Annotated in this window: 47 protein-coding genes, 1 pseudogene and 1 other annotated feature (1 of these 49 running past the window's edge); of the genes and pseudogenes, 27 read left to right on the top strand and 21 right to left on the bottom strand. The window is 68.1% G+C overall.

Going from position 1 to position 57,671, the window contains the following annotated elements:
* The 5 genes from QRN67_RS29835 to QRN67_RS29815 form a co-directional block, all read left to right on the top strand.
* A protein-coding gene (locus QRN67_RS29835; protein ID WP_285414768.1) for an FUSC family protein crosses the window boundary here: on the top strand, window positions 1–1,529 show its 3' portion. 490 nt of this gene lie to the left of the window's left edge; only the last 1,529 of its 2,019 coding nucleotides appear in the window; the start codon falls outside the window, past its left edge; the stop codon is at window positions 1,527–1,529.
* The gene (locus QRN67_RS29830; protein ID WP_106937805.1) at window positions 1,526–1,738 is read left to right on the top strand and encodes a DUF1656 domain-containing protein; all 213 of its coding nucleotides are present in this window, start codon (window positions 1,526–1,528) and stop codon (window positions 1,736–1,738) included. The genes QRN67_RS29835 and QRN67_RS29830 overlap by 4 nt, the downstream gene beginning before the upstream one ends.
* Window positions 1,739–1,758: 20 nt before the next feature.
* Window positions 1,759–2,742, top strand: a complete 984-nt coding sequence (locus QRN67_RS29825) for an HlyD family secretion protein (RefSeq protein WP_285414767.1) — start codon at window positions 1,759–1,761, stop codon at window positions 2,740–2,742.
* Entirely contained in the window at window positions 2,739–4,196 is a 1,458-nt protein-coding gene (locus QRN67_RS29820) for an efflux transporter outer membrane subunit (RefSeq protein WP_285414766.1), read from the top strand. Before QRN67_RS29825 ends, QRN67_RS29820 begins: the two co-directional genes overlap by 4 nt.
* A 98-nt stretch (window positions 4,197–4,294) precedes the next feature.
* The gene (locus tag QRN67_RS29815) at window positions 4,295–5,170 is read left to right on the top strand and encodes a LysR family transcriptional regulator (RefSeq protein ID WP_350226969.1); all 876 of its coding nucleotides are present in this window, start codon (window positions 4,295–4,297) and stop codon (window positions 5,168–5,170) included.
* An 82-nt stretch (window positions 5,171–5,252) separates the two neighbouring features.
* Here the strand turns inward: QRN67_RS29815 and QRN67_RS29810 are convergent, their stop codons facing one another.
* From QRN67_RS29810 to QRN67_RS29800, 3 genes are read right to left on the bottom strand one after another with little or no spacing between them, the layout of a single operon-like run.
* The gene (locus QRN67_RS29810; RefSeq protein ID WP_285414764.1) at window positions 5,253–6,230 is read right to left on the bottom strand and encodes a Bug family tripartite tricarboxylate transporter substrate binding protein; all 978 of its coding nucleotides are present in this window, start codon (window positions 6,228–6,230) and stop codon (window positions 5,253–5,255) included.
* A 32-nt stretch (window positions 6,231–6,262) separates the two neighbouring features.
* Window positions 6,263–7,522 carry a DUF1254 domain-containing protein gene (locus tag QRN67_RS29805; RefSeq protein ID WP_285414763.1) on the bottom strand — a complete coding sequence of 420 codons (1,260 nt, stop codon included), beginning with the start codon at window positions 7,520–7,522 and terminating at the stop codon, window positions 6,263–6,265.
* Window positions 7,519–8,691: a CaiB/BaiF CoA transferase family protein gene (locus tag QRN67_RS29800; RefSeq protein ID WP_285414762.1), complete on the bottom strand. Its 1,173-nt coding sequence runs from the start codon at window positions 8,689–8,691 to the stop codon at window positions 7,519–7,521. Before QRN67_RS29800 ends, QRN67_RS29805 begins: the two co-directional genes overlap by 4 nt.
* A gap of 124 nt (window positions 8,692–8,815) precedes the next feature.
* Between QRN67_RS29800 and QRN67_RS29795 the strand changes: the two genes are divergently transcribed.
* Window positions 8,816–9,781: a LysR family transcriptional regulator gene (locus QRN67_RS29795; protein WP_106938486.1), complete on the top strand. Its 966-nt coding sequence runs from the start codon at window positions 8,816–8,818 to the stop codon at window positions 9,779–9,781.
* 21 nt (window positions 9,782–9,802) lie between these two features.
* On the opposite strand, the gene QRN67_RS29790 is transcribed toward QRN67_RS29795, so the two are convergent.
* A complete protein-coding gene (locus QRN67_RS29790; protein WP_285414761.1) occupies window positions 9,803–11,824 on the bottom strand; it encodes a helix-turn-helix domain-containing protein in 2,022 nt (673 codons plus the stop codon).
* Between the two features lie 201 nt (window positions 11,825–12,025).
* Here QRN67_RS29790 and QRN67_RS29785 point away from each other — a divergent pair, with 201 nt between their 5' ends.
* The 10 genes from QRN67_RS29785 to QRN67_RS29740 all read left to right on the top strand — a co-directional run bounded on the left by QRN67_RS29785 (window position 12,026) and on the right by QRN67_RS29740 (window position 23,741).
* On the top strand, window positions 12,026–12,817 hold the full coding sequence (locus tag QRN67_RS29785; RefSeq protein ID WP_081270320.1) for an SDR family oxidoreductase: 792 nt from the start codon (window positions 12,026–12,028) through the stop codon (window positions 12,815–12,817).
* 60 nt (window positions 12,818–12,877) lie between these two features.
* On the top strand, window positions 12,878–14,122 hold the full coding sequence (locus QRN67_RS29780) for a branched-chain amino acid ABC transporter substrate-binding protein (protein ID WP_106937813.1): 1,245 nt from the start codon (window positions 12,878–12,880) through the stop codon (window positions 14,120–14,122).
* Window positions 14,123–14,213: 91 nt separating this feature from the next.
* A complete protein-coding gene (locus QRN67_RS29775; RefSeq protein WP_081270322.1) occupies window positions 14,214–15,155 on the top strand; it encodes a branched-chain amino acid ABC transporter permease in 942 nt (313 codons plus the stop codon).
* 4 nt (window positions 15,156–15,159) lie between these two features.
* On the top strand, window positions 15,160–16,479 hold the full coding sequence (locus QRN67_RS29770) for a branched-chain amino acid ABC transporter permease (RefSeq protein WP_285414760.1): 1,320 nt from the start codon (window positions 15,160–15,162) through the stop codon (window positions 16,477–16,479).
* A complete protein-coding gene (locus tag QRN67_RS29765; protein ID WP_285414759.1) occupies window positions 16,476–17,231 on the top strand; it encodes an ABC transporter ATP-binding protein in 756 nt (251 codons plus the stop codon). Before QRN67_RS29770 ends, QRN67_RS29765 begins: the two co-directional genes overlap by 4 nt.
* Window positions 17,228–17,977, top strand: a complete 750-nt coding sequence (locus QRN67_RS29760) for an ABC transporter ATP-binding protein (protein ID WP_285414758.1) — start codon at window positions 17,228–17,230, stop codon at window positions 17,975–17,977. Before QRN67_RS29765 ends, QRN67_RS29760 begins: the two co-directional genes overlap by 4 nt.
* Before the next feature lie 57 nt (window positions 17,978–18,034).
* Complete coding sequence (gene kce, locus QRN67_RS29755; RefSeq protein ID WP_285414757.1) at window positions 18,035–18,976, top strand: 3,5-dioxohexanoate:acetyl-CoA acetone transferase; 942 nt, start codon at window positions 18,035–18,037, stop codon at window positions 18,974–18,976.
* 37 nt (window positions 18,977–19,013) lie between these two features.
* On the top strand, window positions 19,014–19,916 hold the full coding sequence (locus QRN67_RS29750; protein ID WP_106937817.1) for an SDR family NAD(P)-dependent oxidoreductase: 903 nt from the start codon (window positions 19,014–19,016) through the stop codon (window positions 19,914–19,916).
* Window positions 19,917–20,095: 179 nt separating this feature from the next.
* Window positions 20,096–21,877, top strand: a complete 1,782-nt coding sequence (locus QRN67_RS29745) for a tannase/feruloyl esterase family alpha/beta hydrolase (RefSeq protein ID WP_285414756.1) — start codon at window positions 20,096–20,098, stop codon at window positions 21,875–21,877.
* A gap of 70 nt (window positions 21,878–21,947) precedes the next feature.
* Window positions 21,948–23,741, top strand: a complete 1,794-nt coding sequence (locus QRN67_RS29740) for a carboxylesterase/lipase family protein (protein ID WP_285414755.1) — start codon at window positions 21,948–21,950, stop codon at window positions 23,739–23,741.
* Between the two features lie 129 nt (window positions 23,742–23,870).
* Here QRN67_RS29740 and QRN67_RS29735 read toward each other — a convergent pair whose 3' ends face one another.
* Window positions 23,871–26,117 (bottom strand): DUF6351 family protein, encoded by a 2,247-nt coding sequence (locus QRN67_RS29735; RefSeq protein WP_285414754.1) that lies wholly within the window; start codon window positions 26,115–26,117, stop codon window positions 23,871–23,873.
* Window positions 26,118–26,313: 196 nt separating this feature from the next.
* On the opposite strand from QRN67_RS29735, the gene QRN67_RS29730 reads away from it, so the two are divergent.
* Both QRN67_RS29730 and QRN67_RS29725 read left to right on the top strand, forming a co-directional pair.
* Window positions 26,314–26,943 carry a Crp/Fnr family transcriptional regulator gene (locus QRN67_RS29730; RefSeq protein ID WP_285414753.1) on the top strand — a complete coding sequence of 210 codons (630 nt, stop codon included), beginning with the start codon at window positions 26,314–26,316 and terminating at the stop codon, window positions 26,941–26,943.
* Between the two features lie 94 nt (window positions 26,944–27,037).
* Window positions 27,038–27,451, top strand: a complete 414-nt coding sequence (locus QRN67_RS29725; protein ID WP_285414752.1) for a BLUF domain-containing protein — start codon at window positions 27,038–27,040, stop codon at window positions 27,449–27,451.
* 9 nt (window positions 27,452–27,460) lie between these two features.
* On the opposite strand, the gene QRN67_RS29720 is transcribed toward QRN67_RS29725, so the two are convergent.
* The gene (locus tag QRN67_RS29720) at window positions 27,461–28,537 is read right to left on the bottom strand and encodes a LacI family DNA-binding transcriptional regulator (protein ID WP_285414751.1); all 1,077 of its coding nucleotides are present in this window, start codon (window positions 28,535–28,537) and stop codon (window positions 27,461–27,463) included.
* A gap of 134 nt (window positions 28,538–28,671) precedes the next feature.
* On the opposite strand from QRN67_RS29720, the gene QRN67_RS29715 reads away from it, so the two are divergent.
* The 5 genes from QRN67_RS29715 to QRN67_RS29695 are packed head-to-tail and all read left to right on the top strand — an operon-like array spanning window position 28,672 to window position 34,769.
* A complete protein-coding gene (locus tag QRN67_RS29715; RefSeq protein ID WP_285414750.1) occupies window positions 28,672–29,691 on the top strand; it encodes a TRAP transporter substrate-binding protein in 1,020 nt (339 codons plus the stop codon).
* Between the two features lie 6 nt (window positions 29,692–29,697).
* Window positions 29,698–31,587, top strand: coding sequence for a TRAP transporter large permease (locus QRN67_RS29710; RefSeq protein WP_285414749.1), 1,890 nt, complete (start codon window positions 29,698–29,700; stop codon window positions 31,585–31,587).
* Between the two features lie 43 nt (window positions 31,588–31,630).
* Entirely contained in the window at window positions 31,631–32,170 is a 540-nt protein-coding gene (locus QRN67_RS29705; RefSeq protein WP_285414748.1) for a VOC family protein, read from the top strand.
* A gap of 5 nt (window positions 32,171–32,175) precedes the next feature.
* A complete protein-coding gene (locus QRN67_RS29700; protein WP_285414787.1) occupies window positions 32,176–33,444 on the top strand; it encodes a ribulose-bisphosphate carboxylase large subunit family protein in 1,269 nt (422 codons plus the stop codon).
* Window positions 33,441–34,769 carry a four-carbon acid sugar kinase family protein gene (locus tag QRN67_RS29695; protein ID WP_285414747.1) on the top strand — a complete coding sequence of 443 codons (1,329 nt, stop codon included), beginning with the start codon at window positions 33,441–33,443 and terminating at the stop codon, window positions 34,767–34,769. Before QRN67_RS29700 ends, QRN67_RS29695 begins: the two co-directional genes overlap by 4 nt.
* Window positions 34,770–34,821: 52 nt before the next feature.
* Here the strand turns inward: QRN67_RS29695 and QRN67_RS29690 are convergent, their stop codons facing one another.
* The 3 genes from QRN67_RS29690 to QRN67_RS29680 form a co-directional block, all read right to left on the bottom strand.
* On the bottom strand, window positions 34,822–35,208 hold the full coding sequence (locus QRN67_RS29690; RefSeq protein ID WP_106937828.1) for a VOC family protein: 387 nt from the start codon (window positions 35,206–35,208) through the stop codon (window positions 34,822–34,824).
* A 61-nt stretch (window positions 35,209–35,269) separates the two neighbouring features.
* Window positions 35,270–36,250, bottom strand: coding sequence for a helix-turn-helix transcriptional regulator (locus QRN67_RS29685; RefSeq protein ID WP_285414746.1), 981 nt, complete (start codon window positions 36,248–36,250; stop codon window positions 35,270–35,272).
* Window positions 36,251–36,340: 90 nt separating this feature from the next.
* The gene (locus QRN67_RS29680) at window positions 36,341–37,060 is read right to left on the bottom strand and encodes a response regulator transcription factor (RefSeq protein WP_285414745.1); all 720 of its coding nucleotides are present in this window, start codon (window positions 37,058–37,060) and stop codon (window positions 36,341–36,343) included.
* A 127-nt stretch (window positions 37,061–37,187) separates the two neighbouring features.
* Between QRN67_RS29680 and QRN67_RS29675 the strand changes: the two genes are divergently transcribed.
* The gene (locus QRN67_RS29675; RefSeq protein ID WP_285414744.1) at window positions 37,188–39,245 is read left to right on the top strand and encodes a sensor histidine kinase; all 2,058 of its coding nucleotides are present in this window, start codon (window positions 37,188–37,190) and stop codon (window positions 39,243–39,245) included.
* Between the two features lie 96 nt (window positions 39,246–39,341).
* On the opposite strand, the gene QRN67_RS29670 is transcribed toward QRN67_RS29675, so the two are convergent.
* The 9 genes and pseudogenes from QRN67_RS29670 to QRN67_RS29630 form a co-directional block, all read right to left on the bottom strand.
* Window positions 39,342–39,557 (bottom strand): hypothetical protein, encoded by a 216-nt coding sequence (locus tag QRN67_RS29670; RefSeq protein WP_159053757.1) that lies wholly within the window; start codon window positions 39,555–39,557, stop codon window positions 39,342–39,344.
* 60 nt (window positions 39,558–39,617) lie between these two features.
* Window positions 39,618–45,311: an autotransporter outer membrane beta-barrel domain-containing protein gene (locus QRN67_RS29665; RefSeq protein WP_285414743.1), complete on the bottom strand. Its 5,694-nt coding sequence runs from the start codon at window positions 45,309–45,311 to the stop codon at window positions 39,618–39,620.
* Window positions 45,312–45,602: 291 nt separating this feature from the next.
* On the bottom strand, window positions 45,603–45,923 hold the full coding sequence (locus QRN67_RS29660; RefSeq protein WP_106937834.1) for a type II toxin-antitoxin system RelE/ParE family toxin: 321 nt from the start codon (window positions 45,921–45,923) through the stop codon (window positions 45,603–45,605).
* Complete coding sequence (locus QRN67_RS29655) at window positions 45,923–46,201, bottom strand: type II toxin-antitoxin system Phd/YefM family antitoxin (RefSeq protein ID WP_106937835.1); 279 nt, start codon at window positions 46,199–46,201, stop codon at window positions 45,923–45,925. The genes QRN67_RS29660 and QRN67_RS29655 overlap by 1 nt, the downstream gene beginning before the upstream one ends.
* 160 nt (window positions 46,202–46,361) lie before the next feature.
* Window positions 46,362–46,579: pseudogene (locus tag QRN67_RS29650) on the bottom strand (IS3 family transposase); the annotation flags it as partial.
* Window positions 46,580–46,700: 121 nt separating this feature from the next.
* A complete protein-coding gene (locus QRN67_RS29645; RefSeq protein ID WP_285414742.1) occupies window positions 46,701–48,110 on the bottom strand; it encodes an efflux transporter outer membrane subunit in 1,410 nt (469 codons plus the stop codon).
* A 4-nt stretch (window positions 48,111–48,114) separates the two neighbouring features.
* Window positions 48,115–51,258: a multidrug efflux RND transporter permease subunit gene (locus QRN67_RS29640; RefSeq protein ID WP_285414741.1), complete on the bottom strand. Its 3,144-nt coding sequence runs from the start codon at window positions 51,256–51,258 to the stop codon at window positions 48,115–48,117.
* A 10-nt stretch (window positions 51,259–51,268) separates the two neighbouring features.
* Window positions 51,269–52,444, bottom strand: coding sequence for an efflux RND transporter periplasmic adaptor subunit (locus QRN67_RS29635; protein ID WP_285414740.1), 1,176 nt, complete (start codon window positions 52,442–52,444; stop codon window positions 51,269–51,271).
* A gap of 362 nt (window positions 52,445–52,806) precedes the next feature.
* Window positions 52,807–53,364, bottom strand: coding sequence for a helix-turn-helix domain-containing protein (locus QRN67_RS29630; protein WP_285414739.1), 558 nt, complete (start codon window positions 53,362–53,364; stop codon window positions 52,807–52,809).
* Window positions 53,365–53,635: 271 nt separating this feature from the next.
* Here QRN67_RS29630 and QRN67_RS29625 point away from each other — a divergent pair, with 271 nt between their 5' ends.
* The gene (locus QRN67_RS29625) at window positions 53,636–53,908 is read left to right on the top strand and encodes a helix-turn-helix domain-containing protein (RefSeq protein WP_106937839.1); all 273 of its coding nucleotides are present in this window, start codon (window positions 53,636–53,638) and stop codon (window positions 53,906–53,908) included.
* Window positions 53,909–54,174: 266 nt separating this feature from the next.
* Here the strand turns inward: QRN67_RS29625 and QRN67_RS29620 are convergent, their stop codons facing one another.
* Window positions 54,175–54,369: a YqaE/Pmp3 family membrane protein gene (locus QRN67_RS29620; RefSeq protein ID WP_020723420.1), complete on the bottom strand. Its 195-nt coding sequence runs from the start codon at window positions 54,367–54,369 to the stop codon at window positions 54,175–54,177.
* A 192-nt stretch (window positions 54,370–54,561) separates the two neighbouring features.
* Window positions 54,562–55,134, bottom strand: coding sequence for a helix-turn-helix domain-containing protein (locus QRN67_RS29615; protein ID WP_285414786.1), 573 nt, complete (start codon window positions 55,132–55,134; stop codon window positions 54,562–54,564).
* Here QRN67_RS29615 and QRN67_RS33250 point away from each other — a divergent pair.
* Both QRN67_RS33250 and QRN67_RS29605 read left to right on the top strand, forming a co-directional pair.
* Complete coding sequence (locus QRN67_RS33250) at window positions 55,109–55,651, top strand: helix-turn-helix domain-containing protein (RefSeq protein WP_350226967.1); 543 nt, start codon at window positions 55,109–55,111, stop codon at window positions 55,649–55,651. The genes QRN67_RS29615 and QRN67_RS33250 overlap by 26 nt on opposite strands.
* Before the next feature lie 149 nt (window positions 55,652–55,800).
* Window positions 55,801–57,032 (top strand): IS3 family transposase gene (locus QRN67_RS29605; RefSeq protein WP_285414738.1). Its coding sequence is split into 2 segments (ribosomal slippage): window positions 55,801–56,089 and window positions 56,089–57,032, totalling 1,233 coding nucleotides; the frame shifts between segments, so codons are not numbered across the junction.
* Window positions 56,079–56,195, top strand: a sequence feature (AL1L pseudoknot). (Overlaps the previous gene by 117 nt.)
* Before the next feature lie 128 nt (window positions 57,033–57,160).
* On the opposite strand, the gene QRN67_RS29600 is transcribed toward QRN67_RS29605, so the two are convergent.
* Entirely contained in the window at window positions 57,161–57,610 is a 450-nt protein-coding gene (locus QRN67_RS29600; RefSeq protein WP_285414737.1) for a hypothetical protein, read from the bottom strand.
* Window positions 57,611–57,671: the final 61 nt, after the last annotated feature.

The following is a 57,671-nucleotide window of genomic DNA, read 5'->3' as shown; positions in this document are numbered from 1 at the left end:
TGGGTCCGTCCCTGCTTGGCGTGATGGATCGTGCACTCGGCGATGCGCGGCAATGGCTCACAAACCTGCTGCGCGAGACGCCCGCCAAAGGACTGGACCCTCGAATCCCGGCGGACCGCCAGCGGCTGGCACTGGACATCACGCAACTGCGCCTGCTCTCCACGCATGTGCCCTTCGACACCGGACTGCGCTGGAGCGGGGGCGCCATCGACGCGCTGCGATACCGTGTGACCGCCCTCACCCCGGTGCTGTCGGCGGTTGAAGATTGCCTGCAAGCGCTGTGCACCGCCACAGGTGGTGTGCCGGATGACATCGGCTCGACCTTCGCGCAGCATTCGGGCTGGCTGGACCCACGCGCGACGAGCGCGGGAGTGGACGACGCATGCGCCGCCTTTCGCGCCATTGCGGACGGTCCGGCCGCTTCGCCGTGGATCCTCGCGCTGCGGATCGATCTGGCAACCCGCTTGGAGGATCTGGTCGCGCACTGGGATGCCTGCACCACGCTGCGCAACGATATCGATGCCGGCATTGCCGGAAACCCGGTGCCCCTGCGGCGCACCCCGGCCCTGGCTCGCGGGGCGCTCCACCTGGACAGAGGGCTCGCGCTGCGCTCGGCGATCACTGCGGTGTCGGGCACCTGTCTATCGTGTGTCCTGTGGATCGCGACGGGCTGGCCTTCGGGATCCGCCATGGCGATGAGCGCCGCCGTCTTCTGCAGCTTCTTCGCCACCATGGACGATCCGGTGCCTGCGATGCACAAGTTCATCACGGCGCTGTTGTGGTCCTTGCCCGTGTCGGCCTTTTGTGTCCTGGCTGTCATGCCTTGGGCACATGACTTTGGCATGCTGGTCTTGTGCATCGCGCCTGTGTTTCTGGTGATCGGCTGCTACATGGCACGACCAGCCAGTTCCCTGTCGGCCCTTGGCATGTTCTTCGGTGTCGCCGGAACGCTCGCCCTTCAAGACACAGCCACCGCCGATTGGGTGAGCTTCATCAGTTCCAACCTGGCCCTGTTCGCGGGTGCGGTGATCGCGGCCCGCGTCACCGCTCTCATGCGCAGCGTGGGGCGTGACTGGACAGCCAGGCGCATACGCCGTGCGGCATGGCACGACCTCGCCGATCTGGCCGCCCATCCGCAGCACGCGTCCAACCGACACGCCTTTGGCTCACGCATGCTCGACAGGATTGCGCTGCTGGCGCCGCGCGTCGCTCCCGACGGTCCTGAAGAGGTCCAGGTCGCGGCACACCGCGCGCTGCGCGAACTGCGCATGGGGGCTGACATCACTGCACTGCAGCGGCATCGCGGGAGCCTTCCTGGAGAACCCCTCGCTCACCTCTTCGGGGAATTGGCCCGCATCTTCCGCGCCCATGTGGCGGGAGCACCGCCGCGTCATGCGCCGCTGCTGCCGCATGTCGATCGGCTGTTGCTAGGCGCGCTGACTGCAGATACCGAGCGGCCTGCCATTGCGGCACTCGTTGGCCTTCGACGCAACCTCTTTCCAACCGCTCCCCCCACGCTCCAACCATGATCGAAGTCAACATTTTTGGCGTGCAGTTGCCCTGGCTCTTGGTCGTCGCAGGCGGCGCGCTGCCGTGCTCCTGGGCAACGCGGCGCCTGCTGGCCCTCTTCGGTGCTTACCGATGGATCTGGCACCCGGCCCTGTTTGACCTCGCGCTGTACGTCCTGGTGCTGTGCGCCTTGGCTTCTCTCACTGGCGCAACCGCCACCTCGTCTTGAAATCCGGACCGCTTCAACCCATGAAATCTGACGCCCTTCCCTTGCCTGCCTGGACTTCGCGTCTTGCCCGTCCCGTCGTTCGTCTGTTGGTCACCGCGCTGATGGTGGCCGCAGCCGGCTGGGTGGGGTGGCGCTTATGGGACCACTATGAACTCGCCCCCTGGACACGCAACGGACGCGTGCGGGCCAATGTCGTGCAAGTCACGCCTGACGTGTCTGGCATCGTCACGAACGTGGCCGTGCACGACAACCAGTCCGTTGCCGCTGGCGCCTTGCTTTTCTCGGTGGACACGGCCCGCTTCGAGCTGGCGCGGGAACAAGCCCAGGCCGCCGTCGCGACGCAACGCGTCGCGATCGGCAACCAGCGCATCACACTCGCTCAGGCGCAGCGCGAGAGCCAGCGCAATTCCGGCCTGGGCGATTTGATCTCGCTGGAAGCTCGCGAGCAGTCGCGCCTGAAGGTGGACCAGGCCAAAAGCGCGCTTCAAGCGGCCGAAGCGGCATTGCGACAGGCGCAGGTCGCATTGAACACGGCGACGTTGAACCTGGAACGCACCCAGGTGCGTGCACCCACCGCCGGCCTGATCACCAACCTCGACCTGCGCCAGGGTGCCTACGCAAGCGCCGGACACCCCGTGATGGCGTTGGTCGACACGGGTTCCATCTATGTCGAAGGCTATTTCGAGGAAAACAAGTTGGCTCGGATCCATCGCGGCGACCGCGTGCGGGTCACGCCCATGGGCAACGCGGCGCTCGAGGGCACCGTCGAGAGCATCGCTGCCGGGATCGCCGACCGTGACCGCAGCACCAGCACCAACCTGCTTCCCAGCGTCAATCCCACATTCAATTGGGTGCGGCTTGCGCAGCGCGTGCCGGTGCGCGTGAAGCTCGATCAGATGCCTGCGAGCACCCGCTTGGTGGCAGGCCAGACGGTCACCGTTGAAATACTCGAGACTGTTCGGACCACGGATGCCAAGGCCCGGGCTTCAGAAAGCCGGGGATGAACGCCATGTCCCCACTCCTTGCCGCCGTCACGGCAGGCGCACTGCTCGCCGGTTGTGCCCTCCCGCCCGTGGGGCCGGACTACGTGTCCCCCGCCCCCCTGTCTTCGGCGCAATCCGCCTCCGCAGGCACCTTCGGATCTGCGAGCGGCGCTGCGGCGGATACGACGCTGCCGCCACGCTGGTGGAGGCTCTACGACGACCGGCAGTTGGACGCGTTGGTCACACAGGCGCTGGCACACAACACCGACCTGCGGCAGGCCGTGGCCACCCTGGAACGCTACCGGGCGCTGGAGGCCGAGGCGCGCGGAAATGAGAAGCCGATGGTCGCGGCCAGCGGGGGTCCCGGCTTCGGGCACGTATCGGGCTTGAGCCTCCTGCAGCGTGGCGGCGAACCGCCCAGCCGCGGCACCTACAGCGCCGGCATTTCCTTGTCGTATCAGTTGGACCTGTACGGCCAACTGCGTCGCGCCATCGAAGCGGCCGAAGCCGGCTCTGGCGCCGCCCAGGCGGCGTTGGACCTTGTACGTGTGAGCGTCGCCGGCGGCGTGGCACATGCCTATGCGCAAGCATGTTCAAGCGGCTATCGCTTGCGCGCCACGCAGGCGTCGGTTCATCTGCAGGAAGAGGCTCTGCGACTCTCCGATCGGCTCCAACAAGCGGGCAAGGTGGGGGAAATCGACATGGCACGTGCGCAAGGCCAATTGGAACAACTGCGTGCTGCACTGCCGCCGCTTCGGGCACAGCGCCAAGGCGCGTTGTACCGGCTGGCAACGCTGACCGGCGCGGCACCTCGCGACTTCCCTGCGGCGGTGGCCGCATGCGAGCAACCGCCGCGCGTGGCAGGACTGCTTCCGGTAGGAGATGGCGCTGCGCTGCTGCGCCGGAGGCCCGATGTGCGCCAAGCGGAGCGCAGCGTGGCCATTGCCACTGCCCAGATCGGCGTCGCAACAGCCGACCTCTACCCGAAAGTGTCGCTGGGTCTCTCGGCCAGCTCAGCAGGCTTCCTGGCAAGATTTGGAAACCGGGAAACGCTCAGCTACAGCCTGGGCCCGTTGATCAACTGGACGCTACCCAACGCCGGCGTTGCCCGCGCTCGCATCGCGCAGGCCCAGGCGGCCACCCGGGTTGCCGCTGCCCGCTTCGACGGGACTGTACTGACGGCACTGCGCGAGGTCGAAACGGCACTGGATGCCTACGCACGCGAGTTGGAACGTCATGACGCGCTTCTGGCTGCGCAAGAACAAAGTGCCATCGTCGCCCGGCAGGCCCGCACACTCTATGTGAACGGCAAGACGAGTCAGCTCGAATCATTGGATGCGGAGCGCACCCTGGCAGCCAGCGAAGCCGCTCTGGCAATGTCGGCAGCCCAGTTGGCAGAGGACCAGGTCGCCGTGTTCATGGCGCTGGGCGGCGGCTGGGAAACCGACGATGCCCCCGTGAGTGGCGTGCGCTAGCCACGCCTTGGCGTTGCTGAAGCGAAACATGAGGCAGACGGAAAATCCACTGCGTGCGTCCGAGCGGGACGGGTTGGTCAATGGACGGGCTTAATCTCTTGAAGACATTCCTGGAGGTCGCCAACGTCGGCAGCTTCTCGCGCGCAGCGGGCAAGCTCGGAATCTCCAAGGCCAGCGCGAGCAAGCATGTCGCGACGCTTGAGTCGCGCTTCAACGTGCGGCTCTTGAACCGCTCGACGCGCTCGGTGACATTGACCGATGCTGGCAGGCTGCTCCAGCTTCGCAGCGCGCCGCTGATGGAGATGGTCGAGTCGACGCAGAGCGAATTGCAGGCGCATGGTTCGCGCCCAAGCGGTCGTCTGCGCGTCGCGGGGCTTCATGGGCTCGTGCAAACCGACTTTCCGAGCCTGCTGAGCGAGTTCCTCACGCTCTATCCAGATGTCCATATCGACCTGCAGATCGGCAATCGTGTGGTCGATCTCGTGGAGGAAGGTGTCGACGTTGCCCTTCGATTCGGGCGCATTGGTGATGAGAACCTGATCGTGCGCCGCCTCCAACGCGTGGAACTCACGCTTTGCGCCACGCCTGGCTACTGGGCCAAGCGCGGCATTCCTCAGACGCCCGACGACATGCGATGGCACGACGTGCTCACCTACTCGCTATCGGCGGGCGCACCGCACATTCTCTTCGAAGTTGATGGCGAACCATACAACCTCCCGATCTACGGACGCATGGATGCCAACGACTCAAGCACGCTCATCGCCGCGGCGCTCGCCGGCATCGGCGCGGTGTGTGTGCCGGCATTGCTGGCTCAGCCGCACACAGAACGCGGCGGCCTGGTCCCAGTGCTCAAGGAATTCATGCCCCGTGACATCTGGCTGTACGCAGCGTATACGCAGCGCCGGCACAACAGCGCAGCCCTGCGAGCCCTGCTGAAGCTGCTTGAAACGCGCATGGGGGGGCAGCGCACATGACCATCCGACCTAGAAGCGGAGCGCCGAGACACATCCATTCACAGTTGCCCGCCACGTATCGCTGGATCTCGCGGAAGGTCGATCACTCCGCCGTGATATTGGCCGACTTGATGATCTGCGCCCACTTGCGCGTCTCGCTGGCGATGAACGCGCTGAACTCGGCGCTGGTGCTGCCGCGCAATTGCAGTCCCGCTGCCTCGGCCTTGCGGCGGACCTCCGGGTCGGCCACCGCGGCGTTGATCTCGGCATTGAGCCGCGCCACGATGGCAGCCGGCGTTCCGGCCGGCGCGAGCATGCCGTACCAGCCGTAGCCCACGACGGACGGCAGCCCCTGCTCGCGCAAGGTCGGCGCATCCGGGTAGAGCGGCGTGCGCTCTTCGTTGGCGACGCCCAGGACCCGCAGCTTCCCGGCCTGGATATGCGGCACGGCGGTCGAGATGGCTGTCAGCGTCGCGTCGAGCCGCCCGGCGAGCAGATCGGTGTAGGCGGGCGCATCGCCGCGGTACTGCACGACGACGCCTTTCGCCTCGGCGGCGCGCAGCAGCAGCTCGGCCGTCAGGTGCGGCGCCGAGCCGGCGCCGGGCGAGCCGAAGCTCACGCCCTTGGCATGCGCCTTCGCATACTTGATGAATTCCGCAAGCGTCTTGTACGGCGCATCGGCATTGACCACCAGGAACAGGGGTGCGATCGCCGTGCTGGCGATCGAAGCGAAGCTCTTGTGCACGTCGTACGGCAGGTCCTTGTAGAGCGCCTCCCCAATGGCGATCGGGGCGGCCGCGTGCAGCAGCGTGTAGCCGTCGGCCGGTGCCTTGGCCACGAAGTCGTTCGCGATGCGCGTGCCTGCGCCGGCCTTGTTGTCCACCACGATGGCCTGCCCCAGCCTGCGCCCGAGGAAGTCGCCGAGCACGCGCGTGAGGATGTCGTTCGAGCCGCCCGCGCCGTAGGGCGAGACCATGCGGATCGGCCTTGCCGGCCAGGCCTGCGCCTGGCTCGGCAGGCACCAGGGCATCGCCAGGCCCGCCGCGGCTGCGGTGAGAAGTTGTCTGCGGGTCGTTGTCATGTGTTCTTGTCTCCGTGGGTTTTCTTGGGATGTCAGACCGGCTCGATGGGCGGATAGTCGAACCGCAATTCCAGGTGGTCGGCATGCGGCTGGTAGAGCCGCAGCACGACGTAGAACGGCTCGCCCGCAGGAGCCGGAAGCCAGTTGGCGCCGGGTCCCGGGTCGTCGGCCTGCAGCCGGATGACCAGGCCGCCGTCGGGATCGTGCCTCAGGCCCGGGGTGCGGTCGCCGATCGAATACCGATCGATCGGATTCGCCACGAACAGGCAGTCGCTGCGACGGTACATCGTGAGCGACCAGAAGGCCCCCACCTTGAGCCCCTTGCCCGGTGCGAAGCGCAGCGCGTAGCGCCGCGATCCGTCCAGCGGCGCGCCGCGCGCGTCCACCTCGGCGGTGGGATACATCGCCTCCTCCACGCCCAGCGCGCCGATGAAGTTGCGGGCGATGCGCGCGCGCGTGAGGTGGTCGTCGCCCCAGTGCGTCTTCACCATCACCGGGATCGCCCAGCCGCCGCCCAGGTCGTGGGGCCGGTTGCCGGTGCGCAGCCGCTCGTACACGGCGGGCAGCGCGGTCGCGAGCTCGGCCTCCATGGGCGGCCATGCCAGGGTTTCTCCGGCCGGCACCGGATTGCGCCGCAGCGCAGCGCTCACGATGGCCAGGTACGGCGCTGCCGCTGGCGCACCGGTGTCGCGTGCGTCGAGCCATGTGTCCACGCGCATGGCGGCATCGCTGCCGTCCGGTCGCACGAGGCGCATCGCGCGTTGCGCGTCGCGCACGCGGGCGGCGTCCTCGCCGTCGTCCTCCACGAGGTGGCGCCCGATCAGCCACACGTCGTCGCCGGGGGCGGCCACGGTCTGCGTGATGCCGGACGGCACCGCGCCGCGCCAGCCGGGGCCATGCACCAGCGTGCGCTGGGGCCGGTTGCCGGTCGTGCGCCGCCCGACGTAGGCGAACGGGTTGGTCCACGCATCCAGCAGCCCCAGCGTCCAGTAGCGCTCGCCCATGTCCGGCGTCTCGATGACGACGGGTCCTTCACAGAGGTCCAGCCAGGCGTTGCTGTAGACCGTGTCGTTGTTCGGGCTGACGACCTCCCTGTCCTGCGGGCCGAGCCGGCGATGGGTGTGCGTGAACTGGTTGACCCAGCGCATGGCCGATGCGGGATCCGGCGCCGCGAAACCGAGGACCGGATGGCGTCGCGCGGTGGTCGCCGCGCGCATGCGCATCATCTCGAACAGCGGCAGCGTCTGTTTCACCACGTCTTCGCAGCCGCGGGGGATGGCGGCGTTCGTCATGCGACAGCTCCGGCGCGGCGAAGGCCCGCGATCTCGTCCGCCGAGAGGCCGAGCTCGGCCAGCAGCCGGTCGGTGTCGGCCCCGCACGCAGGCGCGGCCGGCGGATTGGCGCGCGGCGCATCGCCCAGCCGGTAGGGCAGCGCCAGCGAGGGATAGCGCCGGCCGTCGGCGCCTGGCGCATCGACCAGCAGTCCGCTCGCCTGCACGTCCGCGCTCTGCAGCACCTGCGCGTAGCTGCGAACGAAGCCGACGACGATCTGGTTGCGGCTCAGCAGCGCCACGCATTCCTCGCTGGTGTACGAAGACAGGCATTCGCGCAGCACCACGCGAAGCTCGCCGCGGTGCTGCACGCGCAGGGCGTTGGTGCAAAACCGCGGATCGCTCGCGAGCGACGCGCGCCCCACCACGCGGCAAAAGCGCGCCCAATGCTCGTCCGCGTAGGCCGACAGCACGATGTGCCCGTCGCGCGTGGGCACGACCTCCGCCGCCGGCGCGTTGTTGGGCTGGCCGTCGCCGATGCGCGTCGGCTCCGGGGCGCCGCCCAGGTAGTCGCACCAGGTGGTGGCCTGCAGATGGAGCGCCACCTCCAGCAGCGAGGTGCGCAGCGTCTCGCCCACGCCGGTCTGCGCGCGGCCATAGAGCGCGGCCAGCACCGCCTGCGCGCCCAGGTGCGCGGCGGCCGCGTCGATGATCGGCACGCCCACCTTCTGCGGCAGGCGGTCGGGTTCGCCCGTGACCGACATCAGCCCGCTCTCGGCCTGCGCCGCAATGTCGTAGCCGGGGCGCGCGCTCGACGGGCCCTGGTCGCCGAAGCCGGAGATCGACAGGTAGATGACCTTCGGAAACCGCGCGCGCACCTCGGCCGGGCCGAGGCCCAGGGCCTCCACGGCGCCGGGGCGCAGGTTCTGGATCACGATGTCGCAGCCGCCGATCAGGCGCCACGCGATGTCGCGCCCGGCCTCGCTCTTGAGGTCCAGCGCGATCGACTGCTTGCCGCGGCTGTACGCGCGGATCATCGACTCGCCGTAGCGGCCGATGTGCCGGGCCTGGTCGCCCGCCAGCGGTTCGATCTTGATCACCTGCGCGCCCAGCTCGGCCAGCACCATGGCCGCGCCGGGCCCGGCGATGTACTGCCCCATGTCGATGACGCGCACGTTCTTCAGGGGCACGGCGGGCCCGGATGTCTCTTGGGTCGTTGCATTCGTCGGAGGCAACGTTATCGCCTTCCCCGATTCTTGAAAATTCGATAATCGTGAGGGAGTGATCACGAACAGCTATGCCACCGGATGCGACATGGACACCAAGACCGACCGCCTGATCCGCACATTGCGCCTGCGCCACCTGGAGCTTCTCGCCGTGCTTTCCGAAGCCCGCACCATGCGCGGCGCGGCCACGCGGCTGCACCTGAGCCAGCCCGCGATCAGCAAGATGCTCGGCGAGATCGAAGGCTGCTTCGGCGCGCGGCTGTTCGAGCGCAGCCACCAGGGCATTCATGCGAATGCGCTGGGCGCGAGCGCGGCCTTCAGGGCGCGCGCGGTGCTCAACGAGCTGGCCCGCGCGACCGAGGACGTCGACGCGATGCAAAGCGGGATTACCGCGGTGCTGCGCGTGGGCGCACCCTCGGTGACCGCGGCCGTTCCGGCGGCCATCGTCGAGCTGCGGCGGCGCATGCCCGGCGCCGCCGTGCAGCTGCGCGAGGGCCGCGTGCATGAACTCATCCACCGCCTGCTCGACGGCGAGCTCGACTGCGTCTTCGGCGCCATCACGCCCGAGCTCGTCGCCAGCGACCTGATTCCGATGCTCGAGCCCGTGGTGCTGCTGGAAGACGAACTCTGCGTGCTCGCCTCCTGCGCGAACGAGGGCGTGGCCGGCCGCCGGCTGCGCTGGACCGACCTGCAGGCCGGCCCCTGGGTGCTGCCGCCGAAGGAAACCCTCGTGCGGCAGGCCTTCATGACCGCCTTTCTCAACAGCGGCGCGACGCCGCCCGTGCCCGTCATCGAGGCGCTCTCGTCGGTGACGATCGGCACCGTGCTTCGCAAGGACCCGTCGCTGCTGTGCGCGGTGCGCCTGGAGCACGCTGCGGACGAGGTCGCCCGCGGCGGCGTTCAACGGCTGAAGGTCCTGCCGAAGATGGTCCTGCCGTCATTCGGCCTGTTCTTCCGGCGCGACGGGATGGAGAGGCCGCCGGTCCTGGGGGCGTTCGCCGAGGCCATCCGGCGTGTCAGCGGTTCCCTGAAGAAAACGGGCGCGAGGCCGTAGCCCGCCACCGCGCTTGCGGCCTCAGCCGGGCTCGTCCTGCGGCCGTGGCTGCGCCATGCCCAGGCTCCACAGCCGCAGCGCCATGTGGATCTCCAGCGCCCGGCTGGCGCTGCCCCAGTGGCCCAGCAGCTCCTCGACGCTGGCCAGACGCTGGCGCACCGTGTTCACATGGATCCCCATGCGCACGGCCGTCGTCTTGGCGTTCTGGTTGCAGTCGAAGTAGGCCAGCAGCGTCGCCGTGAGCTCCGAGCCGCGCTTGCGGTCGTGGGACGTCAGCGCGCCGATGGTGGCGTCCAGGAAGGCATGGAGGCTGCCTTCGTCGTGCGTCTCGAACAGCACCGAGTACAGCGCCATCTCGTTCTGCCCGACGATGCACCCGCGCATGCCCAGGCGGCCCAGCACCGGCAGCGCGCGCCGCAGCGCCGCATACACGGCGGGCATCTCGGCCGCCGAGCGCACCGGCCGCGAGAGCACGCCGCGGTAGGCGTCGCCGAGCTCGCGGCGCGCGAAAGCAGAGAGCGCCTCCACAGCGTCCTGCGCCCTGGTGGCGGCGCATGCGATGACCAGCGCCCCGTCGATCTCGTCCGTCACGTGGTCCCAGGCGGGCGCGCCCGCGCGCAGGCGCCGCGACCAGAAGCCGGGCCGGGGCTGCGCCATTTCCACCACCGTCAGGGAGAGCGGTTGCGACAGGTCCAGGCCGAAGCGCTCCGCGCGGTCGCGCGTCAATGCGGGCTCGTCCTGGCGCGGCGAGACCAGCGTGCGCAGCAGTGCCGACACCTCGCGGCTCTTGCCCGCCTCCACGCGTTCCTGCGACAGCAGCACGATGCCGATGACGCTCGAGCTGCGCTCGAAGGTGCGCAGGCTCACATCGCGCAGCTCCTCGCGCCTGAACAGCAGCACGGCGCCCAGCACCTCGCTGCCGCCGAGCACCGCGATCACGCGGCACAGCTCGCCCTGCGTGGAATACGCCACGACGGAACGCCCCGCCTGCCGGCTCTCGCGCAGTGCCCGCGCCAGTGCCGCGCTGTGCGCGTCATGGGGCGCGTAGGCGTCGGCGGCGGTGCCCGCATAGCCGGGGGCGCGTCCACGGCCGATGACCTCGCACGCCTCGTCGAGCACCAGCACGCTGCCGTCGAGCAACTGCGCGACCGATTGGCACAGCGCGCCGAGCGAAGCGCCCTTGGCCAGCAGCGACGTGAGCTGCTCGTGCGCCTCGGCCGCGCCCTGCACGTCGCGCACGTGCCGCTCCAGTTCGCCGCGGGCCAGGTCGGCATGTTCGAGCGCCGCCGCGGCCTCCGCGAACGCCTTGGCGTTGTTGATGGCCACGGCCGCATGGGTGGCGAGCGTGCACAGGATCGACACATTGATGGCGGTGTGCGTGCGGTGGTAGCGGTCGGCCACGAACAGCAGCCCGATCACGTTGTCGTCGCACATCAGCGGCGCGCCGACGAGCGCAGCCACGCCTTCGGCGCGGAAGGTGTCGTCCAGCACCGGGTCGTGCGCGAAGCGGTTGTCGTGCAGGTAGTCGGGCGTGAAGAACGGCAGGCGGGTGGACATCACGATGCCCGCGACGCCCAGGTTGCGGGCCGCGGTCATCTTGCCCGTGCGCTCGGAGATGGCGCCATCGGCCACGACCACCTGGAACTCGCCGCTGGCGGCGTCGTAGATGGTCAGCCAGCACAGGTGCGAGCCCATGAGGTGGCGCGCGCGCCCGACGATCGCCTTGAGCAGCCCGTTCAGGTCGAGGCGGCTCGACAGGTCCTGCGCGGATTCGATCACGGCGAGCATGCCGCGCTCGCGCTGCTCGTGCACCTCGAGCCGGTTGCGCAGCGCCATGGCCATGCGCACCAGCTCGACCAGGCCCGGCTTGCGCTGCACCGCATCGGGCAGCGCCTCGACGCCGGCAAGCCGCGCCGCGAATTCCTCGGCCGGCGCGTTGCGGTGCAGCAGGCCCAGCAGCTCGGCGGCGATCTCGTCGGCATGGACGCTGGCATCGGCCGGCGACCCCGGCGCGCGGGCTCGTTCGGGAGACAGTAAGGACATAGGGCCGCGAAGGCTAGCAGAACGCTGCCGCCATGCCCATGGGTTGCAGCCCTGCCCCTGCGGGCTGTGAGGACGCGCGTTACCACGCGATCACATCGGCGCAGCCGCATCGATGTGCGCGGCGCACATAGTGCCGCGCAGCGCCGTTGCGGACACTGCGTGCAGCAAGCGGGAAGGCCGCGACACACACCACAGGAACACATGAGCATCATCGATTCACTGCGCCCGCCACCCGGCCTGCGCGTGCTGGTCAGCGCGGGGGCGGCGGGCATCGGCGCGGCGGTGGCCCTGGCATTCCGCGAGACGGGCGCGCGCGTGCATGTGTGCGACATCGACCGCTCCGCGCTCGAACGCCTCGCGCGCGAAGCGCCCGAACTCACCTACAGCACGGCCGACGCCTCGGTTCCCGAGGACGTGGAGCGCGTCTTCGACGACGTGCAGGGCGCGCTCGGCGGCCTCGACGTGCTGGTCAACAACGTGGGCATCGCCGGCCCCACCGGCGCGATCGAGGACCTGAAGCGCGCCGACTGGGAGCGCACCGTCTCGGTCAACCTGAACAGCCAGTTCTACTTCGCCCAGCGCGCGGTGCCGCTGCTCAGGCGCTCCACCATGGGCCCGAACCTCATCGCCATGAGCTCGGTCGCCGGCCGTCTCGGCTACGCCTACCGCACGCCCTACGCATCCACCAAGTGGGCCATCGTCGGGCTCATGAAGTCGCTGGCCATCGAGCTCGGCCCGCAGGGCGTGCGGGTCAACGCGATCCTTCCGGGCACCGTCGAGGGGGAGCGCATGAACGGCGTGATCGGTGCGCGCGCGGCCACCGCCGGCGTGTCGGTGGAGGCCATGCGCGCGGAGTACCTGCGCAAGATTTCGCTGCGCCGCATGGTCACCGTGGAGGACGTCGCCGCCATGGCGCTGTTCCTGAGCTCGCCCGCCGCGCGCAACCTGAGCGGCCAGGCCATCAGCGTCGACGGGAACATGGAATACCTCTGAGCCCCCTGCGCCGCACGCGCAACGGGCACCCTATTTTTTTCAAGAAGCATGGAGACATCAATGCACACACTCGCCACCTTTCCCTCCGCCCTGGCCTGCACGCTGGGCCTGCTGTGCTTCGGCGCGTCGGCCGCGCCCGTGAAGATCGGCGTGCTCGAGACGCTGTCGGGCCCGCAGGCCTCGTCGGGGCAGGCCTACCGCACGGCCGTGCGCTTCGCGGTGGACCAGATCAACGCGGCCGGCGGCTGGAACGGCGAGCCGGTGCAGCTGCTGGAGTACGACAACCAGGGCGGTCCCGCGGGCGCCGCCGACAAGCTCAAGGCGGCCGCGGCCGACGGCGTGCAGCTGATCGTGCAGGGCGCGTCCTCGGCCATCGGCGGGCAGATCACGGAGGACGTGCGCAAGCACAACCTGCGCAACCCCGGCAAGGAGATCATCTACATCAACGTGGGGGCCGAGGCGCTGGAACTCACGGGCGAGAAGTGCAACTTCCACCACTTCCGCTTCAGCGGCGACGCGCAGATCCGCACCAAGGCGCTGGTCAGCGCGATGAAGCAGGCCAACGCGCTGGGCACGCGGGTGTACGCGATCAACCAGAACTATTCGTGGGGCCAGGACATGGAGCGTGCCATCTCCGACAACGCCGCCGCCGGCGGCTACCAGGTGGTGGAGAAGACGCTGCACGACGTCAACAAGGTGCAGGATTTCGCGCCCTACGTGGCGAAGATCAGCGCATCGAAGGCCGACTCGGTGCTCACCGGCAACTGGTCCAACGACCTGCTGCTGCTGATGAAGGCGTCGAAGTCCGCCGGGCTGAAGGTGCGCTTCGGCACCGTGTTCCTCGACCAGCCCGGCAACCTCGCCAACGCGGGCGACCTGGCGGTGGGCCACTTCGTGGCGCACACCTTCAACGCGGAGGCCGGCGGCGCCGAGGGCGAGCGCTTCGTGAACGAGTACAAGGCCAAGACCGGGCACGCGCCGGCCTTCATCGAGCCGCAGACGGTGTTCGGCATGGCCATGGTGGCCGACGCGCTCAAGCGCACCAGGCCCGAGGGCGGCGTGCTGAACGTGAACGCGCTGGCCAGGGCCATCGAGACCGCGAAGATCAAAACGCCCATGGGCGAGATGAGCATGCGCGCGGCCGACCACCAGGTGCAGATGCCCATCGTGGTGTCGACGGTGGCCAAGGACGCGCGCTACAAGGCGGACGACACCGACATGGGCTTCAAGCCGGTCAAGCGCTTCTCGGCCGAGGAAGCCTCGACGCCGGCGCAGTCGAGCTGCGCGATGAAGCGCCCCGCCTGAGCACGGCCGTTCGCGCCAATTGCATCCACCACACCGGCGGGGCCATGACGCCCCCGCCGGCGCAGCCTCGGCTGCCACCAGGAGAAAACCCATGGACCAGCTCATCGTCTCGCTCATGAACGGCATCGTCTACGGACTGCTGCTGTTCATGGTGTCCGCCGGACTGACGCTCATCTTCGGCATGATGGGCGTGCTGAACTTCGCGCACGCCTCGTTCTACATGCTCGGGGCGTATTTCGCCTACTCGCTGCAGGGCGTCATCGGCTTCTGGCCCGCGGTGATCGCCTCGCCGCTGCTGGTCGGCGTGATCGGCGTGGTGGTCGAGCGCTTCTTCCTGCGCCGGGTGCACCACCACGGCCACGCCCATGAGCTGCTGCTGACCTTCGGGTTGTCCTTCATCATCGCGGAGTCGATCAAGCTGTTCTTCGGCAACTTCCCGGTCGACTACCGCATCCCGGCCGCGCTCGACGTGCCGGCCTTCTCCCTCGGCGGTGCGCAGTACCCGGCCTACCGGCTGGTGATGGGCGGCATCGCGATCGCCATGTTCGTCGCGATCTACCTGCTGCTCACGCGCACGCGGGTGGGCATCGTGGTGCGCTCGGCCATCTACAAGCCGCGCATGGCGGAGGCGCTCGGGCACAACGTGCCGCTGGTGTTCATGGGGGTGTTCGGTGTGGGCGCGGCGCTCGCGGGCCTGGCCGGTGCGGTGGCCGGCGCGTTCTACACCACCAACCCCAACATGGCGCTCGAGCTCGGGGTGATGGTGTTCGTGGTGGTCGTCGTCGGCGGGCTGGGCTCGCTCGGCGGGGCCATGCTGGCGTCGCTGCTGATCGGCGTCATCACCTCGCTGGCCGTGGGCATCGACCGCAGCCTGGCGGACCTGCTCGCGCTGTTCGGCGCCGGCGACTGGGCGCGCGGCGTGGGCGGGCTGCTGACGCTGAAGGTGTCGAGCCTGTCGGCCACCATCCCGTTCGCGCTGATGCTGCTGATCCTGCTGGTGCGCCCGGGCGGGCTCATGGGCGAGAAGGGCTGAGCCGATGAGACCCGCCATCGTCTCCCTGCGCGCACTCGCGCTCGCGGCCACCGGCGCCGCGCTGCTGGCCGCCCTGCCCTTCCTGCTGACGCAGGGTTTGCTCAATGCGGCGATCCAGATTCTCATCGCCGCGCTGTTCGCCAGCGCCTACAACCTGCTGTGCGGCCAGGCCGGCATGCTGTCGTTCGGCCACGCGGCCTACTTCGGCGTCGGCGCCTTCGGCACCGTGCACGCCATGAACGCCGTGGGCGGCGCGGGGCTGCTGCCCACGCCGCTGCTGCCGCTGGCCGGCGCGGCGTGCGGGCTGGTCTTCGGCGCCGTCGCGGGGTGGTTCGCCACGCAGCGCAGCGGCACCTACTTCGCGATGATCACGCTGGCCATCGCGGAACTGGTGCATTCGCTGGCGCCGCACCTCAAGGGCCTGTTCGGCGGCGAAGCGGGCGTGTCGACCATGCGCATGCCCGCATGGGGCCTGGACTTCGGCTCGACCCTGCAGGTGTACTACCTCACGCTGGCCTGGGTCCTGGTGTCGATGGGGCTGCTGTACCTGTACACGCGCACGCCGCTGGGCCGCCTCACCTTCGGGCTGCGCGAGAACAGCCACCGGCTGCGCTTCCTCGGCTACAACGTGCACGGCCTCGGCATGCTGGTGTTCGCGCTGTCGGCCATGTTCGCGGGCGTCGCCGGCAGCCTGCAGGTGGTGTCCAACGAATCCGCGAACTACGTCGTGTTCGACCCGGCCCTGTCGGCCGCCGTGGTGCTCAACACCTACATCGGGGGCGTCAAGGTGTTCCTCGGCCCCGCGCTGGGCGCGGCGCTGATGACCTTCTTCGGCTATGCGGTGTCCGATCTCACGCAGTCCTGGCTGCTGTACCAGGGCATCTTTTTCGTGCTGGTGATGATGTTCATGCCCTCGGGGCTCGCGGGGCTGGGGGGCACCACCGCGCGCCTGCGCCAGCGCTTCGGCCTCGCGCGGATCGTGCCGCTGGTGGCACTGTCGGTCGGCGCGGCGGTGCTGCTGAGCCTGGGCGGCACCTTCGCCATCGAGATGCTGCAGCGCGTGTTCTCGCAGGACTATCGCGCAATGGCCCGCCTGCAGCCCGCCGGCGCCTGGCCGCCGCTTCAGTTTCTGGGCCGCGCGTGGCTGCCCGCCGCGTTCGCGACCTGGGCTGTGCCGGCGGCGCTGCTGGCGTCGGGCGCGTGGCTGGCGCACCTCGCCCGGCAGCGGCTGCGCGCGCTGGCCGATGCTGAAAGCGCCTCGGCGGCAGGCGCGAACGCTCACCCCTCCACCCGCCTGGCCGCACACCCGGAGGGCACCGCATGAACGACGCGATCCTCAGCATCCGCGGTTTGCGCAAGTCCTTCGGCCCCACGGAAATCATGCGCGGCGTGGACTTGGAGCTGCGCGGCGCCGAACGGCACGCGCTGATCGGGCCCAACGGCGCGGGCAAGTCCACGCTCTTCCACCTGATCTCGGGCCACCTGGCGCCGTCGGCCGGGGAGATCCGCTTCGAGGGACAGCAGATCGCCGGGCGCACGCCGCAGGCCATCAACCGGCTCGGGCTGGCGCGCTCGTTCCAGATCACCAACATCTTCCCGAAGCTCACGGTGTTCGAGAACATCCGCCTGGCGGTGATGCGCCTGCACGGGCTGCAGTACAACTTCTGGACATTCATCGACCGCGACCGCGGCATCCGCGAGCAGACCGAGCGCCTGCTGGAGCTGGTGCGGCTGCAGTCGCGCGCCGCCACCGTCGCGGGCGAGATGGCGTACTCCGAGCAGCGCTCGCTCGAGATCGCGATGACGCTGGCCTCCGACCCGAAGGTGATCCTGCTGGACGAGCCGATGGCGGGCATGTCCACCGAGGAGACCCACTACACCGCGCAGCTGATCCGCGAGGTGACGCAGGGCCGCGCGCTGATGATCGTGGAGCACGACATGGACGTGGTGTTCTCGCTGAGCGACCGCATCAGCGTGCTGGTGTACGGCGAGGTGATCGCCACCGGCACGCCCGAGGAGATCCGTGGCAATGCGGCCGTCAAGGAAGCGTACCTCGGCGAGGAGGTGGCGCCATGACGACGGCAACGGCAACCACCCGCGCCACGCCACCCGGCGACGCGCTGCTGCAGGTCAGCGGGCTGCACGTGCACTACGGCAAGAGCCATGTGCTGCACGGCGTCGACCTGCGGGTGGCGCGCAACGAGGTGATCAGCCTGCTCGGGCGCAACGGCTCCGGCCGCTCCACCACCATGAAGGCCGTGATGGGGCTGGTGCCGCCCTCGGCGGGCCGCGTCGTGCTGGCGGGGCGCGAGCTGGCCGGCGCACGGCCGTACGCGGTGTGCCGCGCCGGCATCGGCTACGTACCCGAAGAACGCGAGGTGTTCGCCAACCTCACGGTCGACGAGAACCTGCGCATGGGCGAGCAGCGCGCGGCGCCCGGCGCGCACCGCTGGCGCATCGAGGACATGTTCGACTACTTTCCCCGGCTCAAGGAGCGGCGCAACACCAAGGCCGGCAGCATGTCGGGCGGCGAGCAGCAGATGCTCACGATGTGCCGCTCGCTGCTGGGCAACCCGCGCGTGATGCTCATCGACGAGCCCACCGAAGGGCTCGCGCCGAAGATCGTGGCGCAGGTGGGCGAATGCATCGTCGACATGCACCGCAAGGGCCTGTCGGTGGTGCTGGTGGAGCAGAAGCTCGCCATCGCGCTGAAGGTGTCGACGCGCGTGTGCGTGATGGGCCACGGCCGCATCGTGTTCGAGGGCACGCCGCAGGCACTGATGGCCGACCAGAAGCTCGTGTCCGAATGGCTGGCGGTCTGAAGCCGGCCGCCCTTTTTTCCCATCACCCACCTCTTCCATCCATCGACGGCATACGCCATGAAAAGCATTCCAGACAAGGTCATCATCTCCTGCGCGGTCACGGGCTCGGTGCACACACCGACGATGTCCGAGCACCTGGCGCTCACGCCCGCGCAGATCGCCGAGCAGTCGATCGAGGCCGCCGAGGCCGGCGCCGCCATCCTGCACCTGCACGCGCGCGACCCCGGGGACGGACGGCCGTCGGCCGACCCCGCGGTGTTCGACCAGTTCGTGCCGCGCATCAAGGCGGCCACCGACGCGGTGATCAACATCACCACCGGCGGCAGCACGCGCATGACGCTCGAGGAACGCCTGGCCTACCCGCTGCGCGCCAAGCCCGAGATGTGCTCGCTGAACATGGGCTCCATGAACTTCTCGATCCATCCGGCCGCGCGGCGCGTGGCCGAGTGGAAGCACGACTGGGAGAAGCCCTACGTCGAGGGCATGGAAGACCTGATCTTTCGCAACACCTTCCGCGACATCAAGCACATCCTGAACGTGCTGGGCGAGGGCTGCGGCACGCGCTTCGAGTTCGAGTGCTACGACGTGGGCCACCTCTACAACCTGGCGCACTTCGTCGACGAGGGCCTGGTGAAGGGGCCGCTGTTCATCCAGAGCATCTACGGCATCCTCGGCGGCCTGGGCCCCGACCCCGAGAACCTCGTGACCATGCGCACCACCGCCGACCGCCTGTTCGGCCGCGACGGCTACCGGTTCTCGATCCTGGGCGCGGGCCGCCACCAGATGCCGCTGCTGACCATGGGCGCGGTGATAGGCGGCAACGTGCGCGTGGGGCTGGAAGACAGCCTCTACCTGGCCAGGGGCCAGCTCGCGAAGTCGTGCGCCGAACAGGTGCGAAAGATCCGCCGCATCCTCGAGGAGCTGTCGCTGGAGATCGCCACGCCCGACGAGGCCCGCGCCATGCTCGGCCTCAAGGGCAAGGACGCCGTGGCGTTCTGACCAGAACCAGGTTCCCTTTTCTTTTCAAGGAGTCGCAATGCAGAAGTTGTTGGAAGGCCGCGTGGCCATCGTCACAGGGGCCGGCAGCGGCCTGGGCAGGGCCCATGCGCTGGAGCTCGCCCGGCACGGCGCGCGCGTGGTCGTCAACGATGTGGCGGGCAGCCACGCCGGCTCGCCGGGCGCCCTCGTGGCCGAGGAGATCGCGCGCGCCGGCGGCGTCGCGATGGCGGACGGCGGCGACGTCACCGACTTCCCTGCCATGGAAGCCATGGTGGCACGCGCGATCGGCGAGTGGGGCCGCGTCGACATCCTCGTGAACAACGCGGGCGTCCTGCGCGACCGGACGTTCGCGAAGATGTCGCTCGATGACTTCCGCCGCGTCATGGACGTGCACCTGATGGGCGCCGTGCACTGCGTGAAGGCCGTGTGGGCGCACATGCGCGCGCAGGGCTACGGCCGCATCGTGATGACCACGTCGTCGTCCGGCCTGTACGGCAACTTCGGCCAGGCCAACTACAGCGCCGCCAAGATGGCGCTGGTCGGGCTCATGCAGACGCTGGCACTGGAGGGCATGCGGCAGAACATCCGCGTGAACTGCCTGGCGCCGACCGCGGCGACGGCCATGACCGCGGACGTGCTGCCTCCCGAGGCGCTGGCCCGGCTGCAGCCGGCATACGTGAGCCCCGGGCTGGTCGCGCTGGTGGGCGAGGACGCGCCCACGCGCGCGATCCTGCTGGCCGGCGCGGGCAGCTTCGAGAGTGCGCACATCACCATGACGCAGGGCGTGTTCATCGATGGCTCGAGCGACACGGCCTCGCAGGTGTGCGCGCGCATGGAGGAGATCCGCGACCGGCACGCCGAACGCGTCCCGGCCACCGGCTTCGAGCAATACCAGCTGGAGCTGGCCAAGGCCGGCTTCGAGGTGCCCCTGCCCCACTGACCCTGGCAACCGAGGGTTTACGCGGCGTCCTGCCCGCACACAGGACGCGGCGCGGCAGTGTCAGGCCCGCACATTGGTTTCGGCGGCCCACGGCGAGAGACTTCGTCCGGCACCCGTGGAGGGGCTGGCGCGGCCCTCGCGACGGCGGCGCGCTTTCAAACGAACGACATCGGAGACCTATGACATCCAGCCATCGAGACATCGTCCTGGGCGCGGCGGCCTGCCTGGCCGCGAGCGCCATCCTGGCGGGCTGCGGCGGAGGCGGAGGGGGCGGCGGTTTCCCGCTGCTCGTTCCGCCCGCCGCAGGGCAACCCACTGCTCCGCCCGCACCGCCCGCCCCGCCCGCGGCCCCGCCGCCAGCCGCAGGACTCGCCTGCGAGCAGCTCCAGGGCCTGGCCATTCCCGCATCGGCCATCGGCCTGCCGTCCTCGGGTGCGACGGTGACCAGCGCCAAGACCGTGGCACCGGGCGGCACGGGCGCCGCCGCGCTGCCCGAATACTGCGAGGTCGCGGGCAAGATCGCACCGGTCGATCCGACCGCGCCCAACATCCAGTTCGCCGTTGCGCTGCCGACATCATGGAACCGGAAGGTCGTCATGCTCGGCGGCGGCGGCTTCAACGGCACCGTTCCCAACGTGAAGGGCAACGTGCCCAACGGGCCCGTCGACAAACTCACGCCGCTCGGGCGCGGCTACGCCACCTTCGCGAGCGACTCGGGTCACCAGGCCAACGCGCTCGGCTCGCAGGACGGCCTGTTCGGGCTCAGCGACGAGGCGGTGCGCAACTTCGGCGGCGACGCGCTCAAGAAGACGCACGACGCCGCGCTCGCGGTGATCAAGGCGCGGTTCGCCGCGGCACCGGTGAAGTCGTACTTCGCGGGCGGCTCCACCGGCGGACGCGAGGCGCTCACCGCCATCCAGCGCTGGCCCGCCGACTGGGACGGCGCCATCGCGTGGTACCCCGCGTGGAACGACGCGGCGGCGCTGCTGGGCGGCCACCGCATGAGCCGCGCGCTGGCGCAGCCCGGCGCATACCCCAACACCGCCAAGCGCGCGCTGCTGTACGACGCGGCCATGGAAGCGTGCGACGCCCTCGACGGCGCGAGCGACGGGCTCATCAGCAACCAGACGCTGTGCAACGCGCGCTTCGATCCGTCCACCGCCACGCTGCGCGGCGCGCCGGTGCGGTGCGCCGGTGGCGCCGACACCGGCGACACCTGCCTGTCGGACGCGCAGATCGCCGCGATGAAGACCATCAACACGCCGACGAACTTCCGCTTCGCGCTGGCCAGCGGCGAGACGCAGTACCCCGGCTACAACATCTGGGGCGCCGACCCCGGCATCGCCACGCGCACCTCGCCGCTGGAGCCGGTGGTGACCTTCCTGGCGTTCGGCACGTCGCAACCCGCGCGCCCCATGCCGGCGAGCGCGCCGTACGTGAGCGTGCTGACCGACCAGTGGATCAGGTATTCCGTGACGCGCGACGCCGGCTTCGACTCGCTCTCGCTCGACCCCGAAGACCCGGGCCCGTGGGCCAGCCGCATCAGCGCGCTGAGCACCCAGCTGGACGCGAGCACCGACATCTCGGCATTCAAGGCGCGCGGCGGCAAGCTGCTGCTGGCACATGGCCTGGCGGACGTGCTGGTGAGCACGCGCGCCACCGAGCAGTACTACCAGCGGCTGCAGTCGCGGATGGGTCCTTCGGAAGTGGACACCTTCGTGCGCTACTACGAAGTCGCCGGCCTCGGGCATGCGGTGAGCAGCACCTTCAACGCCGCCTGGGATTCGCTGAGCGCGCTGGAGGCATGGTCCGAAGCGGGGACGGCGCCGGCCGGCCAGGTGGTGACCGACACGGCCGGGGTGCCGGGGCGCACCCGGCCGCTGTGCGACTACCCGCGCTGGGCGCAATACCGCGGCAGCGGCAACGTGAACCTCGCGGCGTCCTTCCAGTGCGTGAACTGAGACGCGCCGAGGCCCGGATGCTGCCGCCGGTGCATGCACAACACAAGACAAGACAAACGGAGACTTCACCATGATCAGCCACCTGCGCGCCGGCATCGCCGGCGCCATCCTTGCCCTGCTGCAGCTGAGTGCCTGCGGCGGCGGTGGAAACCAAGGGCCGGTGTTCACGCCCGTCGCGGCACCCGCACCGAACTCCCCGGCTGCACCGCCCGCCAGCGGACCGCCCCCGGAGGCCCCCTCTGCCCTGCAGCGCGCCACGGTCTACGGCCAGGTGCTGGGCAGCGACGATTCCGCCAGCAACGGCACCTACAGCTGGAAGGGCGTGCCCTTCGCCAAGCCGCCGGTCGGCGCGCTGCGCTGGAAGGCACCGGTCGACCCCGAGCCCTGGACCGCCGTCAAGGCGACGCAGAAGCTGGGCAACGCCTGCGTCCAGACCGGCCGCCTCTACGGCCCGGGCCAGAACAACCAGTACGACGCGACCATCGGCACCTCGTACGGCAAGACCACGGGCGCCGAGGACTGCCTGTACCTCAACATCTGGGCGCCTTCGACGGCGGCCGCGACCGACAAGCTGCCCGTCATCGTCTTCGTCCACGGGGGCAGCAACATCACCGGCTACACCGGCGACCCGGTCTACGACGGCGCCGCGCTCGCGAAGGCCGCCCATGCGGTCGTCGTCACGGTGAACTACCGGCTGGGCATCATGGGCTTCCTGGCCTCGCCCCAGCTCAAGGCCGGCGTCGATGCGAACGACGATTCCGGCAACTACGCGATCCTGGACCTGATCAAGGCGATGCAGTTCGTCAACGCCAACATCGCAGCCTTCGGCGGCGACCCGGGCAATGTCACGCTCATGGGCCAGTCGGCCGGCGCCGTCAACATCTATGCGCTGATGGTCTCGCCGCTGGTGGTCAAGGCCAAGCCGGCACTGTTCCATCGCCTCGTGCCGCTGAGCGGGGGGGTGGCGACGGCCACCACCCAGCCGAGCCAGGTCAATGCGCTGCTGGCCGCCCTGCTGGTGGCCGACGGCACGGTGGCGGACGACACCGCCGCGGGTGCCTACATTGCCGGGCGCAGCAATGCGGAGCTGGCGGCCTACCTGCGTTCGAAGAGCGCGGACACCCTGCTGCAGACCGTGCTCAAGAAACTGGCGCCATTGGGCCTGTCGGCATCCAACCCGTTGAACGACGGGACCGTGGTCCCGGTCGATCCGATCGCGGCGATCAACGCGGGCGCCTTCCTGAAGGTGCCGGTGATGGCCGGCTACACGCGCGACGAGACCAAGCTTTTTCCGCAGAACCTGGCGATCTCGCCGGCGTTCGGCGGCATCAGCGGCCGGCTCCTGGACGACCCCACGGTCTTCTCGATGGCCTACAGCTACGACCCGGATGCGGCGCCCGCCACCACCCTCGAGCAATGGATCCCCGGCCAGTACCTGCCCGTCACGACGCCGGTGACCGGCTTCAACGCGAGGACCGACCTCTACAACCAGTACTTCTTCATCGCGCTGCGCAAGCAGATCTTTCCGGTGCTGCAGGCGCAGAACGTGCCGCTGTGGTGGTACCAGTTCAACTGGGACAAGGCGCCGGCACCGTTCAACGACATCTTCGGCGCCGCGCACACGTTCGACCTGCCGTTCGTGTTCGGCAACTTCGGCCCGTCGCTCTATGCGAGGTTCGCGAACTCGAAGGCGAACGCGCCGGGCCGCCTGGAACTCTCGGACGCGATGATGAAGAGCCTCGCGGCGTTCGCGCGCACCGGCGACCCCAACAACGCGGCACTGGGGGTCCGCTGGTCCGCCTACCCGTCGATGCTGAACTTCGACGCGTCGCTTTCGGCCAAGGCGATCACGGTGCAGCCGTAGCGCCTGGCTGTAGATTCCAGGCGGCGAATATCTGGCACCACCGTGCGACTTGTCGGCTAGCGCCGACAGCCGCCGCGCACGGCGATATGCGCGCGAAGCCGAGGCATCCTCATGCCCCGGTGCAGGCCGTCAGTTCAGCGGCAACCGCAGGTAGGTGCCGCGCAGCGCCTCCTGGCTCACGCCGGGCTTGCTCCAGTCGCACACGCCGCTCGGGAAGATTGTCTGCAGCCGCGCAAGATCGGCGCCGGCGATCGTCACTGAGTAGTCGGCGGGGTTGACCGGCTTGAGCTGGCACTTGAGCACGTCGTTCACCAGCGGCGAGCCGGCCTGGATGCGCGGCGTGGTGAAGCGCGGGTACACGACGTTGCAGCTGGCCGCCGCATCGAGCGACGCGGGCTCGTCGATGCGCTTGCCGGTCTTGTCCCAGCAGGCATCGTTGGCGCCGGCGGGCTTGTTGCGCACCACCTTGTCGATCGAGGCGGGCGACGGGTCGGCCGCCATGTTGTCCAGCCACTTGTTCAGGAGATCGATCGAGCCGCTCATGTAGTCGTAGCCCGAGGTGGAGCCGAGCGTCCAGATGATCTGGTTGTCGCTGCGGCCGTTGGCGCGTTGCAGCCGGGCTCTGATGATCAGGTCCTGCGTCGTGTCGTGGATGTCGCCCACGGCATCGGCGTTGCCGCGCTGCGTGATGATCGGGATGTTCGCAAGGCCCGCGCCCCTGAAGCCGTTCTTGAAGCCGCCGGCGTAGCTGAGCCTGAGCGCATCCGGATCGGCTTCGGAGCGCGCGGGCTGCGGGTTGCCGTCGCCGTCGTAGCCGCCCACCCGCTCGTTCAGGTCGAGGAACTCCTTCACCGAGATCGTGCCGGCATTGAGCGCCCCCAGGCCGTACTGCACGCCGATGTTGTCCAGCGGCCGTCGCGCCTCCTGCGTGCCGGGCCGCTTGCCCAGCAGATTCACGTTGGTCTGGAACAGGTCGCAGCGGATGCCGCCCGGGTTGGTCGCGCGGTTGAAGACGTTCGCCACGTTGGCCGGCTCGATGAGCCCGCAGCCCGCCGCGTTGTCCGACTTGATGATGCTCGCGAACGACAGGTCCCACGCGGTGCAGGTGTTGGTGTTGAAGCCGTTCACCGCATTCTGCTTGGCCGTCGTCCAGGTGGCGGTGTCGAGCTTGTAGACGTTGTTCAGGAGGCGGCACTCCATCACCTCGGGCATCAGCGTCTCGGGGAAGGAGACGATCGGTTGGATGCCGTCCAGGAGCCCCGGGTAGAGCTGCGCGATCAGGTACTGCTGGATCGCACCGCCCGAGCCGCCGAAGCCGGCCGTCCACTTCGGCACTTCGCCGAATTCCTCGATCACGTGCTCCTTCAGCATCATCAGCGTCTCGCCCTGCAGGTGCGGATTGGCGTGCTGGTTGTTCCAGAGTTCGGTCGAGTTCATGAAGGCGAAGCCGCGCGAGAGCTGGATGTGGCCGACGTCGCCGAGGATCGACTCGATCGGGTGCACGCCCTGGTTGTACTGCGCCGAACCGCAGCAGTCGAAGTAGGCCACGAGCTTCCTGTTCCAGCCCGGGCCGGGCTTCCATGCGGCGGGCGAATCCTTGGTCGGGTTGTCGAGCACCGCGAGCCGGTACACGCCGCGGTTGATGGTGCCCGACTCCACGCGCACGATGTAGGGCACCGTGGTGCCGTCGTTCGTGGTGGTCGTAGCAAGATCGGCCGGGCGCGTTCCCTTGGGGTCTGCGAGCGGCTTGAAGACGTTGGCGTTGGTGCGGTAGTACCAGACCACCTGCGTCGCGGCCGAGCAGTCGGCATCGAGCGCGGCACCCAGGCCGTTCTGCACCGTGCGGCATTCGTAGGGCGAAATGTGCGGGCCCGACAGGATCGGGCCGGTGATCGGATAGTTGACCAGCCGGGCCTCGGTGCGCTGCGCCGCAACATCGGCATTGCTCACCACCAGCGTGTTGACGCTGCCGGTGGCGCTGGCCTTGTCGGTGGTGAGGCCGGTGACAAGTCCGCGCAGCACGCGGGCGGTGCTGTTGACGACGGGCACCTGGGCGGTCACGTCCTTGCCGTTGAGGCTCACGCGCACCTTGTCGAGCGCGACGCCCACGGGCGCGGTGATTTCGATCAGCGTGTCGCCTCCGCTGATCATGTCGGGTGCGGAAGAGAGCGTCCTGATCTGGAACGCGGCCGGCGTCTGCACGACGGGCGGGGGACTGGCGCCCGGAATGAACGAGAACCCCGAACCGTCCGACCCTCCGCCGCAACCCGCGGCGAGCAGTGCGCCGGCCATCGCGAGCCCGGCTGCGGCGGCCTGCGGCCGGATCCGGGGCCACGGAAAAACCCGCTTGCGCGGACGGCGAGGTGTAGCGAGCATGGAAGTCTCCTTCTGTTGTGTGTTCTGGAAGATTAAGGATGGACGTTCCACGCTGCGGTCGTCGCGACGACACATGAGGCGCCAATCGCTAGAGGTAATCCCTGATTCCGTCCGGGCCCCGGCCGCGCCTCAGCTGGAAGACATGGTGCGGCGCTCGAGGTGGGCGGCAGGTCTCGCGCCCGCGGATGTGGAGCACGTGCTGGGCAGCATGCAGGAGAGGCAGTTCGCGCGCGGCGCCTGCATTGCGCGGGCGGGGCAACAGGTCGAGCACTGGATGGGGCTCGTCGATGGCTTCGCCAAGATGTCGGTGGCCTCACAGGAGGGGCGGATATCGACGCTCACCGGCGTCTCGGCCGGTGTGTGGTTCGGCGAAGGATCGCTCTTCAAGCACGAGGCGCGCCGCTACGACGTGTTCGCGCTGCGGCCCACGCGGGTCGCGCTGATGCCGCGCCGCACCTTCGAATGGCTGCGCGGCACCAGCGTGCCGTTCAACCATTACCTGCAGGAGCTGTTGAACGCGCGGCTGAGCCTGTTCATCGGCGCGCTCGCGCACGAGCGGCTGCTGGACACCGACGCGCGCGTCGCGAACTGCCTGGCGAGCCTGTTCAACCCTGATCTCTATCCGGACGCGCCACGCTTCCTGGAAGTCGGGCAGGTCGAGATCGGGCTGCTGGCAAACGTATCAAGGCAGCGCGTGAACGTGGCACTGCGGCGCTTTCAGGCGCTTGGACTCATCCGCCTCGAAAAGCGCGGACTGACCGTGCTCGACCTGGGCGGCTTGCGCGGTTACCAGCAAGGCGCCGTGCCGCTGAGCCTGGGAGGGTGAAGGCGGCGATCGCCATTGGGTGGAATTTCCATGCTGTTCCAAATGAAAGGGGAATGTCCTACCATGCGCCTTTGAACGCCAAGGAGACATCGTCTTGCTGGCCCGACTGATCTATCGCAGCATGTCCAGGGGACCATCGGCGGGCGACGTCGAAAGCATCCTGCGCGCCTCGCGCCGCAACAACCGGGAGATCGGCATCACCGGCGCACTGTGCCACTTCCAGCGCAACTACATGCAATACCTCGAAGGCGACGAGGCCGCCATCGAATGCGTGATGGCCAACATCGCAGAGGACCCGCGGCATGCGAACCTGACCGTGCTGGAGTACCGGTTCATCGCGGCGCGCGCGTTCCCGCGGTGGTCGATGGCGCTGCTGGTGTGGGACGAGCAGGTTCGAGAAGTCCTCGGCCCTCTGGCGGACATGGGGCTGAACGGTATCCAACCCTCGGAAGCAGCGCCAGTCTTTCGTGCGCTCACGAGAACGCCGCAATGGGTGAGCCTGCACTAGGTGCACCGGCTAAGGAAGGTTCTCCCGAAAAATCACCTGGCTGCGCGTCGTTTCCACGCCGCTGAGCGCCTCGCGCTTGTCGCGCAGGTTGGTGAAGATGCGCACGCAGCTCATCAGCGTGGTGTGCGGGCTCTGCGTGATCACCGCGTCCATGCTGCCGTCGATCAGCAAGGCGCGCGTGTCGGGCGTCAGGCCGTGGCCGATGAAGACCACCTTCTGCTCGCGCCCCGCTTCCTTCAGGGCGCGCGCCACACCGTCGGACGCTCCGCCGATGTTGTAGATGCCGCCCATGTCCGGGTGCTGCTCCAGCAGCGCGCGCGTCTGGCGGTAGTTCTTGTCCGCGTCGTCCTGCCCTTCGCGCAGGCCCACCACTTCGAGCCGCGGAAACATCTCGTCGATGACATGCAGGAAGCCCGCCTCGCGTTCCTCGTGCGCCTTGTAGCTCAGGCTGCCTGCGATGAGCGCGACCTTGGCCGCGCGCGTGCCGATGAACCGGCCGATGAGGTAGCCCGCCGTACGCCCCGCGGCCCGGTTGTCAAGCCCCACGAACGCGGCGCGCTCCGAGTTCGACAGGTCCGAGATCAGCGTCACCACCGGCAGCCCGCGTGCGGCGAGCGAAGCCACCGCCTCGCGCACCGCCGGATGCTCGAGCGCCATCATCGCGATGCCGTCGCAGCGCTGGCCGTGCCGGTGCAGCGCGTTCGCCAGCTCATGCGGATTGAAGCTCTCGATGAACACCGTGCGGCACTGCACGTTGAACGGCGCCCAGTGCTCCTGCGCGTAGCCCACCATGTCGCCCAGCATGCGAATGAACCGGTTGGTGCCCGCCGGCAGCAAGAACACCAGCCGCAGCGGAGGCGGCGTCAGCGCCGCATACAGCGCCGGCCCGGGCAGGTAGTCGAGCTCGCCCGCGGCCTTGAGCACGCGCTGCACCGTGGCATCGCGCACGCCCGGGCGCCGGTTGAGCACGCGGTCGACGGTGGCGGTCGACACCTGCGCCGCGCGGGCGATGTCCACCACGCGGGCGCGGCGGGCTTCCAGAGGTGAAGCAGACGAGTCGGGAAGCGGTGAAGGGTTATCCCTCATACATCAAAAACCATCAGAGCCAAGTTTGACCGGGATCATGCATCCTTTTATCTTCCCTCTGGCCTGAATTCAATGATGCATCAGATTGCATCAACCGAAGTCCGCAAGAACTGGACGATCACGGAGACAAAATCATGACCTCGCTGACCCGCAGGCGCGCCCTGCGCACCCTTTCCGCCCTCCCCGCCGCCGGCATCGTCACGGCGCTGCCGCGCATCGCACGCGCCGCCGAGTTCTCGTACAAGTACGGCAACAACCTGCCGCTGACGCATCCGCTGAACATCCGCGCGCAGGAGGCGGCCGAGCGCATCGCCAAGGAGACCAAGGGCCGCGTCGAGATCAAGATCTTCCCCAACAACCAGCTCGGCGGCGACACCGACATGCTGGCGCAGGTGCGCTCGGGCGGCATCGAGTTCTTCACGCCCTCGGCGCTGGTCATCGCCACGCTGGTGCCGGTGGCGGCCATCAATGCCGTGGGCTTTGCCTTCAACGACTACGCCCAGGTGTGGGCCGCGATGGACGGCAAGCTCGGCGCACATGTGCGCGGCGCCATCGCCAAGTCGCGCCTCTATGCCTTCGAGAAAATGTGGGACAACGGCTTTCGCCAGACCACCAGCAGCAAGGCCGCGGTAGCCACCGCCAAGGACATGGACGGCCTGAAGATCCGCGTGCCAGTGAGCCCGCTGTCGATCTCGATGTTCAAGGGCCTGGGCGCCGCGCCGGCCAGCCTGCAGTTCAGCGAGGTCTACTCGGCGCTGCAGACGAAGATCGTCGATGCGCAGGAGAACCCGCTGCCCATCATCCAGGTCGCCAAGCTGTTCGAGGTGCAGAAGTTCTGCTCGCTCACCAACCACATCTGGGACGGCTACTGGTTCATCGCCAACGGCCGCGCCTGGGAAGCACTGCCCGACGACCTGAAGACCATCGTCGCCCGCGCCATCAACGATGCCGGCATGCAGCAGCGCGACGACATCCGCAAGCTCAACGAATCGGTGGTCGGCGACCTGCAGGCCAAGGGCCTGAGCATCAACCGTCCCGCCGCCGAGAGCTTTCGCGCGAAGCTGCGCGAGTCGGGCTTCTACGGCGAATGGAAAGGCCGCTTCGGCCCCGAGGCCTGGGCGCTGCTCGAGGGCGCGGTCGGCAAGCTGGCCTGACCACCCATGGTGCATGAATCGACTTTCGAGGCGGCCGCCTTTGCCGGCGCCTCGGCCAACCCGCTGAGCGGCATGGCGTCGCGCATCGACCGCGTGCTCGGCGCGGCGGTCGAGGCCGTGGCCGCGCTGCTGGTGCTCGCCGAGATCTGCGTGCTGTTCGCCGGCGTGGTGTCGCGCTACCTGTTCCACGCGCCGCTGGTGTGGTCCGACGAGCTCGCGTCCATCCTCTTCCTGTGGCTGTCCATGCTCGGCGCCGTGGTGGCGCTGCGCCGCGGCGAGCACATGCGCATGACCGCGCTGGTGCAGAAGGTGCGCCCGCAGACGCGCGCCATCCTCGATGCCTTCGCGATCGCGGCCTCGGTCGCGTTCCTCGTCCTGATCATCTGGCCGTCGATCGACTACGCCCACGAAGAGTCGTTCATCGTCACGCCGGCGCTGGAGGTCAGCAACGCGTGGCGCGCCGCGGCCATTCCGGCGGGCATCGGCATCATGCTGGCGATGGCACTGCTGCGCCTGCTGCGCGTGTGCACCGGCCGGCAGATCGCGCTCGCGCTCGTCGGCACGGCCGCGCTGGTGGGCGCCTTCTGGCTTGCCGCACCGGTGTTCGCCGGCCTCGGCAAGTTCAACCTCGTGATCTTCTTCGTGGTCATCGTGGCGGCCACGGTGCTCTCCGGCGTGCCCATCGCGTTCTCTTTCGCGCTGGCGACCTTCGGCTACCTGGCGCTCACCACGCGCACGCCGCTGCTGGTGATGGTGGGCCGCCTCGACGAGGGCATGTCGCACCTGATCCTGCTGGCGGTGCCGCTGTTCATCTTCCTGGGCGCGCTCATCGAGATGACCGGCATGGCGCGCGCCATGATCCAGTTCCTCGCCAGCCTGCTGGGCCATGTGCGCGGCGGCCTCTCGTACGTGCTGATCGGCGCGATGTACCTGGTGTCGGGCATCTCGGGCTCCAAGATCGCCGACATGGCCGCCATCGCGCCCGTGCTCTTCCCCGAGATGACCAAGCGCGGCGCCAAGCCCGGCGACCTGGTGGCGCTGCTGTCGGCCACCGGCGCGCAGACCGAGACCATTCCGCCGTCGATCGTGCTGATCACCATCGGCTCGGTCACCGGCATCTCGATCGCGGCGCTGTTCACGGGCGGCCTGCTGCCGGCCGTGGTGCTGGGCGCCGCGCTGTGCGCGGTGGTGTGGTGGCGCTACCGCCGCGAAGACCTCAGCGGCGTGCAGCGCTACAGCAAGCGCGAGATCGGCAAGCTGCTGCTGGTGGCGCTGCCGGCCGTGCTGCTGCCCTTCGTGATCCGCGCCGCCGTGGTCGAGGGCGTGGCCACGGCCACCGAAGTGTCGACCATCGGCATCGTCTACGCGGCCATCGTGGGCCTGGTGGTGTACCGTCAGTTCGACTGGAAGCGGCTCAAGCCGATGCTCGTCGACACGGCCTCGCTCTCGGGCGCGATCATCTTCATCGTCGGCTGCGCCACGGCCATGGCCTGGGGCCTCACGCAGTCGGGTTTCTCGCAGGACCTGGCGCGGGTCATGGGCACGCTGCCCGGCGGGGCCTACGGCTTTCTGGCCGTGTCGATCGTCGCCTTCATCGTGCTGGGCAGCGTGCTCGAGGGCATTCCGGCCATCGTGCTGTTCGGCCCGCTGCTGTTTCCCATCGCCAAGGCGGCTGGCGTGCACGAGGTGCACTACGCCATGGTCGTCATCTTCTCCATGGGCATCGGCCTGTTCGCGCCGCCCTTCGGCGTGGGCTACTACGGCGCGTGCGCTGTGAGCAAGGTCAACCCCGACGAAGGCATCCGCTACATCTGGGGCTACATCGGCGCGATGCTGGTCGGCCTGGCGATCGTGGCCGTGGTCCCGTGGTTTTCGACCGGCTTCCTGAAATTCTGATGCACACCACAACAACACACTCACATCCACGGAGCCAAACGCAATGAGTCGATTCCTCGGCGAGATCCGCCAACTGGGCTATGTCGTGCACGACATCGAAGCCGCCATGGACTACTGGAGCACGAAGCTGGGCGTGGGCCCCTGGTTCTACAACCCCCGCGTGCCCATCAGGAACTACCGCTACAACGGCGAGGCGCACGAGCCGCACAACTCGGTGGCGCTCGCCAACTCGGGCTACGTGCAGGTGGAGCTCATCCAGACGCGCAACGACGTGCCATCGATGTACCGCGACTTCCTGCGGGCCGGCCGCACGGGACTGCAGCACGTGGCCTACTGGACCGCCGACTACGACGCCGACCTCGCGCGCCTCACGGCGCAGGGTTTCAAGCCCGTGATGAGCGGGGAAGTGGGCGAGCGCGGACGCTTCATCTACTTCGACACTGAATACCACCCGGGCACCGTCATCGAGCTGTCGGAAGTCGCGGGCCCCAAGGGCAAGATGTTCGAGCTGATCCGCAACGCGTCGCAGGGCTGGGACGGCAGCGAGCCGGTGCGGCCCTTTCCCGACCTGAGCAAGCTGTGAGCGCGATGGCACCCGAGCGCGTTCGCGCGCGCTACCTGGTCGAGACGCCGCATGACGTGGCGGCCGTCGCGCAGGTGATGGCCGGCGAGCAATCGTGCGGCACCTTCACGCGCGTCGAAGGCGAGACCGACGCGCTGCGCGAACGCGCGCGCGCCACGGTGGAGGCGATCACCGAGCTGGCGCCGGCCGGGGCGCCGAGCCTGCCGAACGCCCTGCTCGAGCGCCAAGGCGCGCGAGGCCCGTGGCGGCGCGCGCACGTCGACATTTCGTTTCCGGTGGCCAACATCGGCGCCAACCTGCCGACCCTGGCCGCGACGGTGTCGGGCAACTTGTATGACCTGGGCGAGGTGACGGGGCTGCGGCTTGAATCGCTGCAGGTGCCAGCGGGCTATCGCGCGCGCTTCGAGATGCCGCGCGCCGGCATCGCCGGCACGCGGCGCGCGACCGGCGTGGCCAGCGGCGCGCTGGTCGGCACCATCATCAAGCCGAACGTCGGCCTGTCCGCGGCGCAGACGGCCGAGCTCGTCGGCCGTCTGTGCGCCGCGGGCGTCGACTTCATCAAGGACGACGAGGTGTGCGCCGATCCCGCGCATGCGCCGCTGGCCGAGCGCGTGCCGGCCGTGATGGCCGTCGTGCGCGCGCATCAGGCGCGCACCGGCAAGCATGTGATGGTGGCGTTCAACATCACCGACGAGACCGACGCGATGAAGCGGCATGCCGACCTCGTCGAACGCGAAGGCGGCTCGTGCGTGATGGCCAGCCTGAACTGGTGCGGGCACTCGGGCATCCAGACGCTGCGGCGGCACACGGGGCTCGCGCTGCATGGGCATCGCAACGGCTACGGCGCACTGTCGCGGCATCCGCTGCTGGGCATCTCTTTCCAGGCATACCAGACGCTGTGGCGCCTGGCGGGGGTGGACCACATGCACGTGCACGGGCTGCAGGGCAAGTTCTCGCAGCCGGACGGCGAAGTCATCGCGTCGGCGCAGGACTGCTTCACCCCCCTGACCGATGCGGCGGACGATCGCGTGATGCCGGCCTTTTCCTCTGGCCAATGGGCCGGCACCGTGCCGGCGACGTGGAAGGCCATCGGCAGCGACGACCTTCTGTTCATGGCCGGCGGCGGCATCCTCGCGCACCCCGACGGCGCGGCGGCCGGCGTGACGAGCATCCGCCAGGCATGGTCGGCCGCGCGCGCGGGCGTGCCGCTGTCGGACGCCGCTAAAGACCAGCCCGAACTCGCCCGCGCCCTCGCCTTCTTCGGCAAGCCATGAGGCCGCGTCCGTCGATCGTCTACTACGGCGACGACTTCACCGGCGCGACCGACACGCTCGGCACCGCGGCGCGCGCGGGGCTGCGTGCGCTGCTGTTCCTCCAAGTGCCCGACGCCGCGCGCCTCGACCGCGCGGGGCCGCTCGACGTGCTGGGCATCGCGGGCGCGGCGCGCGCCATGACGCCCGAGGAAATGCGCACCGAGCTTCGCCCGGTGGCCGCCCTGTTCCGCTCACTGGACGCGCGCGTGCTGCACTACAAGACCTGCTCCACCTTCGACAGCGCGGCGCACATCGGCTCGATCGGCGCAGCCGTGCGTGCGTTGCGCGCGGCGGTGGAGCAGCCATGGACCGCCATCATCGGCGGGCAGCCGAACCTGGGGCGCTACTGCCTGTTCGCCAACCTGTTCGCAGCCGCGGGAAGCGGCGCGCAGGTGCACCGCATCGACCGGCATCCGACGATGAGCTGCCATCCGGTGACGCCGATGGACGAGCCGGATCTGCGGCTGCATCTGGCGAAGCAGGGGCTCGCGGATGTGCGTTCCATGCCGTTCACCGCGGCGTCGCGCGGCAGCGATGCGCTGGATGCCGCCTTGCGCCAGGCACTGCACTCGCCGCCAGCGGACGCGGTGCTCTTCGACGTGGCCGATGCGATGCAGTTGCGCGCCATCGGCCAGGTGCTGTGGACCAGGGCACAAGCCGCCACGATGCTGGCCGCGGGGCCGAGCAGCGTGGTGGATGCGTTGTCGATGGCGATGGGCCCGTCGCACCGGGACAGCGGCAGTCCACCGATGGCGCGTGACGGCGTTCCACCCGCCCAGGGCCCGGTGCTGGTGCTCGCGGGCAGCCTCTCGCCCGTCACCGCGCGGCAGGTGGCGGCCGCGAAATCGTTCGACATTGTGTGGCTCGACGCACAGAAGCTGGCGCAACGCGGCGAAGCCGCCGTGGCCGAGCAGGCCGAACTGGTCATCGGCAGCCTGGCGCGCGGGCGCCACGTGCTGGCCTGCACGCGCGCGCCCGGCGCAACGTCATCGGGCGGCGGCCTGGACGCCCAGGCGCTGGCACGCGCGGGCGGCGACATGTTGGCCAAGGTGCTGGCGAGCGTGCCGCTCAAACGCATCGGCGTGGCCGGCGGCGACACCTCCAGCCACGGCGTTCAGGCGCTTGACGCGTGGGGACTGTCCTATGTCGCCGACATGGGCGCCGGCACCTCGCTGTGCCGCGTGCACAGCGACGACGCCGCGCTCGACGGGCTGGAGATCATGCTCAAGGGCGGCCAGATGGGCGCGGAGGACGTGTTCGAGCGTCTGGTGCACGGCTTCGCCTAGAAGAGTGCGGACTTCAGGGGCGTCCGAGGGAGATTACGGTGCGTCAATGCATTCAGGACTTCTGCTCGTGGGGCAGATGGCACACCGCCTCGACGTTGTGGCCATCGGGGGCGATGACGAAGGCCGCGTAGTAGTGAGGATGGTAGTGCGCGCGCAGCCCCGGGGCCCCATTGTCCTGGCCGCCTGCCTCGATCGCCGCACGATGAAACGCATCGACCTGGCTGCGGCTGTCCGCGGCAAACGCCAAATGCAGTGGTGTAGGTGACGCGCCTTCGCATTCAGCCTGGTAGATCCAAAGCGAAGGTTTGCCGTGCTTGCCCAGGCCCGCGCCGTGGGGGCCCTTCATCGCGATGCCTACGCCCAACGGCGCCAGAGCCTGCAGGAAGAAGCGTTCGCTGGCTTCGACGTTGCTGGCGCGTATCCCGACATGATCGAACATAAGAAGCACTCGCTCGCGTTGTGTCAGCCGGATGTTGCCACGTCACGCGGCACGCATGCCATCAGCTCGGGTCGGTATTCGCACGGCCTTTGCCACGCAGCGAAGTGGGTGTGGCCCCGAAGCGGACGCGAAACGAGGTGGAGAAGTTGGCGGAGTTCGAATAGCCGACGGCCATTGCCACTTCCGAGACCGTCAATGCGGACTCGAGCAGCAGCCGGCGCGCATGCGCAAGCCTCGCATCACGCACGAATTCGAAGACCGCCTTTCCAGTGTAGGCGCGGAACGCACGCGAAAGCCGCTTCTCGTGGGTGCCCACCTGCGCCGCCAGCGCTGGAAGATTCGGTATGCTCGAAAGATCGGCCTCGACGAGCTTGAGCGCGGCCTGCGCCAGCACGTCGTCCGCGCCGGCGGCCGTGCTCTGCGTCTGGTCGTTCGCTTCGACCGGGGCCGCGGGCTGGACCATGCTTTGCTGCACTGCGCGCTCCCTGCGCGCGAGCGCCAGGTGCACCGCCACGCGCATCAACACATCCTCCTGCTCCAACGGCGCCTGCAGGCAGTCCACCGCGCCCTCGCGCAGGCTCATGAGCTGCTCGGAAAGCGTCGCGCCGACGGTGACGAAGATCATCGGGATGTGCGCGGTCAAGGGATCGGCCTTCAACAATCGCGCCGTCGACAGGCCGTTCGGCGTGCCGAGTGCCACCTCGAGAAGCATCAGCTCGGGTTTGAGCGCCGTCGCCCAGCGATAGGCCTGGGGGCCGGCTTCGCACAGGCTCACGCGGTGCCCGACCGAACGCAGTGCCGACCGGATCGGCTCCTGCTGGGCGTCTTCGACCGCGACCAGAATCTGTGCGGGGCCGCCGGGCCATTCCAGATGGTCTGCCAGCGAGGGCGACGAGGCGCGCGGCTTTCGCCTGGAGGGAAAGTGAAGCGCGAGCCTCCATCCGTCGGCGAGGCGAAGCTGTGAACTCGGGAACATCAAGGCGAGGCAGTCGGGTCGGTCTTGGCGGACCCGCATGGTGCCCAGGGTGCCCGTTCGAAGCATTGCAGTTTTCTGACGCTTCCTCACCGATCCTCACCGTCTGGGGGCGACGGCACGCGAAGGCAAGCAGCTGTACCCGAAAGGCGGTCTGCGTCAGGTCGCGAAGACGTAGCCGGTGCCGCGCACCGAACGTACCGGCAGGCGCATGCCGAGCTTTTCGGCCTTGCGGCGCAGCCGGCTGGCCATCGCGTCGATGCGATGCTGGTCGAAGTCGAACACGTCGCCTCCGAGCGCCACGATCAGCTCGTCGCGGCTCACGGTGAGGCTGCGCCGCTCGATCAGACAACCGAGGAACAGGCGCTCCGTGCTGGTGAGCGTCATGCGCCGGCCTTGCGGATCGCCGAGCACCCAGCCGCCATCAAGCAGCGTCCACGCGGAGGAGGTCTGCTGCGGCCGTTCAGGCACTGCCGCGTTGTCGATCGGCTGGCGCTGCAGTCGACGTCCCACGGCCCTGAGCGTCTCGGCCAACTCCAGCATGTTGACCGGCTTCACGAGGTAGGCGTCCGCGCCCTCGCGCAAACCCAGCACGCGGTCTTCGAGTGCGCTGCGGGCCGTCACGAGCACCACGCCCACGCTCGACACGGTGCGCAGGTGCGCCACGATGGACAAGCCGCTCTCGCCGGGCAGGCCGATGTCGACCACGGCGATGTCGCAGGGCGCGACGGCAAAGCTTCTGTAGAACGCGGGGGCATCGGCAAAGCCGGTGGCCGCGAACCCCAGTTCGCCCAGCGCGAAGACCGCTTCTTCGCGGATGTCGTCATCGTCCTCGATCACATGGACGCGAAGCTGGGGCGTATCGCTCTGGGGTGGCATGCGCGCCAAAGTATAAAGTCGCCGATCGCATGCCTCCCGCACCCGGCTCCTTCTCTGCACCCAGCACCCAGCATCCAGCGCGACCATGGGCATCCCGTTCTCGAGCAACCGTCGTACCCATCTGATTTTGACTTTCATCCGATTGCTGAGGTTGTGGCTGTGCCTCGCGCTGGGATGTCTTGCGCTGCAAGCTCAGGCGCTCGTGGTGTCGGCATCGGACGGCGCGCAGGGCCCTCGCGCACTGTCGAGCGGGGTGGGAATACAGCGGGACCCTTCGGGCCAATGGACCATCGCCGACGTGGCAGCTGGAGGCGCGCGGCACGGCGGCTTCGCGCCGCTGAACGGCGCGGTCGAAGAAGGCTTCACTCGCGACACCGTGTGGCTGCGGCTGTCGCTGTCGCGCGCGCCCGATGCGCCTTCGCGCTGGCTGCTGCGGCTGCGCCCACCGCGGATCAGCGAAGCGGTCCTGTATTCGCCGGATGGTCATGGGGGCTTCACGCAGGTCGACATCGGCGACCGCCAACCGTTCGCGCAGCGGGAGATTCCGGACCACAACTTCGTCTACCCGCTGCAGTTGTCGACCGAGCCGGCGGACTACTTCCTGAAGCTGCGCAGCGACGGCCCTGCCCTGCGCGCCGAACTCGACCTCTGGCAGGCCACGGGTTTCGCGCAGCATCGCACGACGGACTACGCCGTGGCGGGCCTTTTGGTGGGGGCGGCGATCCTGTCCGTGTGCATGAACCTGATCTTCATGGCGTGGCTCAGGGACTCGCTCTATGGCCACTATGCGCTGTACGTGGTCGGGGTTGCAGCGCTCACGCTCAACCGCCAGGGCTTCGTGGCGCAGTGGCTGCTCGATGCGCATCCGGAACGGGTGGCGCAGACGCTTCTCGTCGTCAATTGCCTCTTCAACGTGGTCGCGACCACCTTCATGGCGCGCATCTTCGGATTCCGGCAGCACTGGAAACCCGCGGCCATCTTCTTCGATGGCGTGGCTGCGTTCAACCTGCTGGCGTGCTTCGTCGCGCTGACGAGCCACCACCCGGCGGCCGCACCCTGGGTGAGCGCAGGCAGCGTGTTGTCCACCAGCTTCGGCGGCGTGTTCGTGGCCTACCTGCTGATCGTGCGCCGCCAGTGGCAGTACCTGTTGCCTGCTTCGGCGTTCGCCGTCGGCACCATCCTGGGCATCTATGGCCTGCTGAAACTATGGCTTGGCGACTGGCTGCCGGGCGCACAACCCGAACGGCTGTACGTGGTAGGAAGCATGATGCATCTCGTGCTGCTGAACGCCGCCGTGGCCAACCGCACCCGACGCGCGGAGATCGACGTGCGCGTCGAGCGCGACAAGGTGCTGTCGGTGCGGCTGGAGGCCGAGCGTCAGCTCGAATCGACCGTCGTGCGGCGCACCGCCGAACTGGCCAGCGCCAATGCCATGCTCCATGAAGAGATCGCGGTGCGGGCGCGCCTGGAGAACCAACTCACGCAGGCGCTGCAGGTCGAGCGCGAGGCGATAGCGCAGCAGCGGGAGTTTGTCGCCATGGTCTCGCACGAGTTCCGCACGCCGCTGACCGCCATCGATGCCGCAGCCCAGTCGCTCGAGATTTCGCGGTTGGGCGCGCAGCCTGCCGTGCGGTCGCGCACCGAGCGGATCCGGCGCGCCGTGCAGCGCCTGACGATGCTGATCGAGAACGTCATGCTCGCGGACCGCCTGCAGTCGGCCAGCCACTCGATGCGGCTGGAAACCCTCGACATCGTGGCACTGACGCAAGGCCTGTGCGACAGCTTCCACTTCCAGAGCCCTTCACGCATCCGGCTGGAAGTGCACGCTGCGGCCGAGGTCTGGGTCCGTGCGGATCGCGCATTGCTCGACATCGCGCTGCGCAACCTGGTCCACAACGCGCTGAAGTACTCCGCCGCCGATCGGCCGGTCATTGTTGCGCTGAAGACGGTCGCGGGCAGCGTCCGCATCGACGTGACGGACCAGGGCGACGGCATCGCGCCGCATGATGCGCCGCGCATCTTCGAGAAGTACTTCCGCGCCGAGAGCGCGTCCAGAGTCCCGGGCACCGGACTGGGCTTGCACCTGTCTCGCGACATCGCCCGGCTCCACGGCGGCGACGTCGAGCTCGTTGCAACGTCCGAGGCCGGCTCCGTGTTCAGGCTGCGGCTGCCGCTCAGCGCTTGAAGAGCGCGAGCAGGTCGGGGTTGACGACGTCCGCATGCGTGGCCACCATACCTTGCGGAGGGCCCTTGTAGACCTTGAGCGCGCCCATCTTCAGGGTCACTTCCGGGCTGCCTCGCGATCCCGTTCGGCGGCGAGATGGGCTTCTTTGCGCAGGTCACCGGATGCATCGAGATCGACCCTGCGAGGTTCGGCAACCAGACCAGCCAGGATTTCCGCATCGGGCTGGCGAAGATCAAGCTGTACCCCACCAACGGCGAGATGCAGACCGCGGTCCTGGCCGCGCCGGACCTGCGCAAGGAGATCGCCGATCATGTCCCCAGAGGGACCCACGTAAGCAGTGTCGCGCCAGGACCTCGATTCAGTCCTGGCCGCTTACCACTTCACGCGCACGCCGATCGATCCGTTGATGCCGCTCCTGACCCTGGCGTCGCCGCCGGATGACCACAGTTTGCCGATCTCGCCGTAGAGGCTGGTCGAGGAGCCCAAGGCAAGCGTGAAGCCGCCCGCAAGCTCGGTGCTCGTGCCGCCGGTCGGCGCTGCGATGTCGGTCGTGGTCGCACCGTTCACGAAACGCGCGATGTCCGCGCCGCTCGATGTCCGGTAGACGTTGAAGCGGCCGTACGGCTGCAGCGTGCCGAGCCCCGTGGCGATCTCGCCCTTGACCCGCACGCCCGCGCGCGCGATCCAGCCGCTGTCGGCCTGCGGCTGGACGATGGCGCCCGCGATCGCGGAGTTCCCCAGGTCCATGTGCTGGTGGATCAGCTGCAGCTGCGGCTCGATGCGCCAGCCACTGCCGCCCAGCGCGAGGGACTGCCCCACCTCGATGGAGCCCAGCAGGCTGTTGCCCTTGCCGCCCACGCCCAGGCTGGCCAGCGGCTCGACGATGTAGCGATGGCGGCCCGACTGCACCACGGCGTCGGCATAGAAGCCGCTGTCGGTGGTGTAGGTGCCGTACACGCCCACGTACTGGCTGCGCAGGTCGTTGCGGCCCACGCCGAGGTTCTGGATGCCGCTGGCGAAGCCGCGCACGCTGGCGTCGCCGTCGAGCTGGCCGACGTAGAGGCCTGCGCGCCAGTTCGGCGTGGCCAGCAGGTCGGTGCCGGCCTGGAACCCGGTGAGGCGGCCCTTGCTGGATGGCGATACCGTGCCGCCCTGCTGGATGTCGATGTCGGTGGAGAGCACGCGGGCCCAGGCGCGGCGATCGGAGCCGGCAGGGTTGGTCGAGGTGCCCTTCACGTCATCGTCGCCTACGCGCTTGCGCAGGTCGCCGAGCATTGCGAGGTTGCCCTGGCGCAGCTGGCCGGGGAGCGCGGAATAGAGCGAGGCCTCGGCGCGGTAGGTGATGATGGGCGCCGCAGGCGCCTGCGGCACGCTCGCCGGCAGGCTGGAGCGCAGGTACCAGTTCTCGCCTGCGCCGTTGGCGTCGGCCGCGTACAGCCGGTACTCGTAGGCGCCGGCTTTGACCTGCCCGCCCGCGAGCATGAAGGCATCCTTGGTGGTCTGGGCCGTCGTGGTGGCGCCGTTCTTCGCGGTGATCACCTCGATGCCGTTGCCGCTGGTGAGTGCACCCAGGCCGCCGAGGTTGGCGAACTGCACGCTGGTGCGCCCGCTGGCCGCGCCGCTGTCGATCACCAGGCGGTCCGAAGGGCCCGTGGCATTCAGCGCGGTACCGAGCTTCAGCACGCCGTTGTTGCCCACGTAGTTGCCGTTGACGGTGACCGTCGTGCCGGGCGTGGCGCCGGCAAGCGAGACGACGCCGCTGTTGGCGAGCGAGGCCACTGTCTGGCTGAAGCCCGCGAGGTCCAGCGTGGCGCCTGAGGCCACGCTGTGCGCCGACGCCGCACTGAGGGTGTTGGCCGCGCCCGCCTTCAGCGTGCCCTGCGCCACGTTGGTTGCGCCCGTGTAGGTGTTGGCGCCCATTAGCGTCAGGGTGCCCGTGCCTTGCTTGGTGACGAAGCCGCCGCCACTGATGCTGCCGCTCAGCGTGCCGTTGAACGCACCGGTGTCGATGACGGGGTCGTTCTTGCCGGTGAGTTGGATCGCGTTGGCGATCGTGAGCCCATCGGCGGCGAACCCCAGCGTGGTGTCGTCGTCCATCGTCAGCGCGCCGGTGCCCAGCGCCTGCGCATGCCCGACGTTCAACCGGCCCTGGCGCAGCGCCGTGCCGCCGGTGTAGGTGTTGGCGCCCGAGAGGGTGAGCGCGCCGGTGCCGATCTTCACGAGCGAGCCGTTCGTGCCGGAGATCACGCCGGAGACTTCCGTATCGGCATTCAGCCCGCCGGTGGTCAGCGCCTTCGCGCCGAGGATCACGTTGCCTGCGCCGCCGAGCGAGCCGATGCCGATGCCACTGCCTGTGAGCGAGCTGATGCGCAGCCGACCGCCGGCTTCGTTCACCACGGTGGCCTGGTCGGCGGTGGCGTTGTCGAACACGTCGATCAGGCCGCCGCTCTTGTTGACGAAGGTCGCCTGCCCCGCACTGGCGTTGTCCAGCAGGTTGATCTGGCCGCCGGCGTAATTGGTGATCGTGGACTTGCCGGCGGTGGCATTGGCCATGAAGTTGCTCAGGCCGCCGTGGTTGTCGATGACCGCGGTGCCCGCGCTGGCGCTGTCGCGGAACTCGGCCGATGCACCGCTGTTCATCACGAGGTGTGCGCTGCCCGCCGACGCGCTGTCGCGGAACTGCACGAAGCCTGCGTTGGCGCTCGGCGATGCGCGCTCGGCTGCGGTGATGGTCTGGGAACCGCTCTGCGCGCTGCCGCTGAAGACGAGCACCGCGTTGCTGGCGACGGAGGCGGCGCCGCTGCCCAGTGCACCGGTCGCGGCAGCTTCGAGCGTGCCCTCGTTGACGGCCGTGCCGCCCTTATGGGCGTTGGCCGCACCGAGCACGAGCGTGCCGGCGCCGGTCTTCACGAGCGCGCCATCGCCGGAGATCGCACCGTCCAGGCGCAGCGTCTGGATCGGGGCGACGTCGATGCCGCCGCCGCCCGAGCCGAGCGACACCGTGCGGCCGGTGGTGAATCCCGTGGTCGCCCGCAGCGTGCCGCCGTCGAGCGTAAGGTTGCCGCCAGCCGCGCCCAGGTTGTTGTCAGCCGCCACCTCCAGCGTGCCGGCCCGCACCGTGGTGCCGCCGCTGTAGGTGTTCGCGCCGCTGAGCACCAGCGTGCCCACACCGGTCTTTGCCAGGCCGTCGGAGCCCGCGATGACGCCCGAGATGGTGGCCTTCCAGGCTGCGGCACCCGCGCTGCCATCGCCCACGCGCACTTCCACCGGCGCGGGATGGCCGGCGTCGGCCACCAGCGTGAGGGTGCCGCCCGAGAGGCGGTAGCCGTCGCTCGCGAACTGCAGGCCGCTGGCGAGCACCGCACCCGCGGTGTTGCTCACCGCCACGTTGCCGGCCGCGCCGCCGAAGATCGCGAAGCCCGGCGATGGCTGCAAGGGACCGCTCGCGACGCCGCTTTCATCGGCCCAATTGGGCGAGTTCGCCGACCAGGTGCCGTCGCCGCCGCCCATCTGCGTCGGGCTCGCGAGGCCGTTGCCGTTCCAGAAGTTGAGCGTGTAGCCTGCAGTGGTGATGAGGTTGATCTGCTTGCTGGCCACCAGCGTCTGCAGCGTCATGCCGGGCGGCGGCGCGAAGCCGCCGGCGTAGACCACCAGCGCATCGCCCCACTTGAAGAGGTTGTACAGGCCCGGGCCCATGCTGCCCGTGTTGCGCACGTTCAGCACGGCCGAACGGATCGTCAGGACACCGCCGACCTCCACGTTGTCGCTCTGGCCCGGCACCGACGCGAGGCCGCTGGGCGCACCGAAGTCGAAGTCGAGCTGGCTGCCGTCTTGCAAGGTCAGGTTGCGGTCGAAGCGCAGCGTGCCGATGCCGGAGCCGGCGGCCGGGTCGCCCGGCGCGAGATGCGAGCCATTGTTGATGGTCGCGTCGCCGCCGATCGTGCCGAAGCCGCTGAGCGTGGCGGCCGAAGCCAGGGCCACCGAACCCGCGATGCGCGCACCGCTGGCGGCTGCAGTGCTGCCCACCGCCAGCCGCCCCGACTGCACCGTGGTCGCGCCGCCGTAGGTGTTGACGCCATCCAGGGACAGCGTGCCGCTGCCGCGCTTGATCAGGCCGCCATTGGCGCCTTCGATGACGCCGCTGAAGACGCTGTCGACCACGTCGCCGGTTGAGAGCACCTTGTCACCGAGCACCACACGGCCGCTGCCCGCGAGCGTACCGATGGCGGTGACAGCGCCATTCAGGCCCGAGATGTCGAAGGTGCCCGCGCTCGTGACGTTCACCGCCCCGAGGCCGGAGAGGGAGCCCCCGTCTTCCAGCGCCAGTGTTCCGCCGGACACCGTCGTACCTCCCTGGTACGCGTTGGGGCCCGCGAAGATCTGCTTGCCGGTGCCTGTCTTGTTCAGCCCGGCGCTGCCGCTGAGGTTGCCGTTGAAGAAGCCATTGCCGGAGCCGCTCAGGGTGAGTGACTTCGCGCCCATCACCACCGAGCCACCGCCGATCAGCACCCCGAGGTTCACGTCGGCAGCGTTGATGCCGGACGCATCGAAGGTCGCGCCGGTGCTCACGTTCAGCGCGGTGCCGCCGGGAAGCGCACCGTTGCCCGCCAGGGCGAGCGTTCCCGCGCCGACGACCGTCGGCCCCAGGTAGCTGGCGGGCGCGCGCAGCGTGAAGGTGCCCGGGCCGGACTTCGACAGCCGGCCGGCGCCCGTGATCGACCCCGAGAAGTCGCCCGCCTGCACGCCTATCGTGGACACATCGACCGTGCCGGTGTTCACCGTGCCAGCGCCTTGCAGGTTGCGGATCGACACCGGGTACGCCATGCGATCGTTGAAGTCCAGCGTGGCGCCGGCCGCCACGGTGGTGGCAGGCGCGGTCTCCACCATGCGCGCGAGCATCTGTCCGTCAGAGCGAAGGCTGCCGTAGTTGACGTTGATGTTGCCGCCCGTGAGCGCACCCGTGTCGCTTGCGATCTCCACGGTGCCCGCGTGCCCGGCCTCTCCGACGTTCAGGTCAGCATTGAATCCGATCGTGCCCGTCAAGCGCAGCGTGGTGCCCGTGCCTGCGGAAATCGTCGCTGGCCCGTTGAGATTGACTGCGTTGCCCAGCGTCGTGGTGGCGATGCCGCGAAGCGCTGCATTGGCGATGGATAGAGGGCCGCCTCCGAGCGCCGAGCCACTGGCGATGGCAAGCACCCCCTGACCGACGTTCGTGCCACCGCCGTAGGTGTTGGCACCCGCGAGCGTGAGCGTTCCGGAACCCGTCTTGTTGAGCGCGCCGCCGCCTGACAGCGTGCCCGAGAACGTCGCATCGAAGCCGTTGGTGTCGAGCGTGGAAGTAGAACCCGTGAGGGTGGCGGGCATTGCGGTGGCCAGGCTGCTGTCGATCACCCGCAGCGTGCCGCCCGACCAGTTGAAGACACCGCTGCCTCCATTCGGGGGGATGATGCCGCCAACCGCGCCGCCGACCTCGACCGTGCCGCCGGCATTCAGGTTGAGCGTGCCCACACCGCCGGCCAATGAACCGAACTCGATGTTCACGGCCGAGAGCTTGCCTCCGTTGCCGACGGTCAAGGTGGCAGGCCCCGAGTAGCCTAGGAGCATGCGCCCGGCATTGAACACCGAGTTCGCCCCGTCGATCTGTATCGTCGCCGCGCCGTTGAGACCCAGGGCCGAGCGCGCGACCGTCAGTGTTGCCCCATTGGTCACCGCAACATGCGCCTCGGTGCTGTTCTGGGCCATGGTGAAGAAATTGGCTTGGGCGTTCGCGCCGCCGCCAGAGACTTGCGCTTCGCCCGGTCCGTCGATGAAAACGTCGTGGGCCGCCGTGGGCACGGCGCCGATGCTCCAGTTGGCTCCTACCAACCAATCGCCCGCCACAGGTGACGCCCACAGCGCCTGCGATTGCGCATGTGCTGGCGAAGCGGCCGCAGTGAGCAGCGCCGCTGCGATGGTCAGCGCACAGCCGACGCCTGAGCGCCCTCCTCTTGATGACTTCGCGGCTTCGGAAACAGCCTGGCAGGTGCCTGTGCGGCGATTGATGACGATGCGATGGGTACGGTTCATGGCAAGGCCCCCGGGCGCAAGCCCGGGCCTGAAGGATGGGAAACACGCAAGTGGTTGGCGCCGGCGCGGTGGTTCGTGGGGCGCGTCTCCTCGAAGCAATCTCTCTTTTTTTTGACCCGATTGTTACGTATCGTCACGACTTCTGCAAACGGAGGCGCCGTGTGATCCAGCCGGGCCGCTTGCTGCATGCGCACGTGGCATACAAGGCCATTCGGCCCCACAAACCATCAAGAACGTGCCCGACGTCTCAGGCCATCGGCCCTAATGCGCAGACAGGTCGCCCCCATCCCATCAGATTCGCAGAAGACGCTTCATCAAAAGCGTGGGGTAGTCCTGCCGATGGCCAGCCACGGCGTAAACGAATGTGTCATCGCCAATACGTCGGTAGACCAGCTTGTGGTGTGAGGTGAAAACGCTGTGGTACTCAAAGATGCCAACGGATACGAGCTCCGATACGGGTGCCCCCATCAAGAAACCTGTGTCGACCAGGGCCAGCTTCTCGAAAATCTCGTCCTCGGCCCGGAGCCAGTCGGACTCGCTCCACCTGTCGAGCATGTACTCCTGAAGGGAAAGCAAGTCTTCCTGGGCATCGGGAAGAATGCGGACGGCCATTACTTGCGACGTTGGCGCGCCGCGGCCAGTTGCGCGCGGGATTCGGCAGCGGATATACCCTGACCCTGCGCGCGATCCTTCTCACCCAACGCGATAACCTTCAAAGCGGCGATCAGTGACTCTTTTTCCTGAAACTGGCTGACACTCTCGATCACCATGCTCGCCTCTCCGTTCTGGGTGATGAAGAACGGCGTGCCGTTCATCTCCAGGTCTTCTGCAATCTGGGCGGCATGGCTTTTCAGATAGGAGATGGACTTGATGTTGGAGGCGGATGGCATGGCAGCTTGCGAAGTGGATCGGTCTAAATTTAGTATCGAATTCAGTTGACGTCAAGGCTTGGCACACGACACGGGGATGCGCGCTGGGGGCGCGTGCAAGCACTCGGCGCAGATCGCACGCCCGTTGATTTCCATGGGATCCTGACGCACCTAAATGCGACTAAAACTTGCTCACCCGATATTCGACGGGGCTGAGTGGGCTGCTGCCGGTCTCATAAACGCCGACCTGAGCTTTTTGAGCTTTCTCGAACTGTACCGGACTGACGTAGCCGAGCGTCGAATGACGGCGCGTCGGGTTGTAGAACCGCCTGATGTAATCGAACACGTCGGCGCGGGCATGTCTCTGGACCGGTACACCTTTCCGGCTGTGCGCTCAGTGGGGCACTGCTGGATGGAAATCAACAGCCTCGACACCGGCATGCCCGGACGTCCATGAGGGCGTTTGCCAAGGCGATCCAAGGCGCAGCCGCCACCGTGACTCCCCGCGCCGCGCACGAATTCAGGGCCCGGCATCCGCGTCCCTCAGGCCGCCGCCCAAGGCCTTGTACAGCGCCACCGCACTGCCGAACGCACTGCGCCGCAGATCCAGCTGCGCCTGCCTGGCGGCATAGAGCTGACGTTGTGCATCGAGCAGTTCGAGGCGTCCCTCCGTTCCCGCACGGTAACGCAGGCTGGACAGGGCCGAACGGCGTTCTGCGCTCGCCGCCACGCGCGCCTGGGCTTCGAGCTGTACAGCGAAGGTCTCGCGCCCCGCCAGACCGTCGGCCACTTCTCGGAAGGCTGTCTCGATGGCCTGCTCGTAAGCCACCACCGCGCTGGACTTGCGCACCTCGGCCAGACGCAGCTCGGAGCGCAGCCGACCGGCCGAGAACAACGGGACGGACAGCTGCGGCGCAAAGCTCCACGCACGCTGCGCGCCATCGAACAGACTGCCCATGGCCGGGCTGGTGTAGCCCAGGGATGCCGTCAGCGAGAGCCGCGGGAAGAAGGCCGCCCGCGCAGCGCCGATGTCCGCGTTCGCCGCGATGAGCGCCTGCTCGGCCTGCTGGATGTCCGGCCGCCGGTACAGCAGGTCCGAAGGCAACCCCGCCGGCAGCTGGCTCACCACCGGCTGATCCTGCAGCGGCAGCCCATCCGGCAAGCCGGCCGGAATCTCCGCACCCACCAGCAGCCGCAGTGCATGACCGGCCTGCGCCATGGCGCGCCTTCGCGCCTGCACATCCGCCTCGGCAGTTGCCACCTGCCCCTCGGCCTGGGCAACCTCCAGCCCGCTGCTCTGGCGGGCGGCCTTCAGGCGGCGCGCCAAGTCCAGCGATTGGCGCCAGTCGGCGAGCGTGCGCTCGGACAACTGCAGCTGCTCCTGCGCCAGGCGCTCGGCGAAGTAGGCATCGGCCACCGCGCCGACCAAGGCGATCTGCGCGGCCCGCCGTCCGTGATCGCTTGCCAGGTAGCGCGCCAACGATGCGTCCGACAGGGCGCGCACGCGGCCAAAGAGGTCGATCTCGAACGCGCTCGAGCCCACGCTCACACCGAACTGATTCTGAACGGCGGCGGGAACGGCGGGGTTCGATCCGTCATTGGCTGCGGTCCGCTGGCGCGTCGCATTGCCGGTCGCATCGATCGCGGGCCACCGCGCCGCGCGCTGGATCCCGTACTGAGCCTGCGCCGCCTCGACGTTCAAAACGGCGATGCGCAGGTCGCGATTGTTCTCAAGCGCCAGTGCGATCAATCGCTGCAGCCGCCTGTCGCCGAACATGCTGCGCCAGCCGAGGTCTGCGCCATGCGCCGTGGCATCGGCCGGTACCTGGCCCGGATACATCTCGGGGATCGGCGTCGCGGGTTTGAACAGCCCGGGCGTCAGCGAACAGGCGGACAGCGCCAGGACGACAGGAAGAAGGAGGATCCGCATCGCGTCAGCCCTCCTGCCCATGGCCATGCCTGACACGGGGGCGGCGCGCCATACGCCAAGCCGCGAGGCGCTCCTGCAAGCTCATCACGAACACGAAGAAGGCGGGCACGAAGAAGATGGCCAGGGCGGTGGCCGTCACGATCCCGCCGAACACACCGGTGCCGATGGCGCGCTGTGTCTCGGCGCTGGCGCCCGAGGCGACGATCAGCGGCACCACTCCCATGCCGAAAGCGAGCGATGTCATCAGGATGGGGCGCAGCCGAAGGCGCGCCGCCTCGCCCGCCGATTCGATCAGCCCCTTGCCCTCCTCGCGCAGCTGCTTGGCGAACTCCACGATCAGGATTGCATTCTTTGCCGACAAGCCGATGACGGTGATCATCCCGACCTTGAAGAACACGTCATTGGGCATGCCGCGCAGCAGGACGGCCGCCACCGCGCCCAGCAGGCCCAAGGGGACGACCAGCATCACAGACAGCGGGATGGCCCAGCTCTCGTAAAGCGCCGCCAGCACGAGGAACACCACCAGCATGGACAGCGCCATCAGCATTGGTGCCTGGGCGGCGGACTGCCGCTCCTGCAACGACTGGCCTGTCCATTCGAGGGCGAAGCCGGCCGGCAGCTGCCGAGCCAGCCGCTCCATCTCCGCCATCGCCGCTCCGCTGGAAGCACCCGGTGCCGCGTTGCCTGAAATGCGCGTGGCGGGGAAACCCTGGTAGCGCACCAGCTGCAGCGGCGTGTCCGTCCACACAGGCGTGACCACCTCCTTCAATGCCACCATGCCTGCGCTGCTGTTGCGCACGTGCAGACGCAGCACGTCGTCGATCTGCATGCGTGCGGGCGCATCGGCCTGGATGACGACCTGCTGCATGCGCCCGGCATTGGGAAAGTCGTTCACGTAGGCCGAGCCCATCGCGGCGGACAGCGTTTCGCTGATGTTGGAGAAGGACACGCCCAACGCTTCGGCTTTCTGGCGGTCGACATCCAGACGGATGCTGGTGCCCTGCGGCAGCCCATCAGGGTAGACGCCGGTCACGACCTTGCTTTCGGCGGCCAGCGCAAGCAGCTTGGCCTCGGCGGCCTTGAGCGCGGCATGGCCCTGGTTGGCACGGTCCTGCAGCCGCAGGGCGAAGCCCGAGCTGTTGCCCAATTCGTCGATCGCGGGCGGCATGAGGCTCATGACCGTTCCCTCGGTGGTTCCCGCCATGGCCTGCTGCGCCAGAGCCACCTCGCCACTGGCGGTCGCGCCGTTGCGCCGGTCCCAATCGCTGAGCATCGTGAAGGCCATGGCCGCGTTCGAACCCGAGCCGGAGAAGCCGAAGCCGACAACGGTCATGTTGGACTGAATCGAAGGGCGGCTCGCCGTGTGCGCCTCGAACTTCTTGACGACGTCCAGCGTGCGCTCCATGGTGGCCTCGGCGGGCAACTGCACTACCGTCATGAAGTAGCCCTGGTCCTCTTCCGGCAGGAAGGCCGAGGGCAGTTGCCGGAACGCGAGGACCAACAGGACACAGAGCGCCACGAACACCAGCATGACGCGACCGGCGCGCGCGGCTATCTGGCCGACGCGCGAGGCGTAGCGCGCATTCATGGCATCGAAGCGCCGGTTGAACCCGCCGAAGAAACCCCGCTTCTCGTGGTGTCCCTGCGCCACCGGCTTCAGCAGCGTCGCGCACAGCGCAGGCGTGAGCGTCAGCGCCAGGAAGGCGGAGAACAGGATCGCCACGGCCATCGACAGCGCGAACTGCTGGTAGATCACACCCACGGAGCCGCTGGCGAAGGCCATGGGAATGAACACCGCCGTCAGCACCAGCGTGATGCCGACGACCGCGCCGGTGATCTCCCGCATGGCTTTCATCGTCGCTTCGCGTGGCGCGAGGCCTTCCTTCGCCATGATGCGCTCGACGTTCTCCACGACGACGATCGCGTCGTCGACGATGATGCCGATGGCCAGCACCATGCCGAACATGGTGAGCACGTTGACCGAGAACCCCGCCACCAGCATCACGGCGAAGGTTCCGAGCAAGGCGATCGGCGCCACGATGGCCGGGATCAGCGTATAGCGGATGTTCTGCAGGAACAGGAACATCACCAGAAACACCAGCGCCATGGCTTCGATCAAGGTGTGGATCACCTTCTCGATGGAGATCTTCACGAAGGGCGCGGTGTCGAACGGGACCGAGTAGTCCATGCCCGACGGCATGGTGCGCCTGAGCTCCTTGAGCCTGTCGCGCACGCCTTGCGCGGTGCGCACGGCATTGGCGCCCGGAGACAGCTGCACGGCCGCCGCTGTGGCGACCTTCCCGTTCTCCCGGTTGATGAAGCCATAGGACTGCGCACCCAGTTCGACCCGTGCCACGTCGCCCATCGTCACCTTGGAGCCGTCGGCGCTGGCGCGCAGCACGATCGCCGCGAACTCCTCGGGCGTGCTCAGCTGGCCCTGCACCGTCAGCGGCACGGTCACGCGCTGCCCTGGCAGCGAGGGCGAAGCGCCGATGGCGCCCGGCGCGATCTGCGCGTTCTGCTGGGTGACTGCAGCCGACAGGTCGTTCATCGACAGGCCGTACGAGATCAGCTTGTCAGGGTCCACCCAGATGCGCAGGGCCTGCTCGGCGCCAAACATCTGCACCTTGCCCACGCCCTGGATGCGGCGCAGTTCCTCGACGATGTTGCGGACCATGTAGTCGCTCAACGCTGTCTCGGTAAAACGCCCATCCTTGGAGCTCAGCCCGATGATCATCAGGAAGCCCGATGCGGCGGATTCCACCGCCAGGCCGTTCTGGCGCACGGCCTGTGGCAGCCGCGGCTCGATGGCCTTGAGCTTGTTCTGCACGTCGACCTGGGCCATGGCAGGGTCCGTGCCCGGCTTGAACGTGGCCACGATGGAGGCCGAACCGGAGGCGTCGGCGGACGATTCGAAGTACAGCAGGTTCTTGACGCTGGACAGCTCTCGCTCGATGAGACTGACGACCCCGTCGTTCATGGTCTGCGCCGACGCCCCCGGGTAAGTCGCGGTGATGCTGACGGTGGGAGGCGCCACGGCGGGATAGCGGGCAATCGGCAGCATCGGGATCGCAATGACCCCGAACAGGATGATGAACAGGGCGACGACCCAGGCGAAGACCGGGCGTTGGATGAAGAACTGCGGCATGGCGGCGTTCTCAGCGGGCGGCCGCGGCGTCGGCCGCCGTGGCCACATCCGCCGGCTTCCAGTCCCGGGGCTTCACGGATGCGCCCTCGGACAGGCGCTCCATGCCTTCGACGACGACCCTCTGGCCAGCATTGAGCCCGGAACGCACGCGGTAGCTGCGCTCGACCAGCTCACCCAGGTCGACCGCCTTGCGGTGCGCCTGTCCTTGGTCGCTGAGCACCCACAGCTGGGGCTGGCCCGCCACGTGAACCACCGCCTGCTGCGGCACCATGAGGGCCTGGGCATGGCTGGCTTGAGGTACCCGCGCCCGCACGAACATGCCGGGCAGGAGCTCGCGCAAAGGGTTGTCCACGAGCACGCGCAGCAGCACGGCGCCGGTTCCGGCGTCGACGTTGACACCGGAGAACAGGATGCGCCCCTTGGCTGTGTAGGGCTCGCCATGGCTTCGCAGCAGGGTCACCGCCAGACCGTCCCGGGCGTCCGGCTGATGCGTTGAAAGCGCATCACGCAGCGCGTCGAGCGACCCGGCCGGCTGGCGCAGGTCCACGTAGACCTGGTCGATCTGCTGGATGCGCGCCATCGGATGGGTGTCGCCGCTGCCGACGAGGGCGCCCTCGGTGACCAGGGCCTGGTCGATGCGCCCGGAGATCGGCGCCTCCACTCGCGCGAACTGGAGGTCGAGCTGCCGGCGCGCCAGGGTCGCGCGGGCCTGCTTCACGTCGGCTGCGGCCTGATCGCGCTGGGAGACGGCGTCGTCATAGGCCTGGCCGCTGACCGCATCGGCCTCGACCAGGGGCTGGAGACGGGTCGCCTGCGTCCGTGCGCGTGCCAGCGCGGCCTCGGCACGCTGCACGCTTGCCGCCGCCGTCTCCACTTCCGCCTTGAACGCAGCCGGATCGATCTGGAACAGGCCCTGGCCTGCGCGCACCTCCGTGCCCTGCTCGAACAGCCGACGCTGGACGATGCCGCTGACCTGTGGACGGATTTCAGCGACGCGCACGGCCGCCACGCGACCTGGCAGGTCCTGCGTCAGCGCCAGCCGGGTGGCACGCACCGTCATGACCGAGACGATGGGCGCGGGCGGCGCAGCCTGCCCGGTGTCGGTCTCCGCGCCGCCGCAGCCAGCGATCAGGACCAATGCCAGGGCGAACATGCCGCCCTGGCGGAGCAGAAAATCGATCTTCATGGGTGTCTTCGAGAAGCTGGCGGACCTCCGCGAGCAGCAACAAACGACGATTGTTCAAGGACAGCGTTGGGGCTCGGATGAGGCTGTGTCGAGATTCGATGGAGAACTTCAGGACCAAGGTTCGCCGCAGGCCGACCATGCCCACCGCGGCCGGGACCTCACCGGTGTCCAAGCCATCCTCGGCCCTTCCATCGAAGGGGAGAGCCCATTTACGACCGTTAGCCAAAGCTCCTTCGGTGTTCGGCATGCCGGACACCGAAGCCAAGCGAAGTAAAAAAGAACAGGTGTGGGCGAATGCCCGAGCGACGAGCCTGATCGGCAGCCCCCTCGATCAACAGGCTGACGGTGTCGCCGCGAGCCGTTCAATCGCGCAGCGTGAAAACCACCGAGAGGTACGACACCGGTCCCGAATGGATCGCATCGATACCGTGCAGCGCCGTCGCATCGAACAGCAGCGTGTCCCCTGCACCGACCTCCACCGATTTCGCGCCATACCGGTAGGTCACCGCCCCCGACAGGAAGTGCAGGAACTTGAGCCCCGGATGCTGGAAGGTGACGTACGGTCCGGCCTCCGGCAAAAGGGTCACCATGTAGGGCTCCACGAACAGGTTGCCCGACAGCGAATGCCCCAGCAGCTCGTACCGGTAGCCCTCCACGGCCCCGATCCGGTCGACCACCAGTCCCTGCCCTGCCCGCACATGGCAGAAGTCCGTGCGCCGCGCCTGGTCCCCGAAGAAGCGTGACACCGGCACGTGCAGCCCCTGCGCAAGCCGCTCCAAGGTCTCCACCGAGGGCGACACGAGCCCCCGTTCGATCCGCGAGAGCATCGACGCCGAGATCTCCGACGCCAAGGCGAGTTGCCCGGCCGATAGCCCCGCCGCCATGCGCAGCGCCTTGACCTGCATGCCGATGCGCGACATGGAGGGGTTGCGCGGCGCCGGCGGCGGCCGCCTCGGCCGGACACGCGTGACCGAGGTCGGCAGACGCAGCGGACGTGCCGTAGGAAGGGGCGAGGCGATTTGGCGACGCGTCATCTGGATTTCGTGCCCGCAAGGAAGGCCTGAATCGAAGAGTTCTGGCCGAGTTCTCCGGCGCCACCCTCGATCCAAATTCGATACGAGGACGTCGCAGCTGACGTTTTGTACCATAGAAGCGGGTGCATAAAGAAGACCATGCGATGAGAGTCATCGCATGCGATCGACGCAGGATCCCGCACTGCTGAAGGCCTTTGCAGCCGAGCTCAAAGCTCGGCGAGCGGTGCGCGGCTTCAATCAGGAGGAGCTTGGATTTGCGTCGGGACTCAATCGCACGTTCATCGCCAAACTGGAGACGGGCACCTCGAGTCCCTCGCTAACCAGCCTCGTCCTCCTGTGCAACGGGCTCGAAGCAGATCCCGCAGAGCTCATGCAATCCCTCATGAAACGCTACAAGAAGGAACTCCGAGCCAATTCGGCATCGGGATAGATCTTCGGAAAGCTGCGACTTTCGACAGGCGGAGGCGGATTCGCGTGCGCGGTCGCCGCCTGTTCGGCATGCCGAACTTCAGAAAGGACGGGAGGGGACGCACTGCACGGCGGAACCAAGGCGACGCCATCGACATGCCGCGCGCAATGGCACAGGAGGAGGAAGTCCGCGTTCTTACAGGCCTGCGCAGATTGCCGAATCACTCCCGTCCAGATGCACGGCCAGCATGAAAAAGTACGGGTCGGCGGCGGCTGCGTCTACCGCCTTCACGTCCTTTGGCTGAGCGCCTTTTCGATCTTCCTGTCGGTCTTGTACTGCCCCAGCCCGTACACCGCCCAGATGGTTGCCGGCAACCAGCCGATGATCGTGAGCTGGAGAACGAGACAGATCACTCCAGCAATCGGCCTGCCGATGGTGAAGAACGTCAGCCAGGGCAGAATCAAGGCAATCAGCAAGCGCACTTTTCTCTCCTAGATCGTCGGGCGGTCATTCAATCCGCTGGAACAAGTCCGCCTCTGTCAGTTGACGCCAAGTACCCTCCCCATAAATTTTGAGCAGCGATGAACCTGCTTGTCGAACCAGAGAGCAGCGGCGGAAGCACGATCTCACCACATTGATGAGAATCGATGTAGAGGTCGCGTCAACTTTTAGGGTCAATCGCGCAGCGTGAAAACCACCGAGAGGTACGACACCGGCCCCGAATGGATCGCCTCGATCCCATGCAGCGCCGTCGCATCAAACAGCAGCGTGTCCCCTGCCCCGACCTCTACTGCCTTCGCTCCATAGCGGTAAATCACCACCCCCGACAGAAAGTGCAGGACTTTGAGCCCCGGATGCTGGAAGGTCACGTACGGTCCCGCCTCCGGCAAAAGCGTTACCAGGTAGGGCTCCACGAACAGGTTGCCCGACAGCGAATGCCCCAGCAGCTCGTACCGGTAGCCTTCCACCGCGCCGATGCGGTCGACCACCAGCCCCTGGCCTGCCCTCACATGGCAGAAGTCCGTGCGCCGCGCCTGGTCCCCGAAGAAGCGAGACACCGGCACATGCAGCCCCTGCGCAAGCCGCTCCAAGGTCTCCACCGAGGGCGAGACGAGCCCCCGTTCGATCCGCGAAAGCATCGAGGCCGAGATATCCGACGCCAGCGCGAGCTGGCCCGCAGACCGTCCCGAGGCCATACGCAGCGCCCTTACCTGCGCACCGATGCGTGCAGCAGACAGGTTCCGCACAACAGATGCAAGCGGCCGAGACCGCCCGCGCGTCACCGAGACCGGCAAGCGCAGCGGTCGGGCCGTCGGCAAAGGAGATGCAAGCGTTCGATTGGTCACGAGTAGCAGCCTGGCGCGTTCCGATATGCATCGATTCTACGATAAACGTAGAGACTTTGGCGACTGGCATTACGAGTATCGTAGGGTGAAAACCAGCCCCTCTCCATCTCGTTCGGTCTTCGGCGCTCGGTTGCGACTTGCCAGACTGGCGGCCGGGCTGCCGCAAGACAAACTCGGCGTCAAGGCAGGACTGGACGAAGGAACCGCAAGCGCTCGCATCTCTCGGTACGAGAGCGGAATACACGAGCCCAACGTTGCATTTGCGAATCGCCTTGCAGAGGAGCTTCGTGTCCCACTTGCTTATTTCTATTCAGCCGATGACGACCTGGCCAAGCTAATCCTTTGGTTCGGTCAGTTGGATATGAAGCAGCGAAAGCTACTCCTCGAATATGCCAGCCGGCTCAAGGCTACCGATTGAGTGCTGATCGGTAGGAAGCTCTTTGGTCTGAACCACCGGCTCTAACTGTTACTGATCCGGCGTCTGGGTCTCCAACCAGGAAAAGGTCAAGTCATCGAGTGAATCGCCCCGGATTTTGTGGAGGCTCAACACTCTGAGAGGATTGAGCCATGAAGAAGTCGAACAAGTTTTCACCTGAGGTGCGCGAGCGCGCGGTGAGGATGGTGCAGGAGCACCGCGGGGAGTACCCGTCGCTGTGGGCGGCAGTCGAGTCGATTGCACCGAAGATCGGCTGTGTGCCGCAGACGCTGAACGAATGGGTCAAGCGCGACGAGGTCAACAACGGCGTTCGAGAAGGCGTGACGACCTGCGAGGCCCAGCGGATGAAGGAGCTCGAACGCGAGGTCAAGGAGCTGCGCCGAGCCAACGATATCCTGAAGCTGGCGAGCGCGTTTTTCGCCCAGGCGGAGCTCGACCGCCGGCTGAAGTCCTGAGGGATTTCATCGACAAGCATCGTGCCACCTTCGGGGTCGAGCCGATCTGCAAGGTCTTGCAGGTCGCCCCGTCGGGCTACCGGCGGCACGCGGCGCTGCTGCGTGAGCCGCACAAGCGCTGCGCCAGATCACACCGCGACGATGTTCTCATGCCGGCGATACAGCGCGTTTGGCAGGCCAACATGCAGGTCTATGGGGCCGACAAGGTCTGGAGGCAACTGGCACGCGAGGGCACTGCGGTGGCGCGCTGCACAGTCGAACGGCTGATGCGGCGCCTGGGGCTGCGAGGCGTGATGCGCGGCAAGGTGGTGAAGACCACGATCAGCGATCCCAGAGCGCCATGCCCCGTGGATCGGGTCAACCGGCAGTTCCGAGCGCAGCGCCCGAACCAGCTATGGGTCTCGGATTTCACGTACGTGTCGACATGGCAGGGCTGGCTGTACGTCGCCTTCGTGATCGATGTGTTCGCCCGACGCATCGTGGGCTGGCGAGTCAGCAGTTCAATGCGCACGGACTTCGTGCTCGATGCTTTGGAGCAAGCGCTGTACGACCGTCAACCCGAACGCGACGGCAGCTTGATTTGTCACTCCGATCGCGGCTCGCAATACGTCAGTATCCGGTACACGGAACGATTGGGCGAGGCTGGCATTGAGCCATCAGTGGGCAGCAAAGGCGACTCATATGACAACGCCCTGGCCGAGACGATCAACGGCCTCTACAAGGCCGAGCTGATCCATCGCCGGGCACCGTGGAAGACCAAGGAGGCGGTGGATTTCGCGACGCTCGAATGGGTGTCCTGGTTCAACCACCATCGCCTGCTCGAACCCATCGGCTACATCCCGCCTGCAGAAGCCGAGGCAAACTACTACCGGCAACTCGCCAGTCAGCCCGTCAAGACGGCGGTATGACTTAAACCAACCGGCCTCCATGAAAGCCGGGGCGATTCACTGCTCACGGCAGTTAGCGCCGCACTGATGACCACTCATTACAGGCTCGAACCGTCGCATCTCTTCTCTGCCCTCGGTGAGGCGCACGGTCATTTTTCCATGTTCTTCGGCTGCATGAACTGCAGCACCTGATCCACGCAGGGCGGGTCGCCCAGGTCATCCAGCGCGGTATCGCGCAGCTTCCCCTCGCCCCCGGCCAACGCCCAGGAAACGCCCACGCTGCTAGGAGGCAGCATCCGCCCGATGCGTTCTGCCAAATGCTGGTCATGCTCCCGAAGCACCCAGATGGCGAGGAGCAACAGCACGCGCCGCGTCGAACTGGTTGAGAGCGTCTCGGCGGCCCTGAGGACTGCATCGACGTCCCCGGCGCAAGTAAGCAACACCAGCAATCTTGACGCCACACGCGGAATTTTGCCCGTCAGAACCTTCGGTGTGATTCGCTGCAGGACCGAAGGCACGATGCGCTCGTGCCCAACCATCAACGCATGCGCTGCCAGCTGCCGAATCCACTTGTCGCCGGGATTCAGGGCAATGTCCATAAGGGCCGGCGGATTCAACCGGTCGATGCAACACACTTATAACTGCGTAGGCAGAAGGAGT

The sequence above is a fragment of the Variovorax sp. efr-133-TYG-130 genome (assembly GCF_030208835.1).
Lineage (GTDB): Bacteria > Pseudomonadota > Gammaproteobacteria > Burkholderiales > Burkholderiaceae_C > Variovorax.
This window is presented reverse-complemented; position numbering and strand designations above follow the sequence as displayed.

Bases quoted from the DNA above. Each gene is read 5' to 3' on its own strand.
- QRN67_RS29635 (WP_285414740.1), bottom strand. From the start codon at position 52,444: ATGAAGATCGATTTTCTGCTCCGCCAGGGCGGCATGTTCGCCCTGGCA.
- QRN67_RS29720 (WP_285414751.1), bottom strand. From the start codon at position 28,537: ATGAGGGATAACCCTTCACCGCTTCCCGACTCGTCTGCTTCACCTCTG.
- QRN67_RS29700 (WP_285414787.1), top strand. From the start codon at position 32,176: ATGGCACCCGAGCGCGTTCGCGCGCGCTACCTGGTCGAGACGCCGCAT.
- QRN67_RS29780 (WP_106937813.1), top strand. From the start codon at position 12,878: ATGCACACACTCGCCACCTTTCCCTCCGCCCTGGCCTGCACGCTGGGC.
- QRN67_RS29625 (WP_106937839.1), top strand. From the start codon at position 53,636: ATGCGATCGACGCAGGATCCCGCACTGCTGAAGGCCTTTGCAGCCGAG.
- QRN67_RS29750 (WP_106937817.1), top strand. From the start codon at position 19,014: ATGCAGAAGTTGTTGGAAGGCCGCGTGGCCATCGTCACAGGGGCCGGC.
- QRN67_RS29760 (WP_285414758.1), top strand. From the start codon at position 17,228: ATGACGACGGCAACGGCAACCACCCGCGCCACGCCACCCGGCGACGCG.
- QRN67_RS29715 (WP_285414750.1), top strand. From the start codon at position 28,672: ATGACCTCGCTGACCCGCAGGCGCGCCCTGCGCACCCTTTCCGCCCTC.
- QRN67_RS29695 (WP_285414747.1), top strand. From the start codon at position 33,441: ATGAGGCCGCGTCCGTCGATCGTCTACTACGGCGACGACTTCACCGGC.
- QRN67_RS29770 (WP_285414760.1), top strand. From the start codon at position 15,160: ATGAGACCCGCCATCGTCTCCCTGCGCGCACTCGCGCTCGCGGCCACC.
- QRN67_RS29745 (WP_285414756.1), top strand. From the start codon at position 20,096: ATGACATCCAGCCATCGAGACATCGTCCTGGGCGCGGCGGCCTGCCTG.
- QRN67_RS29690 (WP_106937828.1), bottom strand. From the start codon at position 35,208: ATGTTCGATCATGTCGGGATACGCGCCAGCAACGTCGAAGCCAGCGAA.
- QRN67_RS29660 (WP_106937834.1), bottom strand. From the start codon at position 45,923: ATGGCCGTCCGCATTCTTCCCGATGCCCAGGAAGACTTGCTTTCCCTT.
- QRN67_RS29805 (WP_285414763.1), bottom strand. From the start codon at position 7,522: ATGACGAACGCCGCCATCCCCCGCGGCTGCGAAGACGTGGTGAAACAG.
- QRN67_RS29600 (WP_285414737.1), bottom strand. From the start codon at position 57,610: ATGGACATTGCCCTGAATCCCGGCGACAAGTGGATTCGGCAGCTGGCA.
- QRN67_RS29785 (WP_081270320.1), top strand. From the start codon at position 12,026: ATGAGCATCATCGATTCACTGCGCCCGCCACCCGGCCTGCGCGTGCTG.
- QRN67_RS29680 (WP_285414745.1), bottom strand. From the start codon at position 37,060: ATGCCACCCCAGAGCGATACGCCCCAGCTTCGCGTCCATGTGATCGAG.
- QRN67_RS29830 (WP_106937805.1), top strand. From the start codon at position 1,526: ATGATCGAAGTCAACATTTTTGGCGTGCAGTTGCCCTGGCTCTTGGTC.
- QRN67_RS29655 (WP_106937835.1), bottom strand. From the start codon at position 46,201: ATGCCATCCGCCTCCAACATCAAGTCCATCTCCTATCTGAAAAGCCAT.
- QRN67_RS29645 (WP_285414742.1), bottom strand. From the start codon at position 48,110: ATGCGGATCCTCCTTCTTCCTGTCGTCCTGGCGCTGTCCGCCTGTTCG.
- QRN67_RS29765 (WP_285414759.1), top strand. From the start codon at position 16,476: ATGAACGACGCGATCCTCAGCATCCGCGGTTTGCGCAAGTCCTTCGGC.
- QRN67_RS29685 (WP_285414746.1), bottom strand. From the start codon at position 36,250: ATGCTTCGAACGGGCACCCTGGGCACCATGCGGGTCCGCCAAGACCGA.
- QRN67_RS29825 (WP_285414767.1), top strand. From the start codon at position 1,759: ATGAAATCTGACGCCCTTCCCTTGCCTGCCTGGACTTCGCGTCTTGCC.
- QRN67_RS29710 (WP_285414749.1), top strand. From the start codon at position 29,698: ATGGTGCATGAATCGACTTTCGAGGCGGCCGCCTTTGCCGGCGCCTCG.
- QRN67_RS29735 (WP_285414754.1), bottom strand. From the start codon at position 26,117: ATGCTCGCTACACCTCGCCGTCCGCGCAAGCGGGTTTTTCCGTGGCCC.
- QRN67_RS29665 (WP_285414743.1), bottom strand. From the start codon at position 45,311: ATGAACCGTACCCATCGCATCGTCATCAATCGCCGCACAGGCACCTGC.
- kce (WP_285414757.1), top strand. From the start codon at position 18,035: ATGAAAAGCATTCCAGACAAGGTCATCATCTCCTGCGCGGTCACGGGC.
- QRN67_RS29740 (WP_285414755.1), top strand. From the start codon at position 21,948: ATGATCAGCCACCTGCGCGCCGGCATCGCCGGCGCCATCCTTGCCCTG.
- QRN67_RS29810 (WP_285414764.1), bottom strand. From the start codon at position 6,230: ATGACAACGACCCGCAGACAACTTCTCACCGCAGCCGCGGCGGGCCTG.
- QRN67_RS29640 (WP_285414741.1), bottom strand. From the start codon at position 51,258: ATGCCGCAGTTCTTCATCCAACGCCCGGTCTTCGCCTGGGTCGTCGCC.
- QRN67_RS29705 (WP_285414748.1), top strand. From the start codon at position 31,631: ATGAGTCGATTCCTCGGCGAGATCCGCCAACTGGGCTATGTCGTGCAC.
- QRN67_RS29820 (WP_285414766.1), top strand. From the start codon at position 2,739: ATGAACGCCATGTCCCCACTCCTTGCCGCCGTCACGGCAGGCGCACTG.
- QRN67_RS33250 (WP_350226967.1), top strand. From the start codon at position 55,109: ATGCGTGCAGCAGACAGGTTCCGCACAACAGATGCAAGCGGCCGAGAC.
- QRN67_RS29775 (WP_081270322.1), top strand. From the start codon at position 14,214: ATGGACCAGCTCATCGTCTCGCTCATGAACGGCATCGTCTACGGACTG.
- QRN67_RS29670 (WP_159053757.1), bottom strand. From the start codon at position 39,557: ATGATCGGCGATCTCCTTGCGCAGGTCCGGCGCGGCCAGGACCGCGGT.
- QRN67_RS29795 (WP_106938486.1), top strand. From the start codon at position 8,816: ATGGACACCAAGACCGACCGCCTGATCCGCACATTGCGCCTGCGCCAC.
- QRN67_RS29790 (WP_285414761.1), bottom strand. From the start codon at position 11,824: ATGTCCTTACTGTCTCCCGAACGAGCCCGCGCGCCGGGGTCGCCGGCC.
- QRN67_RS29630 (WP_285414739.1), bottom strand. From the start codon at position 53,364: ATGTCGCGCATCGGCATGCAGGTCAAGGCGCTGCGCATGGCGGCGGGG.